Origin of the sequence: Wolbachia endosymbiont (group A) of Hylaeus communis, from assembly GCF_947251915.1 — a bacterium.
In the GTDB taxonomy this organism is placed as follows: domain Bacteria; phylum Pseudomonadota; class Alphaproteobacteria; order Rickettsiales; family Anaplasmataceae; genus Wolbachia; species Wolbachia pipientis.
Genome location: NZ_OX366396.1, coordinates 173,015 through 230,685, shown reverse-complemented (window position 1 = coordinate 230,685; position 57,671 = coordinate 173,015). Strand labels below are relative to the sequence as shown.

47 protein-coding genes, 4 tRNA genes and 7 pseudogenes (1 of these 58 cut by a window edge) are annotated in these 57,671 nt (G+C 35.4%); 23 read left to right on the top strand and 35 right to left on the bottom strand.

Features of this window, described 5'->3' with window-relative positions; translation table 11 throughout:
* Positions 1 to 101: 101 nt before the first annotated feature.
* Positions 102 to 1,031 (bottom strand): 4-hydroxy-3-methylbut-2-enyl diphosphate reductase, encoded by a 930-nt coding sequence (gene ispH, locus OPR52_RS01205; protein WP_264329845.1) that lies wholly within the window; start codon positions 1,029 to 1,031, stop codon positions 102 to 104.
* Positions 1,032 to 1,231: 200 nt separating this feature from the next.
* Here ispH and OPR52_RS01200 point away from each other — a divergent pair, with 200 nt between their 5' ends.
* Entirely contained in the window at positions 1,232 to 2,599 is a 1,368-nt protein-coding gene (locus OPR52_RS01200; protein ID WP_265038292.1) for a peptidoglycan D,D-transpeptidase FtsI family protein, read from the top strand.
* Positions 2,600 to 2,601: 2 nt separating this feature from the next.
* Here OPR52_RS01200 and OPR52_RS01195 read toward each other — a convergent pair whose 3' ends face one another.
* Together OPR52_RS01195 and elbB are read right to left on the bottom strand one after the other, a co-directional pair.
* A complete protein-coding gene (locus tag OPR52_RS01195) occupies positions 2,602 to 2,910 on the bottom strand; it encodes a hypothetical protein (RefSeq protein ID WP_010081942.1) in 309 nt (102 codons plus the stop codon).
* A 146-nt stretch (positions 2,911 to 3,056) separates the two neighbouring features.
* Positions 3,057 to 3,764, bottom strand: coding sequence for an isoprenoid biosynthesis glyoxalase ElbB (gene elbB / locus OPR52_RS01190; protein WP_264723070.1), 708 nt, complete (start codon positions 3,762 to 3,764; stop codon positions 3,057 to 3,059).
* 150 nt (positions 3,765 to 3,914) lie between these two features.
* Here elbB and OPR52_RS01185 point away from each other — a divergent pair, with 150 nt between their 5' ends.
* The gene (locus OPR52_RS01185) at positions 3,915 to 4,913 is read left to right on the top strand and encodes a glycine zipper family protein (RefSeq protein ID WP_265038291.1); all 999 of its coding nucleotides are present in this window, start codon (positions 3,915 to 3,917) and stop codon (positions 4,911 to 4,913) included.
* A gap of 53 nt (positions 4,914 to 4,966) precedes the next feature.
* Here the strand turns inward: OPR52_RS01185 and OPR52_RS01180 are convergent, their stop codons facing one another.
* The 4 genes from OPR52_RS01180 to OPR52_RS01165 all read right to left on the bottom strand — a co-directional run bounded on the left by OPR52_RS01180 (position 4,967) and on the right by OPR52_RS01165 (position 7,630).
* Positions 4,967 to 5,518 (bottom strand): 5-formyltetrahydrofolate cyclo-ligase, encoded by a 552-nt coding sequence (locus tag OPR52_RS01180; RefSeq protein WP_265038290.1) that lies wholly within the window; start codon positions 5,516 to 5,518, stop codon positions 4,967 to 4,969.
* Entirely contained in the window at positions 5,502 to 6,122 is a 621-nt protein-coding gene (locus tag OPR52_RS01175; protein WP_264723066.1) for a ferredoxin reductase domain-containing protein, read from the bottom strand. The genes OPR52_RS01180 and OPR52_RS01175 overlap by 17 nt, the downstream gene beginning before the upstream one ends.
* 87 nt (positions 6,123 to 6,209) lie before the next feature.
* Positions 6,210 to 7,355 (bottom strand): SurA N-terminal domain-containing protein, encoded by a 1,146-nt coding sequence (locus OPR52_RS01170; protein WP_265038289.1) that lies wholly within the window; start codon positions 7,353 to 7,355, stop codon positions 6,210 to 6,212.
* 184 nt (positions 7,356 to 7,539) lie between these two features.
* Positions 7,540 to 7,630, bottom strand: a tRNA-Ser gene (locus OPR52_RS01165).
* 328 nt (positions 7,631 to 7,958) lie between these two features.
* Between OPR52_RS01165 and OPR52_RS07820 the strand changes: the two are divergent.
* A pseudogene (locus OPR52_RS07820) lies at positions 7,959 to 8,907 on the top strand (IS5 family transposase).
* 203 nt (positions 8,908 to 9,110) lie between these two features.
* Here the strand turns inward: OPR52_RS07820 and ppa are convergent.
* The 5 genes from ppa to OPR52_RS01130 form a co-directional block, all read right to left on the bottom strand.
* Positions 9,111 to 9,626: an inorganic diphosphatase gene (ppa, locus tag OPR52_RS01150; RefSeq protein WP_077188435.1), complete on the bottom strand. Its 516-nt coding sequence runs from the start codon at positions 9,624 to 9,626 to the stop codon at positions 9,111 to 9,113.
* A 62-nt stretch (positions 9,627 to 9,688) separates the two neighbouring features.
* Positions 9,689 to 10,924 carry a WD1261 family protein gene (locus OPR52_RS01145; RefSeq protein ID WP_264723063.1) on the bottom strand — a complete coding sequence of 412 codons (1,236 nt, stop codon included), beginning with the start codon at positions 10,922 to 10,924 and terminating at the stop codon, positions 9,689 to 9,691.
* A 712-nt stretch (positions 10,925 to 11,636) separates the two neighbouring features.
* Positions 11,637 to 12,749, bottom strand: coding sequence for a tRNA 2-thiouridine(34) synthase MnmA (mnmA, locus tag OPR52_RS01140; protein WP_006279545.1), 1,113 nt, complete (start codon positions 12,747 to 12,749; stop codon positions 11,637 to 11,639).
* Positions 12,750 to 13,065: 316 nt separating this feature from the next.
* On the bottom strand, positions 13,066 to 14,142 hold the full coding sequence (locus OPR52_RS01135) for a rod shape-determining protein (RefSeq protein ID WP_038199625.1): 1,077 nt from the start codon (positions 14,140 to 14,142) through the stop codon (positions 13,066 to 13,068).
* Positions 14,143 to 14,165: 23 nt separating this feature from the next.
* Positions 14,166 to 15,587 carry a gluzincin family metallopeptidase gene (locus OPR52_RS01130; RefSeq protein WP_264723062.1) on the bottom strand — a complete coding sequence of 474 codons (1,422 nt, stop codon included), beginning with the start codon at positions 15,585 to 15,587 and terminating at the stop codon, positions 14,166 to 14,168.
* 275 nt (positions 15,588 to 15,862) lie between these two features.
* Between OPR52_RS01130 and OPR52_RS01125 the strand changes: the two genes are divergently transcribed.
* The 3 genes from OPR52_RS01125 (at position 15,863) to ftsH (ending at position 19,673) form a co-directional block, all read left to right on the top strand.
* The gene (locus tag OPR52_RS01125) at positions 15,863 to 16,342 is read left to right on the top strand and encodes an OmpA family protein (RefSeq protein WP_010081889.1); all 480 of its coding nucleotides are present in this window, start codon (positions 15,863 to 15,865) and stop codon (positions 16,340 to 16,342) included.
* Positions 16,343 to 16,526: 184 nt separating this feature from the next.
* Entirely contained in the window at positions 16,527 to 17,822 is a 1,296-nt protein-coding gene (tilS, locus tag OPR52_RS01120; RefSeq protein WP_007548788.1) for a tRNA lysidine(34) synthetase TilS, read from the top strand.
* A 12-nt stretch (positions 17,823 to 17,834) separates the two neighbouring features.
* A complete protein-coding gene (gene ftsH / locus OPR52_RS01115) occupies positions 17,835 to 19,673 on the top strand; it encodes an ATP-dependent zinc metalloprotease FtsH (protein ID WP_012673393.1) in 1,839 nt (612 codons plus the stop codon).
* A gap of 516 nt (positions 19,674 to 20,189) precedes the next feature.
* On the opposite strand, the gene OPR52_RS01110 is transcribed toward ftsH, so the two are convergent.
* Positions 20,190 to 21,049, bottom strand: a protein-coding gene (locus tag OPR52_RS01110) for an IS630 family transposase (RefSeq protein WP_265037751.1) whose coding sequence is annotated in 2 segments (ribosomal slippage) — positions 20,190 to 20,725 and positions 20,725 to 21,049 — 861 coding nt in all. Because the reading frame shifts where the segments join, the coding sequence is not laid out codon by codon here.
* Between the two features lie 87 nt (positions 21,050 to 21,136).
* Between OPR52_RS01110 and OPR52_RS01105 the strand changes: the two genes are divergently transcribed.
* Complete coding sequence (locus OPR52_RS01105; protein WP_264703555.1) at positions 21,137 to 21,448, top strand: hypothetical protein; 312 nt, start codon at positions 21,137 to 21,139, stop codon at positions 21,446 to 21,448.
* On the opposite strand, the gene tmk is transcribed toward OPR52_RS01105, so the two are convergent.
* On the bottom strand, positions 21,441 to 22,031 hold the full coding sequence (gene tmk, locus OPR52_RS01100) for a dTMP kinase (RefSeq protein ID WP_264723059.1): 591 nt from the start codon (positions 22,029 to 22,031) through the stop codon (positions 21,441 to 21,443). The two genes, OPR52_RS01105 and tmk, sit on opposite strands and share 8 nt — an antisense overlap.
* A 108-nt stretch (positions 22,032 to 22,139) precedes the next feature.
* Here tmk and OPR52_RS01095 point away from each other — a divergent pair, with 108 nt between their 5' ends.
* Together OPR52_RS01095 and OPR52_RS01090 are read left to right on the top strand one after the other, a co-directional pair.
* Entirely contained in the window at positions 22,140 to 22,712 is a 573-nt protein-coding gene (locus tag OPR52_RS01095) for a thioredoxin family protein (RefSeq protein ID WP_213863316.1), read from the top strand.
* A 5-nt stretch (positions 22,713 to 22,717) separates the two neighbouring features.
* Positions 22,718 to 24,436, top strand: a complete 1,719-nt coding sequence (locus OPR52_RS01090) for a monovalent cation:proton antiporter-2 (CPA2) family protein (RefSeq protein WP_265038288.1) — start codon at positions 22,718 to 22,720, stop codon at positions 24,434 to 24,436.
* A 30-nt stretch (positions 24,437 to 24,466) separates the two neighbouring features.
* Here the strand turns inward: OPR52_RS01090 and OPR52_RS01085 are convergent, their stop codons facing one another.
* From OPR52_RS01085 to OPR52_RS01070, 4 genes are read right to left on the bottom strand one after another with little or no spacing between them, the layout of a single operon-like run.
* Positions 24,467 to 25,084: an SURF1 family protein gene (locus OPR52_RS01085; RefSeq protein ID WP_264723058.1), complete on the bottom strand. Its 618-nt coding sequence runs from the start codon at positions 25,082 to 25,084 to the stop codon at positions 24,467 to 24,469.
* Position 25,085: 1 nt separating this feature from the next.
* Positions 25,086 to 25,562, bottom strand: coding sequence for a bacterioferritin (bfr, locus tag OPR52_RS01080; RefSeq protein ID WP_264723057.1), 477 nt, complete (start codon positions 25,560 to 25,562; stop codon positions 25,086 to 25,088).
* Positions 25,563 to 25,621: 59 nt separating this feature from the next.
* Positions 25,622 to 26,119, bottom strand: a complete 498-nt coding sequence (locus tag OPR52_RS01075; RefSeq protein ID WP_264723056.1) for an RDD family protein — start codon at positions 26,117 to 26,119, stop codon at positions 25,622 to 25,624.
* Positions 26,119 to 26,757 carry an HAD family hydrolase gene (locus OPR52_RS01070; RefSeq protein WP_264736267.1) on the bottom strand — a complete coding sequence of 213 codons (639 nt, stop codon included), beginning with the start codon at positions 26,755 to 26,757 and terminating at the stop codon, positions 26,119 to 26,121. Before OPR52_RS01070 ends, OPR52_RS01075 begins: the two co-directional genes overlap by 1 nt.
* A gap of 167 nt (positions 26,758 to 26,924) precedes the next feature.
* On the opposite strand from OPR52_RS01070, the gene OPR52_RS01065 reads away from it, so the two are divergent.
* Positions 26,925 to 27,758, top strand: coding sequence for a hypothetical protein (locus OPR52_RS01065; protein WP_265038287.1), 834 nt, complete (start codon positions 26,925 to 26,927; stop codon positions 27,756 to 27,758).
* A 130-nt stretch (positions 27,759 to 27,888) separates the two neighbouring features.
* Here OPR52_RS01065 and OPR52_RS07815 read toward each other — a convergent pair.
* A pseudogene (locus OPR52_RS07815) lies at positions 27,889 to 28,845 on the bottom strand (IS110 family transposase).
* A gap of 370 nt (positions 28,846 to 29,215) precedes the next feature.
* Between OPR52_RS07815 and OPR52_RS01050 the strand changes: the two are divergent.
* Complete coding sequence (locus OPR52_RS01050; RefSeq protein WP_265038286.1) at positions 29,216 to 30,514, top strand: gas vesicle protein GvpG; 1,299 nt, start codon at positions 29,216 to 29,218, stop codon at positions 30,512 to 30,514.
* Positions 30,515 to 30,537: 23 nt separating this feature from the next.
* Here the strand turns inward: OPR52_RS01050 and OPR52_RS01045 are convergent, their stop codons facing one another.
* Positions 30,538 to 32,148, bottom strand: coding sequence for a recombinase family protein (locus OPR52_RS01045; protein ID WP_265038285.1), 1,611 nt, complete (start codon positions 32,146 to 32,148; stop codon positions 30,538 to 30,540).
* A 319-nt stretch (positions 32,149 to 32,467) separates the two neighbouring features.
* On the opposite strand from OPR52_RS01045, the gene OPR52_RS01040 reads away from it, so the two are divergent.
* The gene (locus OPR52_RS01040; RefSeq protein ID WP_264951355.1) at positions 32,468 to 33,664 is read left to right on the top strand and encodes a hypothetical protein; all 1,197 of its coding nucleotides are present in this window, start codon (positions 32,468 to 32,470) and stop codon (positions 33,662 to 33,664) included.
* 165 nt (positions 33,665 to 33,829) lie between these two features.
* Here OPR52_RS01040 and OPR52_RS01035 read toward each other — a convergent pair whose 3' ends face one another.
* A complete protein-coding gene (locus tag OPR52_RS01035; protein WP_265038284.1) occupies positions 33,830 to 34,804 on the bottom strand; it encodes an AAA family ATPase in 975 nt (324 codons plus the stop codon).
* A 97-nt stretch (positions 34,805 to 34,901) separates the two neighbouring features.
* Between OPR52_RS01035 and OPR52_RS01030 the strand changes: the two genes are divergently transcribed.
* A protein-coding gene (locus OPR52_RS01030) for an IS5-like element ISWpi1 family transposase (protein ID WP_094189578.1) occupies positions 34,902 to 35,734 on the top strand; the annotation gives its coding sequence in 2 pieces (ribosomal slippage) (positions 34,902 to 35,271 and positions 35,271 to 35,734; 834 coding nt in all).
* A 24-nt stretch (positions 35,735 to 35,758) separates the two neighbouring features.
* Here the strand turns inward: OPR52_RS01030 and OPR52_RS01025 are convergent.
* From OPR52_RS01025 to OPR52_RS01000, 6 genes and pseudogenes are all read right to left on the bottom strand, one after another.
* A pseudogene (locus OPR52_RS01025) lies at positions 35,759 to 36,970 on the bottom strand (AAA family ATPase); the annotation flags it as partial.
* A 22-nt stretch (positions 36,971 to 36,992) separates the two neighbouring features.
* Positions 36,993 to 37,412 carry a hypothetical protein gene (locus OPR52_RS01020; RefSeq protein WP_265038283.1) on the bottom strand — a complete coding sequence of 140 codons (420 nt, stop codon included), beginning with the start codon at positions 37,410 to 37,412 and terminating at the stop codon, positions 36,993 to 36,995.
* 112 nt (positions 37,413 to 37,524) lie between these two features.
* Positions 37,525 to 38,384 (bottom strand): IS630 family transposase gene (locus OPR52_RS01015; RefSeq protein WP_265037751.1). Its coding sequence is split into 2 segments (ribosomal slippage): positions 37,525 to 38,060 and positions 38,060 to 38,384, totalling 861 coding nucleotides; the frame shifts between segments, so codons are not numbered across the junction.
* A gap of 89 nt (positions 38,385 to 38,473) precedes the next feature.
* Positions 38,474 to 39,306, bottom strand: a pseudogene (locus OPR52_RS01010) (IS5 family transposase).
* A gap of 623 nt (positions 39,307 to 39,929) precedes the next feature.
* Positions 39,930 to 40,817 (bottom strand): aspartate carbamoyltransferase catalytic subunit, encoded by an 888-nt coding sequence (locus OPR52_RS01005; protein ID WP_264722858.1) that lies wholly within the window; start codon positions 40,815 to 40,817, stop codon positions 39,930 to 39,932.
* A 203-nt stretch (positions 40,818 to 41,020) separates the two neighbouring features.
* Positions 41,021 to 42,046 carry an extracellular solute-binding protein gene (locus OPR52_RS01000; protein ID WP_264722857.1) on the bottom strand — a complete coding sequence of 342 codons (1,026 nt, stop codon included), beginning with the start codon at positions 42,044 to 42,046 and terminating at the stop codon, positions 41,021 to 41,023.
* Positions 42,047 to 42,946: 900 nt separating this feature from the next.
* Here OPR52_RS01000 and OPR52_RS00995 point away from each other — a divergent pair.
* The 4 genes and pseudogenes from OPR52_RS00995 to ltrA all read left to right on the top strand — a co-directional run.
* Positions 42,947 to 43,982 (top strand): annotated as a pseudogene (locus tag OPR52_RS00995) (reverse transcriptase domain-containing protein); the annotation flags it as partial.
* 168 nt (positions 43,983 to 44,150) lie between these two features.
* The gene (locus tag OPR52_RS07580; RefSeq protein WP_406833387.1) at positions 44,151 to 44,711 is read left to right on the top strand and encodes a group II intron maturase-specific domain-containing protein; all 561 of its coding nucleotides are present in this window, start codon (positions 44,151 to 44,153) and stop codon (positions 44,709 to 44,711) included.
* Between the two features lie 47 nt (positions 44,712 to 44,758).
* Positions 44,759 to 45,187 carry a hypothetical protein gene (locus tag OPR52_RS00985; protein WP_264722787.1) on the top strand — a complete coding sequence of 143 codons (429 nt, stop codon included), beginning with the start codon at positions 44,759 to 44,761 and terminating at the stop codon, positions 45,185 to 45,187.
* Positions 45,172 to 46,374 carry a group II intron reverse transcriptase/maturase gene (gene ltrA, locus OPR52_RS00980; protein WP_265038281.1) on the top strand — a complete coding sequence of 401 codons (1,203 nt, stop codon included), beginning with the start codon at positions 45,172 to 45,174 and terminating at the stop codon, positions 46,372 to 46,374. The genes OPR52_RS00985 and ltrA overlap by 16 nt, the downstream gene beginning before the upstream one ends.
* On the opposite strand, the pseudogene OPR52_RS00975 reads toward ltrA, so the two are convergent.
* Positions 46,349 to 47,181, bottom strand: a pseudogene (locus tag OPR52_RS00975) (IS5 family transposase). The gene ltrA and the pseudogene OPR52_RS00975 overlap by 26 nt on opposite strands.
* A 185-nt stretch (positions 47,182 to 47,366) precedes the next feature.
* Here OPR52_RS00975 and OPR52_RS00970 point away from each other — a divergent pair.
* A complete protein-coding gene (locus OPR52_RS00970) occupies positions 47,367 to 47,510 on the top strand; it encodes a hypothetical protein (protein ID WP_264723164.1) in 144 nt (47 codons plus the stop codon).
* Here the strand turns inward: OPR52_RS00970 and OPR52_RS00965 are convergent.
* The 3 genes from OPR52_RS00965 to mnmE form a co-directional block, all read right to left on the bottom strand.
* Positions 47,472 to 48,491, bottom strand: coding sequence for an NAD(P)/FAD-dependent oxidoreductase (locus OPR52_RS00965; protein ID WP_264723163.1), 1,020 nt, complete (start codon positions 48,489 to 48,491; stop codon positions 47,472 to 47,474). The genes OPR52_RS00970 and OPR52_RS00965 overlap by 39 nt on opposite strands.
* A gap of 168 nt (positions 48,492 to 48,659) precedes the next feature.
* Positions 48,660 to 48,747 (bottom strand) — tRNA-Ser (locus OPR52_RS00960).
* A gap of 47 nt (positions 48,748 to 48,794) precedes the next feature.
* Complete coding sequence (gene mnmE, locus OPR52_RS00955) at positions 48,795 to 50,123, bottom strand: tRNA uridine-5-carboxymethylaminomethyl(34) synthesis GTPase MnmE (RefSeq protein ID WP_265038280.1); 1,329 nt, start codon at positions 50,121 to 50,123, stop codon at positions 48,795 to 48,797.
* Positions 50,124 to 50,345: 222 nt separating this feature from the next.
* On the opposite strand from mnmE, the gene nuoI reads away from it, so the two are divergent.
* The 3 genes from nuoI (at position 50,346) to infC (ending at position 53,588) form a co-directional block, all read left to right on the top strand.
* A complete protein-coding gene (gene nuoI / locus OPR52_RS00950; RefSeq protein ID WP_265038485.1) occupies positions 50,346 to 50,828 on the top strand; it encodes an NADH-quinone oxidoreductase subunit NuoI in 483 nt (160 codons plus the stop codon).
* A 327-nt stretch (positions 50,829 to 51,155) separates the two neighbouring features.
* Entirely contained in the window at positions 51,156 to 53,057 is a 1,902-nt protein-coding gene (thrS, locus tag OPR52_RS00945; protein ID WP_265038279.1) for a threonine--tRNA ligase, read from the top strand.
* A gap of 12 nt (positions 53,058 to 53,069) precedes the next feature.
* Positions 53,070 to 53,588 (top strand): translation initiation factor IF-3, encoded by a 519-nt coding sequence (infC, locus tag OPR52_RS00940; protein WP_006279610.1) that lies wholly within the window; start codon positions 53,070 to 53,072, stop codon positions 53,586 to 53,588.
* A gap of 28 nt (positions 53,589 to 53,616) precedes the next feature.
* Here the strand turns inward: infC and nuoF are convergent, their stop codons facing one another.
* Entirely contained in the window at positions 53,617 to 54,870 is a 1,254-nt protein-coding gene (gene nuoF, locus OPR52_RS00935; protein WP_264723480.1) for an NADH-quinone oxidoreductase subunit NuoF, read from the bottom strand.
* Between the two features lie 19 nt (positions 54,871 to 54,889).
* A tRNA-Lys gene (locus OPR52_RS00930) sits at positions 54,890 to 54,962 on the bottom strand.
* 320 nt (positions 54,963 to 55,282) lie between these two features.
* Between OPR52_RS00930 and OPR52_RS00925 the strand changes: the two genes are divergently transcribed.
* Together OPR52_RS00925 and OPR52_RS00920 are read left to right on the top strand one after the other, a co-directional pair.
* Positions 55,283 to 55,358: transfer RNA gene (locus tag OPR52_RS00925), tRNA-Ala, on the top strand.
* 212 nt (positions 55,359 to 55,570) lie between these two features.
* On the top strand, positions 55,571 to 56,350 hold the full coding sequence (locus OPR52_RS00920) for a hypothetical protein (RefSeq protein WP_265038278.1): 780 nt from the start codon (positions 55,571 to 55,573) through the stop codon (positions 56,348 to 56,350).
* Between the two features lie 25 nt (positions 56,351 to 56,375).
* Here OPR52_RS00920 and OPR52_RS00915 read toward each other — a convergent pair.
* Together OPR52_RS00915 and OPR52_RS00910 are read right to left on the bottom strand one after the other, a co-directional pair.
* A protein-coding gene (locus tag OPR52_RS00915) for an IS630 family transposase (RefSeq protein ID WP_265037751.1) occupies positions 56,376 to 57,235 on the bottom strand; the annotation gives its coding sequence in 2 pieces (ribosomal slippage) (positions 56,376 to 56,911 and positions 56,911 to 57,235; 861 coding nt in all).
* An 89-nt stretch (positions 57,236 to 57,324) separates the two neighbouring features.
* Positions 57,325 to 57,671, bottom strand: a pseudogene (locus OPR52_RS00910) (IS5 family transposase) (it continues 486 nt past the right edge of the window).

Genomic DNA, 57,671 nt, shown 5'->3' with positions numbered 1-57,671 from the left:
TATATGGTTATGCAAGAAGTCTAATGAATCGCGGTATGACGTCTTAGCTATAGATGCTGGTTTGTGTGATTTCAAGAGAAGCTTAGTAGATAAGTTGTGTTTTAAACCAGATTCGGTATTTTAAACTGAACATTTTCAATAATACCACCTGGCATAACTGAAATTTTTACACTCAGGTTTACTTTTAGGTAGTCCATTAATTCATCAACCAATATGTCAGGAGCGGAAGCACCTGCAGTGATTCCTATCTTTTCTACGCCCTGGAACCAGCTTTTATTTACACATCTGTAATTATCAATCAAGTAGGCTCTTTTTCCTCTGGCAGTGCACAGATCTAATAAGCGGTTTGAATTTGAGCTATTTTTACTTCCTACAACTAATACCATGTCTACAATTTCAGCTAGCTTTTTAACAGCATTTTGTCTGTTTTGCGTTGCATAGCATATGTCCTTTAAATCTGGACCTGTTATGCCTGGAAACCTTAATTTCAAGGCAGCAATAATGTCACGGGTATCGTCGATGCTTAACGTAGTTTGTGTAACATAAGACAAATTATCTGGATCTTTAACCTTTAAATCATATACATCCTGCAAAGTTTGCACTAAAGTGATAGGATTGTTTACTCTTCCCCTAATTCCCTTAACTTCTGGATGGTTTTCATGCCCAATGAGAATTAATTCTTTACCACTGTTTTCATACCTTTTTGCTTCTTTATGCACTTTGTTGACTAAAGGACATGTTGCATCAATCACTTGAATACCCTTTCTTTTTGCCTCATCTTCTATATTTTTTGATACTCCGTGCGCGCTGAAGATCAGTATTCCTTCATTATCTTCAATTTCCTCGATACTGCTTACAAAAACCACTCCTTGTTTCTTAAAGTCCTCTACTATATATTTATTGTGAACAATTTCGTGTAGCACATAAACTTGGCGCTCGTTTTTGTATTTTTCTAAAGTAATAGCTAATATGTCCACAGCTCTTTTTACCCCGGCACAAAAACCTCGTGGTTCAGCTAAGATGATTTCCATTTTTGTCAAATCAAGTAAATATGCAAGCATTACTTAAAAATAAGCTCCGCTCACTGTGTTTTATAGTACCATTATTTATATTTTATATAATAATTATTTTTCGCATATTCTCTTTAACATTTGATCAACTTACTACTTCAGAAAATTTTAGAAAAGATAATATAGTACATAAACAACCTGATATTTTAGATAGAAATGGAGTGGTAATAGCAACAAATGTGCCCACAACATCACTATATATAGATGCAACCAAAGTAAAGAATCCGGAAAGTATAGCAGCACAACTGTGTTCTACTTTGCATGACCTCGAATACAAGAACTTATATAGAGTACTTACTTCAGAAAAGAAATTTGCTTGGATAAAGCGGCACTTGACTCCAAAAGAATTACTAGCGATCAAAAACGCTGGTGTACCAGGAGTAAATTTTTATGACGACATAAAGCGTATATATCCTCACAGTAATTTATTTTCACACGTGCTTGGTTACACTGACATAGATGGCAATGGTATTGCAGGAGTTGAGGCGTATATAAGTAAAAACAATGAGCAAGAAAAGCCCATAATACTATCCTTAGATACACGAGTGCAAAGCATAGTGCATGAAGAGCTAACTAAAGCTGTAAGCAGATATCAGGCACTTGGCGGAGTAGGAATTGTTTTAAATGTGAGAAATAGTGAAGTCATCTCGATGGTCAGCCTACCTGATTTTAATCCCAACTTACAGAATAAGGCAGAAGACGTACAAAAGTTTAATCGCGCCAGTCTTGGGGTATATGAGATGGGGTCGGTATTAAAATACTTTACAATAGCCGCAGCGCTTGATGCGAACGCTACAAAAACTAGCGATTTATATGACGTATCAACACCAATCACCATTGGAAAGTATAAAATTCAGGATTTTCATAAATCTAAAATTCCAAAAATTACTGTGCAAGATATATTTGTAAAATCATCCAACATTGGTGCAGCAAAAATTGCAGTCAAACTAGGTATTGAAAAACAGGTAGAATACTTTAAAGCTATGAAGCTATTTTCTCCTTTGAAAATAGAAATACCAGAAAAATCCACACCGATAATCCCGGATAAATGGAGTGAAAACACTTTAATAACAGCATCTTATGGTTATGGCATAGCTGTAACTCCTATACATCTTGCACAAACTGCAGCAGCATTAATCAACAATGGGATATTTCATAACGCAACCTTGATGTTGAATAAAAGAAGTATAGGAGAGCAAATTATCTCAAGAAGAACTTCCAGGGAAATGAGAAAATTATTACGTGCAGCAGTAACAGATGGCACTGGCAGAAAAGCAAAAATAAAGGCATATTCAATAGGAGGAAAAACTGGATCGGCGGAAAAAGTTGTAGATGGTAAATATAGCAAAGATGCAAACATAGCATCATTTATAGGAGTGCTAACTATGCTTGACCCAAGGTACATAGTGCTAATTGCTATTGATGAGCCTCAAGGGATACACCATACCGGGGGAATAATTGCTGCGCCTATAGTAAAGAACATTATAAATAGAATAGTGCCTATACTAAATGTTACACCTGAGATGTAAAATTATGATTGCTTTACTACAACTTCAAATTTATCATCACCAAAATCCTTATTAATATACCAAGAACCATCATCTTTAGTTACAAATTCAAGACCTTTAAGGTCTTTTTTTATTGTCTTTCCATTTTGACCATCAATAGCGATATTAATATCGAATGTAATAATGTCTAGATTTATCATAGCTTCTTTCCCGCTGCACGAATTTAGACTGAACTTGCCTAACATGACATCATTAAAACTCACTTCCCCTGTATAGACATCACACTGACCGTCCACACAACACGTAGTTTCAATATAGAAAAGGTCTGACATATAAAACACCTTACGTTTATAAAAAAAGAGCTAAAGCCCTACGCCATACCGTTATAGTCAGTAAACCTAGAGCACTTTAGCTATAATACAGCTAAGAATGTAAAATTCAACAGTTAATTGTGTAAGGAAGTCTAAATTACTATATCTTAGAGGAATGGCTGTTTAGTTTTTTTGTTAATCTTTTTTACCATGCTGTCAATCATATGCTTTATCCCTTGATATACAGAGTATGTACTTTCGTCGCTACGCATATAAGCAGAACAGGAAAATACATTATGTTCTTCGTCTTCTATTGATAACCCTGTATCACACTTTATGTGTTCGCCGCCAAGCTTTTCTATCAACTGTTCTTTGTCATCTCCTATAGTTACCTTAACCTTACTTTCTTCTTTACCTATCTTGCTACTTAAAATTGAAACAATGATGGCTGGAGATATGCATATCGCTCCTATTAGCTTTTTTGTAACAAAGAATTCTGAAACTAATCTTTCAAATTCAGGCATTACTGTCACCATGTCTTTATTTTCAGCTAAGTCAGATAAATTTTTCGCAACCCCGTATCCACCAGGTACAACTAGCATGTCAAAATTTTCAGCTTTGGCTCCTTTTAAGTCATATATTTCGCCTCTTGCGATTCTTGCTGATTCTGCAAGCACATTCCTTTTTTCTTTCACTGCCTCTTTTGTTTTATGATTCATAACTTGTGTGATATTGATGTCAGGTGCAAAGCATTTAACATCCACTTCCTGCTGATCAAGCACAAGCAAACTTAAAACCACTTCTCTTACCTCTGCACCGTCAAGGTGACCACACCCTGATAAAACCACAGCAGCTTTTAATTTTTTTTCACCCATAAAGTACCTTAATTTCATGTAATCTAGATATTTTAATACAAATTATATATTTGGAAAGGGGTAACTATATTAATTACCTCATATTTATTATAATATAATTAATAATTAGTATGTATAATCAAGCATGTTTATAATTGACAGAAATTGAATATGGTACAAGGTGGTGCAACAGATACTGGTGATTCAGAGGTGTTGATTGAAAATATAGTAAAATATATTAGTGGAAAAGAAGATTTGTTACAACAACTGGAGGCGCTATTAAAACTAAATAGCCTTCAAAAGGAAGGTGAAATTTTTGACGAATCAGCTATTAAGCATGTGTCTGAATTGCTGATGAAAGATAAAGATCTTTTGAAGAATGCAATAGATATTGTAAAGGAGTATCTTGAGAAAAACAACAATGAATTAAAAATATTGCTTGAACAAGTAAATAAAGTAAAAGGCATGGAGGAAAAGCTTGAAGCTTTAGGCAATCAACTGTTAGTTCAAGGAGTGATAGGTGGAGCAGCAGTTACAACATTAACGGGTACACTGGCAGGTTTATTAACAGTAGGAGGAGTGACTGGTGCATTAATTGGTGGTGGAGCAGCATTAGTAGGGTTTGTGGCACTATTTGCTATAGCTGCTATTGGTTATGCTATATATCAGCATAGAGGTGAGATAAAAAAAGGTGCGATTGATGCAGGAAAGGCAGTGAAAAGTTTTGTGAAAAATGTAATCGATAAATTGACTTGGGAAAAGACTAACTTCTCTAGATTAGAGAAAGAGTTCATTCACGATATGGTATACCCTACAGACGATGAAAAATCAAAAGAGGCCCAGAATAAAATAAGGATCATAAAAATGCTTCAAGACGAAGGGAAGCGATCTGCTATACAAGAGTTAGTAAAGAATGGAACCATTCAAAATTTTTCAAAAGATGACATGAGCAGACTTATGAACAAAGGTCTTAGTACTCATGAAAGTGATATGGAAGCATTTAAGAACCTTGTCGATCAATTTCAACCTGTAATTATGGCAATTGGTAGTGACATAAAAGAGGTAGAACAAAAAGTTAATGAGAAAGCTCATGAAATGAAGCCAAATTCTCACTTAGGTATTTCAAGTGCTGCACGAGTGAGTGAAGGAGGAATCACAGGACCGAATTGATGCATTTGAGGAGCGTTTTGACGCAAAAATTACTATTAGAAAGTGGAATTACGCTATTCCTTTCTATCCACTTTCTTGAGCAATCCACTTTCAAATCTAACACACATCTCAGTGATTATAATATCCAATTTTTGATCATGTTGTTCTACAGGTAAATCTTTACAATATTGTTTTTCATAGGCTACACCTATAAATATTTTTCCAAGCGGCCGTAATTTTTTTATCATTGTATCATACCAACCACCGCCAAAACCTAATCTATTAAAATGATCATCAAAAGCAATAACAGGAGTAATGATTACGTCAGGAATTATGTCTTCATTTGTTTTGTTCCATTCCTCAAATTTTAGTAACTTATTTTTATTAGGAATTGCTACTTTATAATCTAAATCGAGTAAACTATGCATCAAAGGCACAACATCTATTTCCCCATCCATTGGAATGTAAGCTGCTATTGTTTTGCCTTTAACGTAACTTAAGTTCTGATTAAAGAGATTAACAAGGGAATTTGCCGCATAACTGGAATAACTTTCATCAATATCTTTTCTTATAGCTCTATATTGCTCTCTTATCTCCTTTTTGTGCTGTTTAATATCTTTGAACATGATCTATCCATTTCGCAGTAAGTTTTTCTTGTAAACTATTTTGCTTCAAACGCTCACTTAAAAAGTCAAAGTCAATAAACTCCATATCCTGGTCTTGATTACTGCAACTATAAACAAAACTCCTTTCTCCTGTTTTCGCATTTATATGTTGCTGCACACACTGAGCGCAGATTTCTTTCATCATACACTGCATAGGAGAATTAACTGATGATATTGCTATGTGGCTTGATTTCAGATATGGCTTTAAAATTGTTTTTCTAGCTTCATTCACAGCTTTCATCATTTTATCAGAACCAATAGTGATAATTTTATCTATAGCGTTCAAATTAATACCTAATCTTCCTTGTTGATAAGAGACTATTGCATCAACTATATTACCATGAAAGGATTTATCTTGATCTCTGCTTGTTTCTATCAATCCTTCTTCACATGCCCAAACTACTGCATTTGATGCACGTTCTATCAGTGCTCGTTTAAATACATCACTTAACTTCTTATAGCCAGCGAAGTACAAAACCTTGTTATTATTTTCAAGACATGCCTTCCCTATCGAAAATAATACTGCATTTCCAACTCCACCACCAATTAGCATTATATTCTTCATGTGCTATTTTAACTATATTTGTTCAAATTTTTCGAAATTTTGTAGAACAAAGGCACACAAAGACAGAGACAAGGACACTCTCTGACTTCAACTAAACCGATAACTGACAGCTGCACTTTTACGTATAATATCCAATAACAAGTTGCTTTGTATCATAATCTTTTGTTGGTACATCTGCTGTTTAATTGCTTCTATATCCGCTGCATTACTCTTGATATCACACAACATCATTAACTTTGCAGTGCCATTTTCTCTAAATTCTACTATTTCATTCACACTTGTTTTACTAAATAAAATCTGTAAATCAGGATTTAAATCTCGCATTTTTATTTCAAATTCCTTTGCGTTTGGCAACTTAAAATTATCTGCCAATTTATCAAAATTTAAACAATTAACTTTTTGCTCCTTGAGATTATCTAATAAACTTTCTGAACCTTCAACCACAATCTGTTTTAATTTTAAAGTGCTTTCCAGCAGTGCATGATTAAGTTGTACTTTATCTATTACTTTTATAACAGAGTAACCTTCACTAAAACTGAATGGACCTGCTATGTCGCTGACTTCTAATCCTTCTAAAACGCTCTTGAGTTTGCCTTTCAACTGACTTAAATTAACTGTTGCTTTACGCATCTTTATTAGAGATTCTGGGTTATTACTGTTGCGTAATTTTTTTACTAAATCTTCAGCTATACCATAAACGTCCTTGTCTTTTTGATCAGGAATTATAAACTCTTGGAACGTGATAAGATAATCCGGCTTTTCTGTTTGCCTTTTTACATCATCTACTTCTTTATCGCTTATATTAATAAATGGCACAATTCTTACTTCAATAATTTTGCTCCACAGTAACTGACATTTTATTTGTTTTCTTAAAATACCAAGATCTATATTATGCTTCTCTATGTATTGATCAACTTCATTAGCCTTAAGTTTAAAACTTTGGGTTAAAAATAACATAATAGCATTATCTAACTCCTCGTTGCTCAATTTTATATTCAGCCTCTGTGCTTCATTGATAATGATAATTTCGTCTATTAGCTCCCTAAGCACTTGAGGCTTTGCTTCTTTTTGATTAACACTTTGAGTGCCAAACAATGAATTTATAAAGTTGATGCGTTTTTCGATATCTAAATTTGAAATTGGTTCACCATTTACATCTGCAACAATTTCAATCTCGGTTGCAAGCAACCTAAGTGGCAACACTATCAACAGTAAAATTAGTATTTTATACATACAAGTAAAGTTGTTTAGTTAATAACCAATTCTATAATAAATACTGAGTCAATGCTAGCCAACTTTTTAATAGTGATCTCAGTGACAATGGAAATAAAAACCATTGCAACAAAATCAGGTACGCTGGTAAATAGGCTAAAAACATGCTAATATAGCGAATTTAAACCGTGCTAAAAACAGTATACGGAAGGAGAGGGATTCGAACCCTCGATACGACTTTTGGGTCGTATAACGGTTTAGCAAACCGCCGCCTTCAGCCGCTCGGCCACCCTTCCAAATTTAGAACCTAAAGATTATATAATACCAAGACCTCTACCACCTGTCTAATGCTTTTAATTGCAATATTTGTATCTGTTCAGATGCATGGCTAATGCTGAAACAAAAATTCCAGTGCTCCCTTTCTTGTCATCCCAGTGCCCAGACACTGGGATCCAGGATTTTGATTAGCACTAAGTTGGTGAGCATATAAGTGTTATGTTAAAATATAACGTTTTTACGGAAAGTCTGGATCCCAGTGGGCTTTGTTGCATAGCAACTGAAAAAATCTGGTGGCTACTGACAAAATTCATTATAAAATAGCCATTTAACCTTGAAAGAAAAAATATGCCACAAAAAATGAGGGTCAGTAACCATAGCGAATATAACAAATTTCTAGAAAAAAGAGGAAATATTTTTCATTATATCAACGAAGCCATAGAAAAGTGGTACGAGAATGGTCCAAAAATACCAGGTGGCAACAATATTTATAGCGATAAAGTTGTAATTTTGGTGCACATAGTAACTTGTTTATTTAGAATAGGCCTGAGGCAAACAGTTGGGTTTATAGCAGGATACCTTGAGCAAATTGGGAAAAATTTGCAAGTTATCAGCTATTCACAATCATCAAGAAGGTTTAAGAAACTCAATATTAAGATCAATGATTGCAGAATTGATAAAAATAATATGGAAGATATCGAAATTGCTATAGACAGTACAGGAATTAGTATATACAACAACACTCCTGGTCATAGCAAAGAAAATAGCGAAGATAGAAAGTATCGCAGCTATGAACAGACAAGAAAATTGCATGTAATGTTGAATACAAACAGCAAAAAAGCCATAGCTGTAAAATACAGTAACGGCTGATCACTATGGAGCTTGTGATTTGCTAAAAGAAGTCGATTTTCAGTATGTCATAAAAGTACTATATGCAGATAGGGCATATGACAGAGAAAAGCTCTATAAGCTGTGTAATCAATATGGTATAAAAACGAAAATTCCTCCGAAAAACAACGCAGCAGAGCATCCAAAGTTAGACTATATGGCTGAAAGAAATTCTGCAGTCAAGCTCATAAAGTCATATGATGAAGATGGTATAAAGAAGTGGAAAAAAGAGATGAGTTATGGAAAAAGATCTTATACAGAAAGTTTTTTCTCGCGACTGAAACAAACATTCGGGTTTAGTTTTAGGAATAAATCTGAGACAAATAGAGAGAAGGAACTACTTGTTAAATGCTATTTGCTCAATAAGTTCACTGATATTGGTATGGCTAAATTTGAGATAGCTTCATAAATTTATTGTGCGTTACCTACTATCCGAAGAGCGATGCAACAAAGCCATCCCAGTGTCAAGCACTGGGATGACATCGTTTACTATGTGCCATATTGCAATGTTCGTACAGTTGTGGGCGGTATCTCATCAGCTAACACGTAGCGGAATGACGAATTTGTTGTTTTTCAAATCGTAGAGCCACTTTAGCTATAAATCAACAAAAACTAATTTCCGCTTTTAATAGAGCTTGCAACAATTTGTTTTGCTTCTTCTACACCAACCCATTCTCCAACTGCTACTGTTTTTCCCTTTTCTAGATCTTTATAATGAGAAAAGAAATGAGTAATTTTATCTAGTAGATTTTTAGATAAATCAGAATAGTTCTTTATATTGTCATAATAGCTATCAACACTGGAAACAGGCACTGCTAATATTTTCTCATCTTCTCCTTTTTCATCTTTAGTGAGTAATGCGCCTATTGGACGTACCGATATTAAAACACTAGATGCTAAGGGAAATTGAGTTAGCACCAAAACATCCACAGGGTCACCATCACCTGCGCAGGTATTTGGTATAAATCCATAATTGCAAGGATAAGTCATTGAGGTAGATAAAAATCTGTCAACTTGTAACAACCCAAGCTCTTTATTAAATTCATACTTTACAGGCTCAGCATTTGCACTTATTTCAATTACCACATTCACCGCATTTGGTCCCGCTGTTATTTTACTTAAATCCATAAATCACCTCTTAACTTAAGATTATACAATATGTACTTTTAAATTGCTACATTTATGTAGTTCTAAGCTTGTTTTGCATGGAGCGGTCCTAAATTTTCATTCGTCATCTTATTGACTGTTGAAAGTGGTGGTTCCTGTGATAATTGAAATAAAGCATATACTATTACAATAGTAAGCACCGCACCAACTATCAGGTTAGTAAGGTTGTCTTGTAGCAAAACATTTTTTATTGAGTTGAACAATTTTTGCTCCATAAAGAAATAATCAGCAACATATAACCCAACAGATAATACAAACATACCTAAAATAAGTTTACAGACTGTGTTTTTATGGTTCTTTTCTTTTTTCTTGCCGACAATGAAATTTGGCCTACATTCATTCTCTTCTTGTGGCACTGAATAATATGTGTTGTTTATTATCCTCTCTTCAAACTTATTGCTATTTTGCTTCTTCAACAGCTGTTTCACAGTTGGTCCAATGCTTTTCAGGCATAAAAAACCTTGATTATTGTAACCTGCTGACATATTGAATATTCTGTTTAAGCTACCTATCCTTCTGTAATCCAGCGTATATTTGATGGCTCCATTTTGATCTTCCAGGCCAATACTTTGCAATGAGATAGCTACATTTCCTATATATCCGAAAATAACTCCATTATTTATTATTGATAATGTTCCTTTTTTAATTAATTTATTAGATGGTGAAAGTTCTTTATAGTAACTACCTATGGAAAACAACAATGCAATATCTTTATCTACTTTTATATTATGAATAGAGTAGTAACAGCCAATAACGCACTTATTTAATGCAAATTCTCTGTCATATTTGTTTAATGTATTTCCTTCACTTAGTAACTTTCTAAGACCAATGAGTACTTTATTTTCAAAATCTTCTTCTGTTTTAAATATTGGTTCTCTCTTTGGATTTGCTAAGATGTTAAGTAAATCTAATTTTCTTCCATCTACTACTTCATTTATATATTCATTTAACTCAGATCCTTTAATAACTTCATATATTTTATCTATGACATCTTTAGTATTCAGGTTATTGTTTTCACTTAGAATTCGATAAGCTAGAGCATAAATTAAAAACAACCCTTGTAGACTAAATTTTAAGTTAAAATAGTAATCTAATTGTTCATCTTGCTTCTGTATGAATGCAGACAGACCTATGTGATTCCTGTGATCCATAAAACGATCTAAGTCAGCATGTTGAAAGCTACCTAAAAAAATAAATAACGTCTCTAATAAATTACCCTTACCAACAATTTTTATTAGTTCTTCAATTTCTTTTATCATTGCTGAAACCTATAATGTTCTACTTTATAGTATAAGGGATACATGGCAAAATAGCAATAAATGTTATTAGACTTCTTGCATAACCCAAACTAAGTAGAAAAAGGTATAGCTATACCGCCGCGGTATCTCAGCCACTAACAAGAGATCCCGCTAACACGCAGCGGGATGACGGTTGTCGTTTAGCTACAAACATTAAGAAATTTACCAAATGAAAAAAAAGGCAAAAGAAGCCCCGTGGTTGGCTAATTACTTACATTATACTTTCAAGTATGGCGTTTTTTTATTCTAAACACTTAATAACCGCGATTTAGCTGCTCTTAAGCCGCAACTAATCTAAATTATAAACGTTAAGAAATTTACTAAACAGAAAAAAAGGCAAAGAAACCCTAGGGTAGCTAATTATTCACTATCCATTTTTTAAGTTGGCGTTTTTTGATGTTTTAAATAGCGTATTTCAGCTTGTGTAGCTAGAAATTTGATAAAGACATGAGGTGCACATAGTGCAAAAAATTAAGCATGATTTACGCCAAATACATTAAGTTTTTTTGTCATTAATCCACTGCAGAGATTGCGAAGATAAATAAATAGCTTCAGTTTCATGATAAGGGGGCTGGCGGAGTTTGTCAAGCAAGTTTTTTTGTTTCTATTCCCAATGTTATATGGTTATGCAAGAAGTCTATTGTATGTTTACACTCTGCATTAAAGCTTTTAGTTAAGAGCATATCCATCCACCGCCGATAACTTGCTCATCTTTATACGCTACACAGGCTTGACCTGGACTGATGCCAAAGTAATCGTCGTTTAAAATGACACAGGCTTTATTTTTTTCGTCAGTTGAATGTATTGTTGCTAAACTTCCCGCATGTGATGATCTCAGCTTCACAGTTACTTCCATACCTTCCTTTGGTTGTTCTAACCAATTTAACTCCTTGATCAATATTTTTTTTTGCATTAATACGTTGATCGGACCTACTATAACCTCATTATTTTCTGTATTAATTTTTATCACATAAAGAGGTTCATTGTGTGCGATACCCAAGCCCTTTCTTTGCCCCACTGTAAAATTTACTATGCCACTGTGCTCGCCTAGCACTTTTCCATTAACATCCACTATTTTACCTTTCTGTACAGATTGTGGAGCTAATTTAGCTATTGTTTTACTATAGCTTTCGGAAACAAAGCATATATCTTGACTGTCCGGCTTTTCAGAAATTTGTAAGCTGAAATACTTTGCTAATTTTCTTATATCACTTTTATAGAACCCACCTAGTGGAAATCGCAAAAGCTTCAATTGCTCTTGAGTTGTAGCAAACAAAAAATAACTTTGATCTTTACTTTTATCAATGCTTCTGCACAACTTTACCTCACCATTTTTTTCTAACCTTCTCACGTAATGTCCTGTTACGAGCACATCCGCACCAAGATTTTTTGTAACTTGTAATAGATCACGAAATTTTACCGTTTGGTTACATCTCACGCATGGTATGGGAGTTTCCCCACGCATATAGGTACTCGCAAAATCCTCTATTACTTCCTTTTTGAATATTTCCTCATAGTTTAAAATATAGTGAGGAAAGCCAACACTTTCAGCTACACGCTTAGCGTCATAAATATCCTGTCCAGCGCAGCATGCACCCTTTCTTGCGTTAGCATTACCGTCAGTGCCATAGAGTTGAAGAGTCACACCTATCACCTGGTACCCAAGGTTATGTAGCAGTGCTGCAGCAACCGAGCTATCAACTCCCCCGGACATTGCAACAACAGCCTTAGTCTGGTGCGGAGTTTTATCTTTTAGCAGAGGTTCAATTTCAAATTCTTTTAGCATAACCGCCTTAATTTATAAACGCAAATCTTGTGTCATTCCAACATACAACTGTGCAAACGTTTTGATTTGGGGGCAATTTACATAGTAGATAATGTCATGAAAGTAGCTGACACTGGAATCTAGCTTCTATTACACAAATTCATTAAAACAGCATATTTATTTGTAATCAAGTTTCCTGGATCCCAGTGTTAGCTACTCGGATGACACCCTTTTCTGCTAGAAGTTGCCTTCAAATTACTTGGTGCATGACACTGGGATCTCATTTATATTACATAATTCCATCAAAACAATTCGATAAACTACCTTCAAAAACAATTTAATCTTGCTTGAATAAAACATGGCCAAAATAATCCATGTTTTCAAGCACTTTTCCACTACCTAAGGCAACACAACAAAGTGGGTCATCTGCAACACGAACCGGTAATTTTGTTGTTTCACTGATAACTTTACCTAGATTACGTAATAATCCACCACCACCGGATAAAACTATTCCTCTATCGACTATATCAGAAGAAAGTTCAGGTGGAGTGCTCTCCAGCGCAGTCTTAATAGCAGAAATTATCTGATGTACAGGCTCTATTAAACTCTCTGCAACTTGGTATTCTGATAAAAGCATTTCTTTTGGCATGCCACTCACTAAATCCCTGCCTTTAATTATCATTTCCTCTTTGTTATTTTCACCTGGCAGACTGGCTGAACCTATGCTTTTCTTAATTTTCTCAGCGGTTGTTTCACCGATTAACAACTTATGATTTTCACGAATATATGATTTTATTGCTTCATCCATAATATCGCCACCTACTCTGGCAGAACGTGAATAAACAATTCCGCCTAAAGAAATAATTGCAACTTCAGTTGTACCGCCCCCTATATCAACAATCATAGAACCCTCAGGTTCAGTAACCGGGAGCCCAGCTCCGATTGCTGCAGCCATTGGTTCTTCAATTAAAAATACTTCATTTGCACCAGCACTTTCTGCTGCATCTTGTATAGCACGCCTTTCAACTGGCGTGGATCCAGATGGAACGCATATGATAATATTAGGTTTATTAACAGTGAATTTTGTGTTTGCACTGCGTATGAAATATTTTAGCATTTCTTCCGCACTTTTAAAATCAGCAATGACTCCATCTTTTAAGGGCCTTATCGCCTCTATTTCTCCAGGCGTTTTTCCAAGCATCATTTTAGCTTTTTTACCAAAAGCATAAGGAACGTAACTTCCTTTTTCTTTTATTCTTGCTACAACTGAAGGCTCATCAAGCACTATTCCCTGATTTTTCTGATAAACTAAAGTGTTTGCAGTGCCAAGATCTATAGCAATATCGCTAGCGAATAAACCTTTGAAAGTGAAAAGGCTATAAAACTTTCCGGTTAATTTTCGAACAAAATTCATACATAACTCAAGAAAACCATTTATTAAGACAAATTATACTTTTCAGATAAGTAGTAAGTAACACACTCAACGTCTAAACCCTTACCTGTTACTTTTTTTAGCAGTTCCAGGCCACACTTTGCACTGTATATATTTTGAGATAACCAACTGATAAGTAAACTAAAATCTCCTTTTATTATAGCACTTAATGATTCGTAATGATTCTTTTTAACGCAAGAGAAAATCTGCACAGCAGCAATTAAAGCAATAATTTTTATAGGAAAGTATCCCATAACACCGCTTGCCCAATATTCATCTTGAAAATAAGTGTTTAGCTCATTTTCAGCTTTTACTGGAATTTTATAGTGCTTCATACCTTCCAGCCACGCATCATGCAGGTCTTTGACTTCCAATGTACCATTTATTATATCTTGTTCTAACCTAGTTCTCAACATAATATGAGCTAACAGACTAAATTCATCTGCATTTTTTAAAAAAGAAGAAAGGTTTATTTCATTGAAAATCAAGTACAAATTTTCAACACTGCTAACTTTCTCGTTAGTTTTGCCTTTTATAGCAAATTTCTCTTTTATGTGTGGTTGAATAAACTCAATAAATTCTCTGGATGTTCCAATCATCCTTTCCATGAATAACCCTTGAGTTTCATACATAACATGTCTCGTAATTGGACTACTTATAGAATTTTGCGCTAAACATTTTTGATAAATTGCATAACCACTATGCCGTAAAAGTGAAAATAAACCATAACAAAAATCAGATTCATCATAATCTATAGGGTAGTAATAAGAAGTACGAATCTCATTTAGTGCAATACCCATTTGCTGTAAACATAATGAGCCAAGTTCAATCTGTTTCTGAGTAGCAACTTTTTGTATATTAGTAACCTTATCCTTTTTCTGCTTTTCAATTATTTTATCTACATTTTCGCTAAAAAATTTGCCTACCTTGGGGAATACTTCCCTTATATTCTTTTCTGTGATATCAGAGTCATAGTCAGCAAGCAGTGAGTCGTATTTTGAGCATTTTAATTGCTGCGATTTTATAGAAGCTACTTCGCGAATGAGTGTGATTAAATCAGTAAAACGTTCTTTTAGTTTTTCTAAGTTACTGGTTTCAGAATGAGATAGCTTCCATAAATCTTGGCATTCAACCTTAGCTTTGGATAAAGACTTTACTAAATCAATAGGAACAGCACTGTTGCTTTTATGTATTCTCTCTATTAACTTTAGCTGCTGAGTATTTGCACTTTTTTTGTTACCAAGAGCATCTGCTAATGATTCCTTTATTGCGTCATGAGAGATAATTTCATGTCTGATTTCTTCTAGAAGACTCATTTGTTCAACTTTGTCCTCTATATTCAATTGGCTTTGGTTTAGTACTTTTAGCGTATTTTCGATATTCTTTACCCTATATAATACTTCCTCTAAAAACTTATAAGATTGCATATTTGTTCATTATTTTAGAAAACATCTGTTTAATACCGTAATAGATTAATAATAAAGTTAAAAGTATATTTGCTTAAAGTACAATAAAAAATTGTACTTTTTATTCTTTTATTGGATTTTTCTACTCAGAGTCCAGCATATTATAGGAAAATTAATTGTAAGGTTGTAGAAAAAGTATTTAGTATTTTATTTCTCTTGACTATATTACAATATGGAGAGATATTAGCTACTGAAATTAAAGTTACGCACTATTTAAAATTTATGGAGGTTTAGTAATGTGGAGTAGACTGGTTATAATGTGCTGTTTTTGTTTATTACTTACTGGTGTAAGTTCTTGCCCAAAAAAAGGAGCAAATACAACAAATAAAATAAATTCTGTTGTTAAGCAGATAGGTGATAAAAGAGTTTTCTTTGGTTATGATGAATCTAGTATTGCTGAAGTAAGTGCAGATGCATTACTTGACGTAATGGAGGTGTTACAAGATAACCCTGACGCGAAGGTTACTTTAACTGGTCACACTGACAACCGTGGTTCTCATGAATATAATCTTGCGCTAGGCGCTAGAAGGGCAGATGCAGCTAAAAAATTTATGGTTAGTTGTACACCCTACATAGAAAACAGAATAAAAACTGCTTCTAAAGGTGAAACTGAGCCTTTGGTTAATGTAAAAGATGATTCTAGAAATTCTAAATATGAAAAAGAGCATGCTAAAAATCGTAGAGTGGAATTTTCATTTTCTGGAATAAAGAAATAGTTTCTTGCATTAAAACCTGGATCCCAGTGTCAAACACTGGGATGACATAAAGAAAGGGCACTGGGGTAGACAAAAAAGGACAAACTTGTCATATTTCGTTGCTTGTTAGCGGGATCTATATATACCACAAATAAGTCGCGGTATGACGTAAGAGATCTGACCTGTCTGGCCATCAAGAGACATAATGGAATTAGAGTTATTATTTCAAAATGTGGTTAATAGTTTTGCTTTCTATAACAATCAAGTTGCAGTTGCAGTATCAGGTGGTGTAGATAGTATAGTCTTACTGCACTTAATGACTAACTGGGCAAAAAAAAACAAGCTTTCACTTCCTACAGCATTAACAGTAAATCATGGGTTACGTCCAGAGTCTCAAAAAGAAGCTGATTTTGTTGTAAGTTATGCAAAGGAACTTGGAGCAAAGGAATCGTTCATATTAAATTGGGAGAAGCAAAATATTAAAGGCAATATTCAGTTACAGGCACGAAAAGCACGGTATAAGTTACTAGCAGAGTGGTGTAAAAATAATAATGTTAAATATTTACTTGTTGCTCATCACAAAGATGATCAAGCAGAAACGTTCTTGTTAAGATTAGAGCGAGGTAGTGGCGTAGATGGATTATCATCAATGGACTACAAGTCTTTCCTAAATGGTATTTATATATTTAGGCCATTGTTAAATTTTAGTCGTAGTGAAATAGAAAAGTACGCTAAGCTTCATCGGTTAAAATGGATCGAAGATAGAAGCAACTATGACTTAAAATACAGGCGAACTTTATACCGTAACTTACTTAAAGCAAGTGATAATCAAGAGATTTTAACAGAGCGAATATGCCTCACAGCCCTTCATATGAAAAGAGCTGCAAAAGCGTTGATGCACTACACACGCCTTGCGTTTAATGACTGCGTTAATGTGCATGATCTTGGTTATATTGAAATTAAACTAAGTGAGTTTTATCAATTGCCAGAGGAAATAGCCTTGAGGCTTCTTCTTTACTCCATAATGGCAATTGCCAGTAAACATTATAAACCAAGGTACAACAGCCTTATCGTAATATTTAATAAAATATTGCAAAAGGATAGTAATGTTAACTGTACACTTTCTGGGTGTAAAATAAGAAAACATGGAGAAAATATCTTGATAATTAGAGAATCGTCAAAGATACAAGAAATTACCTTAAACCTACCTTTAAATGAACCTACTCAATGGGATAACAGATTTAGCTGCACAATACTCGGAAATCAAGAGTGTTCAGTTATCATCGCTCCATTAAAAAAAACACAAAAAGTTCCTGAATTTCTGAAGGATTACAACTGCTGCCCTGAAGTTTTCTATTCTTTGCCTGTAGTGCTAAAAGATGGAAAGGTGCTTGCTTATCCTGATGTAAATTATAACGGAAAAAATACCAATGACGATAAGGTTCAATGCATTATTAATAGCACGATAAAACAAAATTTGGTAAGCTTGATTAGTATTTAGTTACAAATAGAAATGAAAAAATTTTTAGAAGGCTTATTGATCTGGTTAGTAATTATTGTTCTTATTTCAGTTGCTTATATTCAGTTCAGCGGAAATGTAGGTAAAAGTAAAACAATTATACCTTTTTCGGAATTTTTAACTAGACTAGAAGACAATGATGTAGAAAATATTGTCATAAAAAACCAGAGCATTGAAGGCAAGTTCAGGGACGGTTCAAGTTTCAATTCAAGCGGTGTCATATATAGCGACCTAATAAAAAATTTACATGATAGAAAAGTGAGATTCTCCTTTTCAACTGGAGATTCTGCCATGAACGTAATTGGTGGATTACTTATCTCATGGGTCCCAACATTTATCTTTATTGGCTTCTTGCTATTCTTTCTTAAACAAACACAAGCGGGGGGCAACAGAACTATAAGCTTTGGCAAGTCAAGGGCTAGACTCATGACTAGTGGAAAAAAAGTAACATTTGATGATGTTGCCGGAATTGATGAAGCAAAAGAAGAGCTAGTAGAGATCGTTGATTTTCTTAAACAAAGGCAAAAATTTCAAATATTAGGTGGAAAAATACCAAAAGGGTGCCTTTTGATTGGCTCTCCTGGAACTGGTAAAACTTTACTTGCTCGTGCAATTGCAGGAGAAGCTAATGTGCCATTCTTTAGTATTTCTGGATCTGATTTTGTTGAAATGTTTGTGGGTGTTGGTGCAAGTCGTGTTCGTGATATGTTTGATCAAGGCAAGAAAAATGCTCCTTGTATAATTTTTATAGATGAAATAGATGCGGTGGGTAGACATCGTGGCATTGGTCTTGGTGGCGGCAATGATGAAAGAGAACAAACATTAAATCAGTTATTAGTTGAGATGGATGGCTTTGAGTCTAATGAAGGTGTAATAATAATTGCTGCGACTAACCGTCCGGATGTCTTAGATCCAGCACTGCTTAGACCTGGTCGTTTTGACCGACAGATTACTATTTCTTTACCCGATATAAATGGGCGTGAAAAGATATTAAATACTCATATAAAGAAAATATCAATAGCACCAGATGTAAACGTGAAAACAGTTGCAAGAGGAACACCAGGTTTTTCAGGTGCTGATCTAGCAAATTTGGTGAATGAATCTGCACTTATCGCTGCAAGAAGAAACAAGAAGATTGTTACCATGGATGATTTCGAATATGCACGTGATAAAGTGATGATGGGCGTAGAAAGGCGATCTCTCATTATGACAGAAGAGGAAAAGAGACTGACTGCATACCATGAAGCTGGTCATGCGATGATTGCTGTTAATATGCCTGCTTCTGATCCTATACACAAGGCAACAATTATTCCACGCGGTAGGGCACTCGGTTTAGTTATGAGACTACCAGAAACAGATAGAGTGTCCCTCACAAGAGAAAAGATGCTAGCAGATATAACTGTTGCAATGGGTGGAAGAGTGGCAGAAGAGCTAATTTTTGGCTACGATAAAGTCACAAGCGGTGCATCTTCGGATATAAAACAAGCATCTGATTTATCACGCGCTATGGTAACAAAATGGGGAATGAGTGACAAAATAGGCCCGATCTATCACAATCGCGAACAAACCATACATGGTTCTGAGATAATTTCTGAAGATACGTTAAAACTTATAGATGAAGAAGTGAAGAAAGTTGTATCTTCTTGCTATGAAAAAGCAAAAGACATTTTGACCAAGCATAAGAAAGGCTTAGATCTCATTGCCGAAAATCTACTGGAGTTTGAAACTTTAACAGGAGATGAAATAAAGGACATATTAAATGGAAAAAAAATTGTTAGAGAGGAAAATGAGAAGAATGAGAAAATAAAAAAATCCTCTCTCTATGAGAGTTGACCTCATCTTAAAAATGCTAATCAGCTAACGCTGCAATAAAACATTCAGAATTGTAACTGTCAATATAAATTGTATTAAAATATTCATAATATTGCATTTTCATCACAATAATGCTATCATTCAGTTAGTATTAATGTTTAATGAGGTGTGAGTAATGATTGATATAGCTTCTATTGGTGTAAGTACAGTTATTGATCAGAATTATAGAAGAAAAGCACAATTATGTTTATCAGGATTATTTGTAACTGTGTCAATAGCAACTGTTACCTGGTTTATTTTCCCTGCGTCACAAAATGTATTAGCTCCGTTTTTACTTCCGGCTATGTTCTTGCTCTTCACTTTATCGATGGGTTATTACATGTTCATATTTAGTTGTGAAGAAAAATCTTTGGTAAAGAATGTTCTTGGTATGGTTGAACCGGATGAATCGGTAAAGAGAGTGCATTGCCAAGAAAATATTAAGTCCTTATTAGCAGAAGTGAGAAGTATAGCATTTCTCATAATAGTCCGAACAGGTCATAGGAAGGCAGAATCAACAGCACGACGAAAGGATTCGAATAGAGGAATGTTTTTCCTGGCTCTGTTTTTTATAGCAAACCAATGATGCTCAATTTTGTTGAAATCTGGAGAATAAGGCGGCAGATACAAAATTTCTGCACCAACCCCTTTAGCAAGCTCGATAATCTTATCAGACTTATGAAAAGTAGCATTGTCAAGAATGACAGTCTGTCCAGGTTCCAAGATCGGTGTCAAAAATTGCTCAAACCATCCATTAAAAACATCCATATTACAGTGGCCTTCAAAGGTTAACGGAACAACTATCTTTCTTCCACTTAAGGCTGCAACCATACTGATTCGTTGAGTTTTCTTTCCAGATTTTAAGGCATAAAACCGCTGTCCTTTCTGGCAATATCCGTAGGGGTAGTCTTCGGTGTTATCAATGCCAGACTCATCTATATACACTAAGTTTTTAGGTTCTTTTGTCGCTATAATTTTCAAAAATTCAGCACGTTTTTCTTCGTTTCTTTCCTTGTATCCATATGTCTTTTTTTGCGCGTAAATTCAATTTTTTTAAGGGCTCGATAGATCGTTTGGATACTAACGTTGTTCCAAAGTTTAGCCATTTCCGATAGAGTCTTTCCTCCGTGTTCTCTGGCAAATTTGGCAAAGGTATCCCAGTCGGTAATTTTGTGATTGTAACCCCCATTTCCAAGTTTTTTTGATTGAAAGTCTCCTGTTTCTTTTCTTCTTTGCTGCCACTCCCATAAAGTAGTTCGTCCAATCTTAAATCTTGCTGCCACTGTTTCTCTGCTTTCTCCTTCGTCTAGCGCTTCCATTGCTTTTTTTCTTAAATCATAACTATATGCTGCTGGCATTCAACCTCCTTATCATCATCTACCCTTATCCTATCACATCCGGACTTTTATGGAAAGAGCTATACTACGAAAGATAGGTTTCGTAACGTGCTTGTTAATCTTTGTTTTGAAGATCGTAGTAAAGCACACAAACTTGCATTATATGTGAAAGAAATTGACGATATTGTGTCTTCAATAAAAAATAAAGACCTCTTAGACCATTTTGATCAATTTTTTACTATTACTGAAGTAAGCAATAAAAAAAATAGAAGTGAATTAATGAACCTCGCAAGGGCATATAAGATGATAAGTGAAGAAGATCCAGACAAAATACAGGATTTTTTAGCTACTCAAACAAAAAGTTATTCATATGAAATAATGTTACCTGAAATTGATAATTTTCTATCACAAGCTAGGTGATTTTATCAATAATTTCATTGTGTACGTGATTATCATTTTTTGTTTCAATTCCAGTGATAACACTGCACCTAACGGGCTCTTTTATGGCTATTTCCTGAAATCCTTTTCTGACCTTATTGTAAAAATTAACATCCATTTCTTCATATTTATTCTTGTCTTTTGCTCTATTTAACCCAACTTTAACATCAATATCTAGAATGAATGTAATATCTGGATATTTAATTTCCACTAGCTTATGTAAGTCCCTTATTAGCCCTAAGTCAACTCCAAACCCATATCCTTGATATGCAATAGTTGAATCAATAAACCGATCACAAATCACTATTTTTCCTTCTGCAAGAGCTGGTAATATTAATTTTTTCATATGTTCGCGCCTCATCGAGATAAGTAGCAAGAGTTCAGAAATAGAATCAATATTATTCGTTAACAATACTCCTCTTACCTTCTCTGCAAAGTTAGTGCCACCTGGTTCTCGAGTCAATACCACATTATTTTCGCCGCGAATTTGCTTAAAATGATTTGTAAGTAGCTTAGATTGTGTTGTTTTACCAGAGCCGTCTATTCCTTCGAAAGTTATGAACATAAGTTTTATAATTATAATACTAAAAAAGAATATGCAAACAGTATACATAGAAACCGTTTGACATTTAAATAATAAGACCGTAAATTACATGTGGTATAATAATAGTCTATGGTTGCTCTGAATACTCCTAAAGTCGATTTTAGTTTTACTGCAAAAGATTTTAATCTTTTGGGAGTAGACAATAAATATTATGCATTAAGTGACTGTTGTGGAAAAAATGGTCTTATTATAATGTTTATATGCAATCACTGTCCTTACGTTCAGTCAATTATTAGCAATCTGGTAAGCGATGTTGATCAATTGAAAAAAGATTATCAGGTAAACACCATTGCAATAATGCCAAATGATGTAAATGAATATCCAGAAGATTCCTTTGAAAATATGATTAATTTTGCCAAGGAAAATAAGTTTACATTTCCATATTTAATTGATAGTACACAGAAAATAGCTAAAGAATACGGGGCTGTTTGCACTCCTGACTTTTTCGGCTTTAATTCCAATTTAAACCTTTGCTATCGTGGACGTTTTAACGACGCAAAAAAAGAAAAGGTTCAAAGCTATGAAGTAGGAAGTAGTGACTTATTTCAAGCTATGAAATTTATTGCAGAAACTGGTAATTCTCCAATTGACCAAAAATCAAGTATTGGCTGCTCAATTAAATGGTCTAATTCTACAGGTTAAATATCATGCACAGTGGCTCTCAGCATTTGTTTGATATTATAATTTTGCTTTCTGCTGCTGTGTTTATAGTCATAGCATTTTGGAAAATGAATATTAGTCCAGTGCTTGGTTACTTCGTTGCAGGTGCAGTTATTGGTTCTCACGGATTTAATCTGATACACTCAGCTGAAGTAATGGATAATCTTGCAGAATTTGGTGTAGTTTTTCTATTATTCATTATAGGCCTTGAATTGACATTTGAACGCCTGATCGCTATGCGTATTCATGTATTTGGGTTCGGTTCTCTTCAAGTTATAGTTACCATGGTAGCAATATGGTGCATCGCTCTTGCTTTCGGAGTGAATACGAATATAGCAACAGTTATTGGTGGTGGGCTTGCGCTATCCTCAACAGCAATAGTGTTGCAGGTTCTGCAAGAAAAAGGTTCTCAAGCAAGTCAGGTTGGTAGGTTGTCGATAGCAGTGCTATTAATGCAAGATTTTGCAGTGGTACCATTAATAGTATTGGTACCTTTACTTACTGGCAATTCTGAGCACAGCCTGATAAGCTCATTGGCAGGTTCATTGGTGCAAGCAGCTATTGCATTAGTGCTGATATTTATAACTGGTAGATTATTGCTTAGACCTTTATTTTCGGTTATTGCTAAAATGGAAAGTAATGAGATCTTTATATCAACAACGCTTTTAATAGTATTAGGAGCAGCATTTATTACTGAGCAATTCCATTTATCGTTAGCATTAGGTGCATTTGTTGCTGGATTGTTAGTTGCAGAAACAGAATATAGACACTCAGTAGAACACGCAGTATTGCCATTTAAAGATTTGTTTCTTGGCTTATTTTTCATGACTGTTGGTATGTCCATCAATACCGAACTTTTACTCAATAAGTTACCACTAATTACTTTATTATCGATTATCCTTATCGTTTTAAAAACATCTATTATATATATATTGTGTAGATTTTTTGGGTTTAAGAGTGCACCTGCTATACAAGCTGGGTTACTGCTTTCACAAGGCGGTGAATTTGCGTTTATTTTGTTTCGCTTAGCAGATGAGCTAAATGTGCTACCAAGTGAAATCGCTCAAGTACTTATGATGGTAACTACAGTAACCATGGCTTTCACTCCTCTTTTATCGGGGCTTGGAGATTGGATAGCAAACTCATTTAGCACTGAGAAAACAATATTAGATGATGAAGCTGTTGAAACAGATACACAAGATCTTTATAACCATGTGATAGTTGCTGGATTTGGTAGAGTGGGATATATGGTAACAAAAATGCTTACGGCAGAGCATTTAAGTTACGTTGTTGTAGATATTCAATCGAAAATAGTCAAAGAAGGAAAAAGTGATAGTTTTCCTATATATCTTGGAGATGTTACAAGATGTGAAATTTTAAAATCTGTAGGAATAGAAAGAGCTCAAGCTCTCGTTATTTCAATAAAGAATGAAGTTACTATAAAAAAAGTTGTTTCTTTAGTTGCAGCAAATTTTCCGCATGTAAATATTGTAATACGCTTACCAGATCTGAGTAATGTGGAGGTTTATAGAGATCTAGGAGCTAGTAAAATTATTCCTGAAACATCTGAGATAGGATTGCAGCTAGGTGGAGCTGCACTGAGCCTTAGTGGTATTAGCGAAAGTGGAGTTACGTCTTTAAAAAGTAGATTCAGAAAAGGCAATTACAGTATGTTAAAAGACCTTGGTAGTGATAAAGATGAATAACTACTTCTCTAATTTTATGTACAGAAAGCTTCAAGCTTTATTGAGGTTTTGCCTATAGTAAATTACGCACATAATCAACCAAATTAAGGAAAGTGCAAACCAAGTGATTGCATATTCCAAATGCTTCATTGGCTGTACAGCTAATTTGCTACCAAAATTGTTCGGCCACAATACACACTTCTCTAGCTTAATACCTAACTCATTGGAAATTTCTTCTGTACTCAGGGTAAACCATGTATTCGAAGCAGTATCGTTCTTGATAAACCAATTTTTGCTTTTACTGCTATTGCAATATAAAACTCCACCTGCAGCTACTTTTTCAATTTTTGCTCTTTCCTCTTTTTTTTCTTTAACTATTCCTTTGTTCACTAGCATATAATTTCCAGTAGTAAGTAGCATAGGAGATAACACATGATAGCCATGTTGTCCTGCAAAAACATATAGTTCTATGTCACTTAGAATCCCATCAATCTTGACATGCCTATAGTTAAATTTTTCAAGGTCGTTATTGGGCAATAGATGAACAACTGGAAGACTCATATTTTTGATAATATTATTCTTCCAGTTCAATCTGAATACTTGCCATAATCCTAATAAAAAAAGGAGCAAGCAAGGTACAATTAAAATAAATACTATTTTTTTTAACACTCTATATTTGTGTTCTTAAATAGTTTTCAACACCCATTAGTTCAATAAGGTCAATCTGTTTCTCAATCCAATGGAAGTGCTCTTCTTCATTTTTTAACATCTCTTCTAATAACATTACACTAACAAAATCCTTTTCTTTCTCAGCGATAGAAATCGTTTCTTTGATATCTTTGATACCTTTTCCCTCTAATTTCAAATTAGCTTCTAAGATTTTCCGTATTGTGTCTTTTGTAAACTTTCCATCATGCTTTGATATTTCGTTTGTATCCTGAAAATTTGGAACTCCTTTAAATAACAAAATTCTTTCTGCCAACTTGTTTGCATGTTCAAGTTCTTCGTTAAGCTCATTTTTTACCTTTTCTGCAAGTCTATTAATTCCATTGTTTTTGAGAACCGCAAAATGCAAAAGATACTGGCGTACAGAAGTCAGCTCATTGGTCAATAATTTATTCAAACATTTTACTATCTCTTCATTCATAATCTTCCCTTAGTTCAATTTATCAGCATAATTTATATGATAACGATAGTTATAGCAACTCATTTAATAGTTCCTTTGATAACAACCGTATTAAATAGCATGTCGTGGTATGTCTGTTTTTTCTTAGAGAAGCAAGCAACTAGATACCAGCAGAGAGTGAGCAGCACCGTTAATATAGTGAGTAGCACTATTAATATATCGAAAGCGTTTATTAACACGTCCTGTTCTTGGAAAAGCTCGATGAGGATAACTATTATGTTATATAATAGAGAAAGAAAAAACTGAGAAATGCTTCTATCAAATGCTAAACTCAAATCTATTTTAGAACCGTCCAAGCTTATGGTATGTATGTTCATTAATTGCTGACCAGGAGTTGCTTGGGCTTTTGAAGATATAAAATATGTGAAGTAACTGCAATCTATACACATAGATGAAATTAACGGAAAATTCTTTAACAATAGTCTGATTAATAAGTTTGGAATTAATAAAATTGCTCTATCTATCAAATATGCGCAAAAGCGTCTTATTATACTGGCAATCTCTGTAACAGTGGTCATTACCTATCTTCTAAATACTTTATTATAAAATCTGTAAGCTTATCAAAATGTTGAAAACATAACAAATCTTCATAACCGCTTATTGATTGACCGTATATAATAGGTAAACAATTGGCATTTTGTGCACACAGAACATCTGTGATGCTATCACCAACGAAAAACACATTTTCTCTATTTATAGGCAACGTACTCTCTTCTAGTGCAAATAGCAGTGGGGTTGCAGATGGTTTATCTTCCGCGGTATCGCATGACCCAACCACTCTTTCAAAGTAAGAATCCAGTTTAAAATAGGTAACTTCTTCACGTAAATTAGTATTTTTCTTATTACTTACTATTGCTAGATAAATATTGTGGCTTTTCAGTGTCTGCAACATTTTCTCTACTCCTTGATTCAAAGCAATGTTTTGCAATAGTGCATCATCTAAATATTGTTGATATATCTGATTCGCTTTTTTCCACTGATCGCCAAATAAATTGACCATATAGCTCTTTCTCGACTCATGGGAATTTCTATCAGCAGCTTTATTACTATACCCCATTGAGTTTATGGTATGTTTAATAGCATTAAAAATGTTATCTTGAGTGTCAACTAAGGTATTATCCCAATCGAATACTACTGCTAATGGGCTATCTTTCATTTCTTATATAATTATACATTTTAACTTAATAAGTAAATAGCATTTTAATGAAAAAGATATAAATAGGACGCCCTTGATAAACACTTTTTACCACAAGTTATGTTAACTGTTTTTTATATAATTAGCTAATATACTGGTTATATGATATGTTTTAATAGGTAACAGGTATGGCCCAGACATCTAAAGAAAGTGTTGAAAAAAAGTTTAAAGATGTTTTTGAACGTTCTCCAGGTGCTTTTCCAGAAGGTACCTCATTAGAAGAGAAGGTTAATTATATCGCAAAAGGAACAGAGGCTCTAAAAGCTGTGAAAAGTAAGGAGCTTGAGAACAAAATGAAAAACGTTGCAGAATTGAGTCAGAAATTTGAAAGTCAAAAAGGACGTGCAGATGAAAAAGTACGTCAAGATTTTGAAAGAATTGCTGAGCTTGACCAACAATATAAAGGGAAGGGCATCTTCACAAGTGAAAAAGTTGCAGAATTAAAAAATGACAAAAAATTTCAAGAAGCAGCTAACACTCTTAGAGAAACTACAACAGAAGGTAAAAGTGTTGAACAGAGTGGACAAAAAAAGACTTCTGAGGCTTCTGTACAAACAGATACACAGCCATCAGAGCACATCGTTAGTCCCTCAGTGAGCAAGAGTTCTGTAAAAGAGAAGCTCAACACTGAGCCGGACAAAAAAGATACCACGCCTCAACCACAAGGAAATCAAAAAGAAGAAGGGTTTTTGAGTCTTCTGAAGCGCTTTGTTAAGAAAATATTAGAAAAACTTTTGGGTGAAGGTGAAAAGGATGTAGAGAATGCTCGTGGCATGAAAGAAGATGCTCAAAGAGATACGTCAAATAACGAAGAGCAACAAAAGAGTAAGCAGCTTGATGAAATTTTAAAGGACAAAAGTGTAAGCGAGGGTTTGAAGCAGGCAACAAAGCTTGAGAACCCAGCAATAACGCCTGTTAATACTCCTAAAGTGAATGAAGTAAACACGGGTCGTGAAAGGTGATCCGCTTTCAAGCTTCATTATACCGCCACGAACCGTCATACCGCCGCGGTATCTCTAGATCCCGCTAACACGTAGCGGGATGACGATTGTCAGGGTGTCATCCCAGATACTGTCTCTGCTGTCAAACAAATTATCCAACAAAATTACAATTAAATGGTTGATTATTTTTAAGAATACCAAAAAAGACATGCATTAATTTTCGCATTAACGCAAGAACTATGACTTTTGGACATTTGCCTTTACTTGCTAGACGCTGACAAAACTTTTGAAAATGATTATTATGGTTTTTGACTACTATAGCTGGCATATAAAGAGCTTTTCGAATACGCTCAGATCCTATTTTGCATATGCAACTTCTCTTACTTACTGACGATCCCGATTGATAATGTCCTGGATTTAGACCAGCAAAAGCTGTAAATTGTTTAGCATTGTCAAAGTTATCAACTGATGGCATTTCTGCGACAACAGCAACAGCAGTAAGATATCCTATACCTTTTATAGTCTTAAGGTTTTCCACCATATTTTTTAGATGTGGATAGTTATTTATATGCTCATTAATTTCTTTTTCGAGAACAATAATTTGCTCCTCTATTGCCAAAATTACTTTAGATATAGCTTCTTTGCAACTGGAATGCATATTTTTGTTTTCCAAGCGATTTGTCTGTTGCACCTTATCATCTTTTAGCGATTGCATGCAACGGTAAAGCTCCCTCAAATGCCTCATTTCAGGTGCAATGGGCTTCCAAAGAGCAGGTTTGTTGGCGATACAAAATCTAGCTATCATAGCTGCATCTGATTTATCTGTCTTATTTCTGAGCAGCTCACTTTTGCCAAAAGCTTTCTGGGTTTACTATACTGACATTATGTCCTAAATCGTGCATAAAAGTAGCCAAATCTTCTCCATACCAACTAGTTGCTTCAAGACATAAATGAGTAAGATTTGCTCCATGGCCATTGCACCAAACTACAAGTTTTGCAAAACCATCTTGATTATTTTGAAAGACTTTGTGTCGTTTTTTACTGTCCACTAACAAACATCAAATTTCTTTTTTGAAATATCCACACCCAAAATAGCATTTACTTGCATAAAATTGCCTCCAAGACTATAAATAAACTGAGAGTTTAGACTAACCTTGTAATACGGGATATAATTCCAAAAGATACTGTTCAGTCTTTAACTCTATGGGAGGGAAGCAAAATCTGGCTTAATGGCATTAGTGTCGCATCAGCTTCACCCTCCCTGTGAGGTATTTTAGCTCTAATGCCTCACATCATAAAGATACAAGTGTCACGCACTGGGATGACAGCAGTCCTACGTCATACCGCGATTCATTCGCGGTATAGATTCCGCTAACAAGTAGCGGAATGACGAATTTTTGTTTTTCAAATTATCGTAAGTCACTTTAGCTATATCAGAGCAATAGAGGCAGTGCGTAGAGGAGCTCACCAGACAAGATTTGCTCAGGAGGCTCGAGTGTGAGCGTCAGGCTTTTAGTTGTATCGATGAAATCCCATCTCAAGCAGAGCTACATATCGGAGAAGGTGATGATGAGGATTACTTCACTGGTGAAAAAGGAAGAGTACTCGGAGATTTCTGGAATTTCTTTGAAGCTCTCTTTAACCTTTTTGAAGTAAATGTAGATGATCCGAAAATCTACCAAATGCTCAAGGAGAAGAAAGAAAAAAATTGGCTTCTTTCGATAATTAAATTTATGCGTGACAAGCTTAAGGAGTTAATCAAGAAGATTTTTGCACGCGATTTAAGTTTCAATCAGAGGTTGGACAAAGAGATAAAAGAATTGCAGGAAAAATTAGGCAGTGGTGAGTTATCAGAAGAAGAGTTTGCAAGGGCGTTAGAAAGATTAACTGCATTGCAAGATCTGAAACTCAGGTTACAAATGGCCGTTGTCGGATGGATTGTTACAATGTTCGCAGAGATGTTTGGAGTTGAGTTGGCGGCTGCGGTAGCGGCATCTACAGAAAAAGAAGATAAAAAAGCAGAAAAAACATCATTAAAGGAAGAAGCAATTAAAGAAGTTCATAAAGACGTAGAAATCAAGGTAGATGAAAGAGAAAAGCCTAAAGTGCCAGTTTTCCTTTTTGAAATTTCACCAGGATTTGTAAGGCCAATTCCTCTGAGCAAACCAGAGCTTGATCTTTTGTCGAATTCTCTGAAAGATCGAGTGCCTTTTGTGCAAACACATGATAGAGGTAAGGAGGATATTGAGAATTTGCCAAAACAAGAAGTAAATAAAGAAGACAAAAAAGCGAAGCCGAAGAAAGGGGTGTGTCCACCTGATCCAAAGACTGCAACGAATACGACAGGGAAGGTACAAAATCGGAGAGTGCAAAGATGCGATAGTGATTGGCAAATAAGAAAAAACCTAGAGACCCACGGAAGCACTCCAAGCCGGCCTGCTCAAAGCTCTATTTCCAGCAAAGAAGCTTCGAATCAATCTGCTGAGAGTTCTATTCCTAGCGGAAGTGCTTCAGGACAATCTGCTCGGGAATCTGCTTCTAACAGAGAAGTCCCAGAGCAATCTAATCAAGCTAACAGAAGAGCTCCGAATCAATCTGTCAAAAGTTCTGTTGCTGATTATGAATACGATTTTACAGTTGGTGTTTGGAATGATGCTGAGAATGAAGGTTCTGTAAGTAATGCTCAGCCAGCAAGCGAATGTAGTAATGTAAAAGTTAATAATCATGTGGATTCAATGGGAAAGGCACCAGAAAGAGCACCATCAAGGGGATACTAGTGTAGCTTTAGATGACAAAAAGACTAGATCCCAGTGTCTGTACGACTAGTACAACATTGCATAATTCTATTATGGCTATTTTGATCAAAGTTTGCAAGACTTTTTATGCGAAATACTATATACAAGTGATTGTGATTGATTTCAATTTGATGAATTAACATTCTAATAATATTTTGCTTAGTCTGCCAATCTACCAGATCAAGTTTTGATTCAACACTTGAGGAAAAGTTTTTCAAGCTATCTGTAACAAGGCTCAATTCTTGTTGTAATTTCTTTTGATCAAGTACTTTTTCTTTTTCCTCCTCAATTTCTTTTAAATGCTGTTTCATTGTTGTAATTCTTGGCTCAAATTCTTCTTGGCTTATAAACCCTTTGGCATAGCTATCTATAAATTTTTTTATACTTAATCTTAACTTACTTTCTTGCTTTTCACGTGTTTGATTATGTAGAGGTTTTTTGTTCTCTGACAATCTACGTTGATATTCATTTGCAATCCTATCTGGCTCTTTTAGTATACTCTTGACTTCTTCCCATATAACTGCATCTAATACATCAGTGCGTATTGATTTATTGTCACATATTCTGTTGCCATTAAACCTGGAGCCAGAACAACGGTAGTAAGAATAACGTTTATTTCTACTATATACACCACAATAAGTATATTGGCAACGCTGACATACTGTTAAACTCCGCAACAAAAAAGTTTCTTTTCTTTCTCGAGCTCTTGCCCTTTGCCTATTTTCAGTTAGCTGTACTTGCACTGAATCAAATAAATTATCACTGATTATTTTTGGCACTGGAACGTAAATCCAGTTCTCTTTATCATTACTAAAATGACCATTTTTGAGTTTACCACAAGTTCCTTTTTTTGATTTCCTTACTTGTGGCTTCGAGCATGCCTTAGTTTTACCATAAGCTGCTCGTCCTATATAAGCAGGATTTTTTAACATCTTCCAGATAGTACTTCTTTTCCAACGTTCCTTTCCTGTTTGTGTTATTACCGATATCTCGCTAAGTCTACGTATAACTTCATTGATGCTTATTCTTTCTTGACCAACCCAATTAAATATTTTGCGTACTACATTTGCCTCTTCTTCATTAATCTCAAACTGAGCACTTCCTTCACCTACATGTTTTGCTATGTAGCGATAACCATAAGGTGCATTACTCATTACACTGATACGGCCAGTTTTAGCTGCATGAAGTTTTCCTCTGCGATTACGTTCCATAATCTTTGCACGTTCATACTCTGCTACTAATCCTTGAATTCCTAAAAACATATTAGATTCTGGGTTATCCTCAAATTTATGATTTAAGAAAACAACCTCTGAACCTGCTTTTCTAAACTCTTCGAGTAAGAGCGCTTGGTATGCAGATTTGCGTGATAACCGATCAGGTGAATGAATATATATCTTATCAATCTTACCTTCTGCTACTCTATCACGTAAACTCTCTAAGCCAGGACGTTCTAAATTTGATCCACTATAACCATTATCGACAAACTTATGCTCATCTAATAACTCATGTCCATCACTACCAATGCGACGCTCCAATTCTACAATCTGACTCTCTATTGTATTCTCCTGTGCCTGTTGTCTTGATGAAACTCTTGCATACAAGCTTACCGTTGTCATTTTCTTCTACCTCCTTTGTTTTACATTTCAATAATTGTTCATAAGCATTTGCCAAATATGTACCCGCCAACCTGTGAGGTTCATAACGGCAATTAATAGTTAATTCCCCTTTTTGCATGTTTTTCTTCCTGTGAATTTTTTTATAGGTTAGGAGACTTCTATTAAACTAAACCAATGCACACCTTATGTTCCATTTAAGAAAGCTATCTAGTTTACACAAATTCTCCCTAATTAAATATACAAGATTTGAAAAAATTATGTCCAAAAAATCTTTGCTTGAATTGTCATATTATGTATAATATAGCTTATTTAATATGGTATGAATGTTCATCCAAGTTACGAATTCTGGGAAAGTGATTTAGAAGTTCCGGTCAACCTTTTACTAGAACGTTTTCAGGATTATAATATACGTCAATCTTGGTTAGATTCCCTTTCTGGTAAACAACTGAGCATCATTTTTCAGCATTGCTTTAAAAATCATTTAAATGGACAACTTTTTCAGGACGGAGATTATGACGATAGATCCACTCAACAAAAACGTAAGATACTTACCAGTTACTCTGACTCTCTTTTTAACTATTATCTCATTAGCTACTTTGATTGTACAAAGCTTGAGGCTACAGTCAGTGAAGTAGCAAGATTTGCCCTTACTCAAGAGTTAATGAGATCATACCTGATAAAAAATAACACTAAGTATGATAAAAGATCCTTATTGTTTTTACTATTTCACATAAATTGCAAACTTCTAAAATTTGTCTATCACTTTGATAAAGTACAAAAGAAAGGTTTCGTATCATTTGCTCTACAGAAATCACCAAGACAAATAAATACTTCATTTAAGGAATTTATGTCACAAGAAGCCGTAGAGCAGATACTTAAGGATGATGACCAGTTGCAGGGTTTTTTCCATCATCAAGATCGAATATATATGTTTGTACGTCGAGGAAGTGACATGGATTTACTGCTTAATTCAAACAAAGTTGTTCATGGTCATAAACCTGAGTGGATGATTTTAGATTTTTCGCTTGATGGTACAAAGGTTAATCTCTGTGCTAAAAATACTAATAAAGCTGTGGAAATAGCAAATAGTATTGTAAGTGGTTATTTTAACTGCGAATGTACTTTTGTAAATATACAGGATAAGAACTTTCCACTACAAGTGCATAAATTTCTTCAAGCATGTATAGAGGGTTCTGACCCTAATATTTGTATATTTGAGTTAAATTTTAAGTCAGATTATTTCAAAAATAGTAATACATATCTTACTTTGAGTGTAAAGCCGTATGATCCTATTGCACCAGAGTTACATATTTTAAAGTCATCTATTGGCAATATACTACAATCTATTCAATCAGCTAAAGTAATGTTCCAAAACAAAAAGGTAACATTTTCTTTCAAAATAAGTGGGGAAGTTTATTATTCAGAGCATCCACTCAATAAAAAGGAAAGAGAGGAACTGAAGAAACATATAAAACAATCTTATGGTCTTAAAATCCTTTCACGAGCAAATTGCTGATCTTTTAAGTTTAAATATACTATGATATAACCATAGTATATTTATATATATAAGGTAATTTGCCAATCTGCCAACTTGCTGAAACCAGCCTGAGAAGAGCGCTTTTGGCTACTCCTTCTAGTTGGCAATTTTTTGCCATCTTGCCAATCTGACGTTTGTACAAAACTATATAAGATATTGATTTTCTTGTATTTTTACTAAATTCAGAATGGCAGATTGGCAAATTCTGCAGTTTGCCAATCTGCCATTCTGCCAATCTAATTTGGTAAGATCACGCATAACCCAAATATCTGGGTTTTCAACAGGCAGAGTTACTCCATTGTTTGACGAGAGATAATAATCTGGTTTTACTAATCTATATTGATTTTCAGCAATCTTCAGCTCCATGTCTCTTACACACAAGTAACCATACTTTGACCTTGTACTTGATCTTACAGCCTTTTTAAAGAATTTTATATAACCTATGGTTGCAAGATGGCTGATTCTTTCACGAATGCTACGTTCACTACCAAGTCCCAACTTTCCTTCAAAGCATTTTGCAAAGCTCGCTGCAGTATACACTTCTCCTTTATATGCTTCATTGGCAATTAATTCTAAAATTATATCATGTCTTCTCAAGCGCTCTAAATCCAGTTTATTATTATAATCATCCCTTACTACCCTTTCTGAATTAAAATTTGTATCATATTGCAAAAACGATCCATTTTGCCAACAAAATGAAATCTTATTTTCTTCTGATGCAGAATAATTAGATTTCATTCGGCAAAGAACACGATCATTACCAGTCTTTTCTGGTCTTGACAAATACCATCTAGATCGAACAGAATTATTCCATGCTGTTGAACCTCCTGTGCCAGTTTTGCGTATTATTCCAGAATCCGAAGGATGTGCACATAACAAAACAGCCCCTTTAATTATCTGCGCTATTCTGCCACAACAGTTTTGTATAAATTGTCTCACATGAGAGCGATCATTTTCGTTACCTCCAAACAAATCTGCTGCTGTATCCAGAACTACAAGTTTTGGCTGAAATGATTTAATATCTTCAAGTAATTCCTGAAAGTAAGTAGTTATAGCCTTTCTTATAATAGTCCGAATGCGATAAGATATGTGTTTATGGCTATAGCAGGCCAGTAGCATATTACGGTCTGTTCGGATTATTGTAAAAAGAGCTATAAGAGGTTGTCCGGAAACAAGTAAAAGGCTATAATATCTGAAATTTTAGTACGGGGTAAAGATGAGAAAAAAGTATCCAACAGATCTAAGCGAAAGGGAATGGGCAAGAATAGAAAAACACTTCAGAGTATCATACAAGAAAGGAGGAAGGCCGCCAAAGTATAGCAAAAGAGAAATATTAGAAGCAATTTTCTATGTATTGCGTACAGGGTGTCAATGGCGGTATTTACCAAATGATTTTCCGCTATGGAAGACTGTGTATGAGCAGTTCAGGCAATGGAAGAAGCAGGGAATTTTTGAGAAAATGAATTATGAAATTACAAAATATAGTAGAAGAAAAATAGGAAGGAATGAGCAGCCGAGTGCCTGTATAGTAGATAGTCAATCTGTAAAGACTACAGAAAAGGGGGGATCAAAGGCTATGATGGAAGTAAAAAAGTAAAGGGTAGAAAAAGGCATATAATTACAGACACTCAGGGTTTTATACTAGGTTGTTACGTAGGCGCTGCTAACGAAAATGATAGAGATGGTATTAAAATAGCATTAAACAATATGAGAACAAAATATACTAAAGTTAAAAAAATGTGGGCTGACATGGGATACCAAGGAAGAAATTTAAAGAATCACATAAAGGAAGAATATGACATAGATATTGAAATTGTTAAAAGGCCTCCATGTAGATTTTGGGTGCACAAAGATACGCCACCTGAGCTACTACCAACAAGAGAACAAGGGTTTAAAGTACAGCCAAGAAGATGGGTTGTAGAAAGGACTTTTGCTTGGGTTAATAGGAATAGAAGGCTATCGAAGGAGTATGATTTACTCACAACATCCACTGAGAATTTCATATACCTAGCTATGAGTAGGGTTATGTTAAAGAGGGAATATGCTTGAATTTACTTGTTTCCGGACAACCTCTAATTGTCCTGTACTTTTACTATTGAATACCATCAGTAAATTATCTTCTCCTGTACGAGATGATAAACAAATGTTGTTAAGAAAATCAGGAGACTTCATATCAAGCTGATATAATTTATTTATTGCACATTGTCTACGCCAAAGCTCTTCTGTGTCGTCTTCGCAAAATACACCATATGTCTTGATTTTCTCAATTGCTATCCCTAGCCAAGATTTACCAGTACTAGCAGCAGTCATTAATTGCTGAGCAAGGAGAGATTTTCCAACACCACCATCACCGTAAAGAGCTGTAACACTACCAACAGGAAGCCAATCCTTTACAATCCATTCCCTTTCTGGAGCAATATTAGTCCAAGCTCTAGTATCTATTCTGAGTGGCTTTCTATGATAAGGACTATTTGTGCTAAGGATAAATTCTTCAATATTTATTCCCTCTAACACACAATCAGCAGCATCCCAACTCCTTGGTTTATCTGGTGGAATCTTAAGCGTAGCAAGTGATGCAACACCAAGTTCTAAAAGTTTCTTTTCAGCGTTTTTGGCATATTTATTACCTGCTTCATCATTGTCTGGCCAAATGATAATTTGTTTACCTTTTAGCGGAGTCCAATCTGTTCTATCAATAGGCGCATTTGCTCCAAACATCGCAGGTGTAGCTGTAATTCCTTTCTCTATAAGTGCTTCTGCGCATTTTTCTCCTTCAACCAGAATAACCTTATTGGACTTTAAAATACCTGGAATGTTGTAGAGTGGCCTTATCTCTGGCTCTTTGAATCTTTGTTTTTTAACATCAAATGGTTTAAACTGTTTTTTCTCTAAAGGAGGATCATAACGGTAGACTATTACAATCAATTGGTTATTTTCATCGTAGTAGTTCCAACTACAAGTCAGATATTGTTCTAGATCTCTAATATTATTTTTTTCTTTGATGCCAAGCCATTCACTTATTGAGAGCATTACTTCAGGAAATTCTGTTTTCGCATTCTTCCCGTGTACTGTTGCCCAAAGGTCGATAATGTCACCACCTTCTCCCGTTGCAAAATCTTTCCATAATCCAGCTTTTTCGCCTGTTAACTCTATTACAGTACTTTTGCCTTTGTTACCCTGTACATCACCTACATAAAACTTATCACCACGAAATGTCCCTCTTGGTAACAGATGAAAAAGACAAGATCTGATGTTTTGCAAAATCTGAGTTTTTAGCTCTACCATGCTGTCCGTTTTTGCAGACAAATTAAGCCGTAGCTATAACTTTAGAGTTCTGCCAACGCCCATTTACTCTGCTAATGAATTTTGCTGGTATTGATTTACCGTTTCTTAGCTCATATACTACTTGCAAGACATTTGCACGTTTATTTGGTTGAAACATTACCATACCAGATGTATAAAAGCTTCTTAAAGCATTAGCACCAATTAAAGCTTGAAAAGGACTTTTTGCTAATGTAGCTGTGGATACTTTTCTGGTATGACGTGTAATAATTATTCCAGCCATAGGATTAATTATAGAACGTAATTTTTCTATTCTGCTTTGCAGACCGGAAAATATATTTTCATAGTCAAGGGAATCCAAAACGATAAGGTCTATCGTTTTAAATTTTTCTCCTATAATCTCTTTTATTCTCTCTATACCTTCATCGTTTAAAGTTAATCTCATCTTTGTAGTAACAATCAAGTTTTCTTCTGCTAGATTTGGCAGCCTTTGATTAGTTATGATTTGTTGTATGCGTTCCCTGATGTATAGCATTTCTCATAATAGTCCGAACAGGTCATAGGAAGGCAGAATCAACAGCACGACGAAAGGATTCGAATAGAGGAATGTTTTTCCTGGCTCTGTTTTTTATAGCAAACCAATGATGCTCAATTTTGTTGAAATCTGGAGAATAAGGCGGCAGATACAAAATTTCTGCACCAACCCCTTTAGCAAGCTCGATAATCTTATCAGACTTATGAAAAGTAGCATTGTCAAGAATGACAGTCTGTCCAGGTTCCAAGATCGGTGTCAAAAATTGCTCAAACCATCCATTAAAAACATCCATATTACAGTGGCCTTCAAAGGTTAACGGAACAACTATCTTTCTTCCACTTAAGGCTGCAACCATACTGATTCGTTGAGTTTTCTTTCCAGATTTTAAGGCATAAAACCGCTGTCCTTTCTGGCAATATCCGTAGGGGTAGTCTTCGGTGTTATCAATGCCAGACTCATCTATATACACTAAGTTTTTAGGTTCTTTTGTCGCTATAATTTTCAAAAATTCAGCACGTTTTTCTTCGTTTCTTTCCTTGTATCCATATGTCTTTTTTTGCGCGTAAATTCAATTTTTTTAAGGGCTCGATAGATCGTTTGGATACTAACGTTGTTCCAAAGTTTAGCCATTTCCGATAGAGTCTTTCCTCCGTGTTCTCTGGCAAATTTGGCAAAGGTATCCCAGTCGGTAATTTTGTGATTGTAACCCCCATTTCCAAGTTTTTTTGATTGAAAGTCTCCTGTTTCTTTTCTTCTTTGCTGCCACTCCCATAAAGTAGTTCGTCCAATCTTAAATCTTGCTGCCACTGTTTCTCTGCTTTCTCCTTCGTCTAGCGCTTCCATTGCTTTTTTTCTTAAATCATAACTATATGCTGCTGGCATTCAACCTCCTTATCATCATCTACCCTTATCCTATCACATCCGGACTTTTATGGAAAGAGCTATAAGAGGTTGTCCGGAAACAAGTAAATTCAAGCATATTCCCTCTTTAACATAACCCTACTCATAGCTAGGTATATGAAATTCTCAGTGGATGTTGTGAGTAAATCATACTCCTTCGATAGCCTTCTATTCCTATTAACCCAAGCAAAAGTCCTTTCTACAACCCATCTTCTTGGCTGTACTTTAAACCCTTGTTCTCTTGTTGGTAGTAGCTCAGGTGGCGTATCTTTGTGCACCCAAAATCTACATGTAGGCCTTTTAACAATTTCAATATCTATGTCATATTCTTCCTTTATGTGATTCTTTAAATTTCTTCCTTGGTATCCCATGTCAGCCCACATTTTTTTAACTTTAGTATATTTTGTTCTCATATTGTTTAATGCTATTTTAATACCATCTCTATCATTTTCGTTAGCAGCGCCTACGTAACAACCTAGTATAAAACCCTGAGTGTCTGTAATTATATGCCTTTTTCTACCCTTTACTTTTTTACTTCCATCATAGCCTTTGATCCCCCCTTTTCTGTAGTCTTTACAGATTGACTATCTACTATACAGGCACTCGGCTGCTCATTCCTTCCTATTTTTCTTCTACTATATTTTGTAATTTCATAATTCATTTTCTCAAAAATTCCCTGCTTCTTCCATTGCCTGAACTGCTCATACACAGTCTTCCATAGCGGAAAATCATTTGGTAAATACCGCCATTGACACCCTGTACGCAATACATAGAAAATTGCTTCTAATATTTCTCTTTTGCTATACTTTGGCGGCCTTCCTCCTTTCTTGTATGATACTCTGAAGTGTTTTTCTATTCTTGCCCATTCCCTTTCGCTTAGATCTGTTGGATACTTTTTTCTCATCTTTACCCCGTACTAAAATTTCAGATATTATAGCCTTTTACTTGTTTCCGGACAACCTCTAATTTGTTATTTATATTAATAAATTTAATTCTATTGAAAATAGCTAAAGCATTGAAATTCTTGAATTTTAGCCGGATTGGTAAATGGTAGTGAAATTTCTTTTACTCAAATTTAGGTATTCATTGACCGTTCTTGTTATAAATACCAGAATAATAAGCTACTGATATTCCCTATCTTTTTTATCTTTAATCCATCATAGCTAGCGATGCAACAAAGCCCACTGGAATCCAGGTTGTAACCGTTCACGGATTGTGAGAATGAATAAAGAACTAAGCAGTCGTAACTTTTGGAAGGGATTTTGGCCATTGAGACGTGATGTCAAAAATATCGACAACATTCTTTCCACAAATCTTTCTCCATGTTCCGACCAGGTGAAAAAGCTGTTTTTACGATAGCCGTCTAATTTGCCGTTCTGCAAGGGTGTTGATTGACTTCAGGCTTTCGTAAAAACTTCCACACCATATCCTCGGCCTTAACATCTTAATGGCCATTCTCAAACCATTTACAAGCCTTGTCATTTCATGCCCCCCCTTTTTGCATTAGTTGTGTAGCATCTTTTAATATTAGCAAGGCCTATAATAGTGCAACACTGCCTTACGTATTGCCAATCCAAATTCTACTTGCTGTAAAATAACACAATCTGCTACATCACTGCTAATCTCAATCCCTCTGTTTATTGGCCCTGGGTGCATAACAATCGCATCTGGTTTTGCGTATGATAGCTTTTGTGAATCAAGTCCATACAAATGAAAATATTCTTTCTCTGAAAAACTATTATTCATGCGCTCTCTCTGCAGCCTTAAAAGCATAATTACATCAGCATCTTTTATACCTTCAATTAATGAATAATGGACTGAATCTACTTCAGGAAAATGCTTACAAATTAAAGTTGGTGGTGCGACCAAGCTTATCTCTGCTCCAAACATTTTTAGCAACCTTATATTTGACCTTGCAACTCTGCTGTGCAGAATATCTCCACATATCACAACTTTGAGATCCTTTATTTGCTTTTTATGACTGCTGATTACAAGATAGTCTGCAAGAGCTTGAGTTGGATGTTCACTGCTTCCATCGCCTGCGTTGATTAGCGAGCAGTTAACATACTTTGCCAGTGTATTAATGATACCACTACTTTTATGCCTGATTATTATGTAATCAGGATTCATTGCATTTAATGTTTTGATCATGTCTTTTAGATCTTCTCCCTTGTTAATAGAAGAAGATCTTATTGGCAAAGTTACAACATTTGCTCCAAGGCTTTTTGCTGCTATTTCAAAAGACGCAAGTGTACGCGTTGAATCTTCAAAGAATAAATTTATTACTGTCTTATTTTCCAAGATATGACCATTTGTAACTTCTTTTTTAAGGTACTGGTTGGCCAACTTAGTTATATTTTCTACATCATCGACTGTAAGGTCTGAGATGTTTAACAAATTCCTTCTCTTGTTCATAGTTTCCTTTTCAACTACTTGAACCTATTCTACTTTCTTATTACCTTTTTTCAATAGACTTCTTGTGCAGCAATTGTTTTGGTGAAAGAACGGAAAAAGATAGTAAAGTCAAAATTAAGTTAGAAGGAAGAAAAAGTTCAGCGAGTCAAGAGTAAGGTATATTAGCATAAATCTTTCATCCCAATGTTTAGTGGCGCTGGGGATTACTTCCACTTACACTCATCCGCTATCATAACAGCCTCAAAAAGATGCTTCTCAAGTTCACTTAGAGGCAAATCACTTTGTGAATAATTTCCCCAAGATTTTAGTATATCGGAAGTTTCAACGCCTTCAATAATAGGATATTCTTGGTTTTTTTTAGCATATAACTCTTGAGCCTGCTTGCTTACTAAAAATTCCAATAAGACTATAGCATTTTCCCTGTTTTTTGCGTTTTTTGTTACTGCTGCACCACTGATGTTTACCATTACACCGTGATCGTTGCGATTAGGAAAAAAAGCCCCTAGCTTGTCTGCAACATTCTTTTTATTTTCTGATGAAAGAATTCTCGCAAAGTAGTAGCTGTTTACTATTGCAACATCTCCCTCACCCGCTGCTACGGCGTAAATTTGATCAGTATCACCACCACTTGGTTTTCTTGCCATATTGCTCACAATTCCGCTTACCCATTCTTTCGTCTTTTCAAAACCATTATTTGCAATCATAAAAGCAATTAACGATCTGTTATATGGACTTGTAGAAGAACGCACTAATATTTTTCCTTTCCATTTTTCATTTGCTAAATCTTCATAAGTACTTAAGTCCTTAGGGTCTACTGACTCTTTATTGTAAACCAATATCCTAGCTCTTTTTGTAAGACCAAACCAATAATCTTCACTGTCTCTAAATCTTGCAGGTATAACACTTTTTAAAACCTCTGAATCTACTTGAGATAAAAGTCTTCTTTTTTTTGCTAGAATTAAGTTGATTGCATCAGCAGTCAAAAATAAGTCAGCTTCACCACCGTTTTCCATTCGTGAAAGTAGCTGAGAATAATCATCAATGATGTAACGTACTTTAATACCTGTATTTTTCGTGAATTCATCAAACAAAGTACGTACTAATTCTTCTTTGCGCGATGAATAAACATTTACCACTTGTGAGTCATTAGTTCCGTCGTTTCTGTATAAATAAGTAATAACTATCAATATAATTGCTATTAAGGATGTGAATATAAAGGCTTTTTTCATATTGGATAAAAAATAACTTCTTTCAGTTAAAGTTACCAAGATGGTACAACTTTAGCAAGTGTAAAGTTCGTTAGATAAATCATAAAAACTTTCTTGACAAGCTTCGCCAGCCCCCTTATTATAACACTGAAGCTATTTATTTATCTTCGCAATCTCTGCAGTGGATTAATGACAAAAAACTTAATGTATTTGGCGTAAATCATGCTTAATTTTTTGCACTATGTGCACCTTATGTCTTCACAATATTTCTAGGTTTTTACCTAATATAAGCTGAAATGCGCTATTTAAAACATTAAAAAACGCCAACTTAAAAAATGGATAGTGAATAACTAGCTACCCTAGGGTTTCTTTTGCCTTTTTTTCTGTTTAGTAAATTGTATCCGTTCAGCGGAGTGGTAGAATAAGGTAGACAAAGCAAGATAATAAAGATAATCATAGAGCAAAAGTGAGTGTGCGATCCGATGTCATGAAATCATGATGGTTAAATTCCATCCACCATAACATCTGGTTGAAATCATAGTTCACATTTTAGGAAATTGGCAATTTTCTAGGGTGCAAGCATGAACTAAAAGGGAGTAATATTAAACCTTATAATAAATCCTCTCGAGAAGAGTTAGATATGGTTACGAAAGAAACTTATGTTTGAATTGTCGTCATTGCAAATATGCGAAAAAAAAGGTTGATACGCATAAACCAAAAGGTACAGAGAATGGATGATTAAAATGCTCACGTTTAATCAAGATGTTTCCGATCTCTCGGCAAAAAGTAAGAACCTAAATCCAACACGAAATGGTTTCATGGAACGGAGTAACCACATGGAAGCTCTTGTTAATCTTTATAAGAGTAACAAGCAGGTAGCCAACCGCAAGTCTCTGTGTGGAGGGATTGTTTAAGAAGCTAATGCCTAGGGTAATGTCTAGGATATGCAGACGTGGACACTGTAATTTGGAAGGTAAAGTTGTAAATAGTAGTGAATATGTTATGAGCCAACAAAATGTTAGGTATGAATGGAATGAAATTCCTTGGCGCAAGCTAGAGAAATTTTCGTTTAAGCTACAAAAACGAATTTACCGAGCTTCACAAGGTAATGATATCAAAAAGATGCACAATCTTCAGAGATTATTACTCAAATCAACAAGTGCAAGAACGATAGCAGTTAGAAGGGTAACTCAGGACAACAGAGGGAAAAAAACTGCAGGTATTGATGGAAAAGCTAACCTTAGTCAAAAAGAAAGATTGCAATTGGCAAACTCCTTAGATATAAGGGAGAAAGCAAAGCCATCAAGACGCATTTGGATTTCAAAACCTGGAAAGAATGAGAAACGCCCATTGGGGATACCCACTATATCGTGTCGAGCAAAACAAACACTTGTAAAAATGGCTTTAGAACCTGAGTGGGAGGCAAAATTTGAGCCAAACACTTATGGTTTTAGACCTGGTAGATCATGTCATGACGCCATTGAAGCAATATTTCAAGCGTTGAGTCGAAAGACAGCATTCATCTTAGATGCTGATATATCTGGGTGCTTTGACAATATTAACCATAATAAACTACTTGAAACCCACACCAACGTTAAAGAAAATATTAAGAGGATGGTTGAAAGCAGGTGTTATGGAAAATAGAATATATAAACCAACTGAAAGTGGTACTATCCAAGGAGGAACAATTTCTCCATTGCTCGCCTGTATCGCTCTAAATGGTTTAGAAAGCTATTTAAAAGAAACAATGGCAGATCAGATAAGAAGCTATAGAAAAGAAAAACTTGGTAGATCATGTAGAGAAAAGGCAAAAAGATCACTCAGCATAATTACTTATGCCGATGACTTTGTGGTATTTCATGAAAGTAAGCAAATTGTGCTTAAGGCAGAGATTTTAATTAAGGAATGGTTAAAAACCATTGGATTAGAATTAAAGTCATCAAAGACAAAAATTTCTCATTCATTGAATCCTCTAAAGGAAAAAAAACCAGGCTTTGATTTTCTTGGATTTACAATACGACAGCATACAGTAAAACAAGGTAAGAAAACATACAAGTTACTAATAAAACCGAGCCGCAACTCTATAAAACGATATACATTAACCGCTAAGTACAAACTTAAAGAAATGTGTGGAGCACCACAAGAAGCTATTATAAAAAACCTAAATCCACTTATTAGAGGATGGTGTCAATATTATACTTCAGTGATTTCAAGGAAAGTCTTCGAGTTACTAGATAGCGTTATGTTTAGAAAACTATGGAAATGGGCAGTACGTAAACATACAAATAAAGGCAAATACTGGATAAAGAGGAAATACTTTAAAAGGTATAAGAATGATAATTGGAGGTTTATGACAAGTAATGGAAAATATCTTATCAAACATGGAGACCATGCTATTAAGCGGCATATCAAAGTGAGAGGAGCAAAATCTCCATATGATGGAGACTGGATATATTGGAGCAGTCGTAGAGTACCAGATAAGTCACTAAGAGTGATAAAATTACTGAAGATGCAACAGGGTAAATGTAATTATTGTCAGCTATATTTTAGGTCAGAGGACATAATTGAAGTGCATCATCAAGACAAAAATAGGAACAATAATACCATAGGAAATTTGTCTTTATTGCACGGGCATTGCCAAGGTGCGCCAAGGTGCGCCAAGAAGTGCTTGGAGAACAGTTGGTGAAAATCCAACACAAACAAAGTCTAGCCAAAAGTTTGGAACAGACCACTATGTTGCATGAGGTAACGAGTGTAATAGAGCTAGTGGGATGGACAATGCAGGGCACAACGGAAGTGAAGGAGTGGAGTCCCGAAATACCTGAAGACATAGAGGTCGACATGTTCATGGCCATGGAAGACAGCATGAAGGATAACGTAAAGGCAAGTTATCACTCACTCTATCGGGATCTGAGACCGTGCCATGTATTGAAATGGACTTCAAGTGAACTTGGGAGATCCCATGCATTCCTATTAAGGTACGTTGGAACAAGTCAACAAAGGCAAGAACTAGCGGAAGATGCAGGGGAAGTCGGACTGATTGATAGTACTCAGAATGTGGGAAAGCCACGTACAAGGGGAAGCGATCAGCAATATAGTAACTGGAATAGGGATTGCTATGCCAATACAACGGAGGTAGGAATAACATGCGATATAAACTAAACCAGATAGCAGTAAGAGCAAAGCAAGATAAGCGACTAAAATTCACATCGTTAGTCCATCTGATAAATACAGAGAATCTTGCGAGATGTTATAAAGAACTGAAGCGTAACAAGGCTTGTGGAGTAGACCAGATAACAGTGGAATCATACGGAGAAAATCTGAATGAGAAACTCGAAGTGCTAGTAGAAAGTATGAAGAGGAAGCAATATCAACCACAACCAGTAAAGAGGGTATATATACCGAAAGCTGGAAGTAAAGAGAAACGCGGACTCGGAATACCATCGACCGAGGATAAATTAGTACAGATTATGCTGAAGAAGATATTAGAAAATATTTACGAGGCAAACTTTCTGGACAGCTCATATGGATTTCGACCTGGAAGAAACTGTCATCAAGCGGTAAATGCACTAGATAAAGCAGTTAAGTACAAGCCAATAAACTACATTGTAGAAGTGGATATCAAGAAGTTCTACGATAATATACAGCATAAATGGCTAATGAGGTGTCTAAGGGAACGAATAACTGACCCAAATTTGCTGTGGTTAGTAAAGCGGTTTCTCAAGGCAGGGATAGTCGAAGCTGGAAATTATGAAGCAACAAAACAAGGTACACCACAAGGCGGTATAGTAAGTCCTGTATTAGCAAATATATACTTACATTATGTGTTGGATTTATGGATAGAAAAGAAATTTAAATCAAGATCCAGAGGATATATACAACAAATAAGGTTTTGCGATGATTTTGTGGTTTGTTGCGAAAGTAAGGTAGACGCGGAAGAATTTCTGGAATTACTGAAACAAAGGCTAAATAAATTTGGGTTGGAAGTATCTGAAAACAAGACCAGAGTAGTAAAGTTTGGCAAGAGGGAGTGGCAACGAGCGATAAGAGAGAAACGAAGGACGGAAAGTTTCAATTTTCTGGGGTTTACGCACTATGGTGCAAAAAGTCGTCGTGGTAGATTAATGATGGGACATAAAACCTCTAAGTTAAATCTAGCCAGAAAACTAAAAGAAATCAAGGAGTGGTTGAAAATAGTCCGCGGAAGTATTCGACTTAAAGATTGGTGGCAAGTACTGAAGGCTAAATTAACAGGACACTATAACTACTTTGGTATTAGCGGAAATTATTGGTGTTTGAGAGGTTGTCCGGAAACAAGTAAATTCAAGCATATTCCCTCTTTAACATAACCCTACTCATAGCTAGGTATATGAAATTCTCAGTGGATGTTGTGAGTAAATCATACTCCTTCGATAGCCTTCTATTCCTATTAACCCAAGCAAAAGTCCTTTCTACAACCCATCTTCTTGGCTGTACTTTAAACCCTTGTTCTCTTGTTGGTAGTAGCTCAGGTGGCGTATCTTTGTGCACCCAAAATCTACATGGAGGCCTTTTAACAATTTCAATATCTATGTCATATTCTTCCTTTATGTGATTCTTTAAATTTCTTCCTTGGTATCCCATGTCAGCCCACATTTTTTTAACTTTAGTATATTTTGTTCTCATATTGTTTAATGCTATTTTAATACCATCTCTATCATTTTCGTTAGCAGCGCCTACGTAACAACCTAGTATAAAACCCTGAGTGTCTGTAATTATATGCCTTTTTCTACCCTTTACTTTTTTACTTCCATCATAGCCTTTGATCCCCCCTTTTCTGTAGTCTTTACAGATTGACTATCTACTATACAGGCACTCGGCTGCTCATTCCTTCCTATTTTTCTTCTACTATATTTTGTAATTTCATAATTCATTTTCTCAAAAATTCCCTGCTTCTTCCATTGCCTGAACTGCTCATACACAGTCTTCCATAGCGGAAAATCATTTGGTAAATACCGCCATTGACACCCTGTACGCAATACATAGAAAATTGCTTCTAATATTTCTCTTTTGCTATACTTTGGCGGCCTTCCTCCTTTCTTGTATGATACTCTGAAGTGTTTTTCTATTCTTGCCCATTCCCTTTCGCTTAGATCTGTTGGATACTTTTTTCTCATCTTTACCCCGTACTAAAATTTCAGATATTATAGCCTTTTACTTGTTTCCGGACAACCTCTAAATGGATAAATCGGCGTAGTCAGAAAAAGAGTATGACCTGGGAACAGTTTGTACACTACGTAGAAGTAAATCCATTACCAAAGCCAAAAATACATTTTTCTTTATATGCATAAGAGGGACGACTGTGAAAACTAATATTGATGAGCCGTGTGCGGGAAATCTGCAAGCACGGTTCTTTAGGGGGAGTTGTAGTAATAAAACTCAAACGAGAGGAGTAAAGCTACAGCTTCTACCGAACAAGTTTTTCTTTCCCGTGAATTCCCTTTGAGGTTGAATATTGAAAATTGACTGGAGAGTTGTGGATTACTTTGTATATGTCATAACAAGCCATGGCGCTCTCAGCAAAACCATTTAGTATTAATTTTAGTTTGCCTGAATAAATAGCTATATCTCCGATTGCATATATCCTATCTCTACTGGTTTTAAGTGTAGCTGGGTCGACAACTATGCGGCTATGTTCTAACTGTATACCCCAATTGTTTATTGGACCAAGATTCATTGACAATCCAAAAAATGGCAGCAAAAAATCAGCGGATATTTCTTTTTCTTCCTTAGAGGCAATGTTTTTTACTATCACTGCGCTCAACTGCCCATTACTTCCTGCTAGTTCGTGTAATTGATATGGCACTACCAGTTCTATTTTTCCATCAATTTCAAGTGATTCTAATTTATTTCTAGTTTCAGGAGTGCAGCGAAATTCCTTTCTTCTATGTATCACATAAATTTTCTTTGCAACTTTAGAAAGTTCTACAGTCCAATCAGCCGCAGAATCACCCCCCCCTGCAATGACTATAGTTTTATCCTGAAAATCAGAAATTTTATTTACACTGTAAAATACAGATTTATTTTCATATTCTAATATACCATTCAAGGGTGGGCGGTTAGGTTCAAACATTCCGTTACCTGCAGCAACAATAACGGCTTTGCATTTTACCTCTGTACCTATGTTCGTTATGACAGTAAAGCTTTCACCTTCGTTATTTGAAATCTTTTCTACTTTTTGACTTAAATGGTAAATAGGCTTAAATGGCGAAGCTTGCTCCATTAGCTGCTCAATTAATTTTTGGGCAGTAATTACAGGATAACCAGGTATATCATATATTGGCTTTTCTGGGTAAAGAGCTGTGCATTGTCCTCCTGCTTGATCCAAAACATCTATTATATGACATTTCATATCAAGCATTCCCGCTTGAAAAGCAGTGAATATTCCAACAGGTCCTGCACCTATTATTACTATATCGGTTTTCATATTCAGATGGTGATCTATTTATAGATATTAGCTTTCTTTGCTAACAAGGTCAATTTACAAAGGGATGTATTTTTAAAAGATGTGGCTAGATTAGACAAGATTTCCAGCGTTATGAACCACATAGTCCAAATAAGCTCTAAAAATCAGCTAGCATAGCGAGATGCTGTGCGGACGGAATGGGATTCGAACCCATGGTACGCTCATCACGTACGTCAGTTTTCAAGACTGGTGCCTTAAACCGCTCGGCCATCCGTCCATTTCTTTTCTATCACAACATTTGATTTTAAGCAATCTATAAAAGCTTTACTTGCCCACGCAAAAGTTGCTAAATATACTATCCAATATTTCCTCAACATTAATAATCCCAATCACTGCACCAAGTTCAAATGCAGCAAGCCTCAAATCTTCAGATATCAACTCAATTGGATTATCGATATTAAAACGTTGTAAATGTTCCAGTGCTTTCTGCATGTGATTCCTATGTCTTTGCCGAGTGATTACAGGAGTGTCTCTATCATGCCCAAATTTTTCCTCTGCCTTCTCTTTTATGAGAGAGATCAATTTGTTTGTACCTATTCCCTTTAAAATAGAAATAGGTAGAAAATCTATGCCATTAATTTTTATATTGTGATTATTGATAACATCGTCAGCTTTGCTCAATACATAAATAGTATCGCTATTTACAACGTTGCAATTGATATTATGACGCTGTTCAAAAGGAAATAGTTCTATTCTTAAATCAGCTTCAAAAGACCTCTTTTTCGCTCGACTTATACCTTCTGATTCTATTGGATCTGAACTCTCACGAATTCCAGCAGTATCAGAGAGAATGATTGGGTATCCGCCAATGTCAATATGAGCTTCAAGTATATCTCTTGTTGTGCCTGCATATTCAGAAACAATAGCAATATCACGCTTGGCTAAGAAATTAAACAGAGTTGATTTACCGACATTTGGTTCACCAGTTATTACAATATGTAAACCCTCACGCAACCTTTCGCCCCGTCTATTATCATTTAAATGCTCTTGTATCAATCGCACGAGAGATTGCACTTCATTATTAATTTTTTCCAACTCACTTTTTTCTGCCCAAATGTCCTCTGGAAAGTCTATATATGCTTCGATTTTGGATTGTATCGTTATCAATCTTTGCCTCCAATTGCTGTATAGTCTCTCCAATTCTCCTGATATCTGCTTAATCGCTTGTTTAGCTTGCATTTTCGTCTCAGCATCAATTAAGTCTGCAATCCCTTCTATTTGCGTTAAGTCAAATTTATCATTTAGAAAAGCCCTAAGTGAGAATTCTCCAGGCTTGGCCATAACGAAAACTTTTGATAATTCCTCCAAGATGATTTTTATAACTGCCTTGCTTCCATGCACTTGTAACTCTATAACGTCCTCGCCAGTGAAACTGTTTGGAGCAGGGAAATAGATGATTATTCCATTATCTATCAATTGACTGGAATCATCATATAGATCAACTAAAGTAGCAAATCTTGGTTTAATTTCTTTCTTAATATGAAAATGATTTAAAGCTTTAAGCGCATAGTTGCCTGAAATTCTAATTACTGCAACTCCTGACTTACCAAATACGGTCGATAAAGCGAAAATAGTTTCATTTGTGTTTGTCATTATTTATATAAACTACTTAGCAATATTACACTTAAGAAACCAAAATACCTAATTTGAAAATATTCAAAATTTTTATCTATCTTGCTAGTTTATATTAATGCAGTACTATCATACTAGTGAATGTATTATATAGAAAAGCTGTAAAAGTCACCCAGGTGAAAATATTTATTTTGAAAACTGATAATATGATTTATAATGACTGACACAAGTTTTAAATATTTTATGCTCAAGAAATTAGCTTGGTATTGGTCTTTTGCAGAGTTAATCAAAGGGTTTGCTATTACATTGAAATATATGTTCAAACCAAAGGTTACGTTAAGATATCCTATGGAGAAGGGCCCTTTAAGTCCAAGGTTTCGTGGTGAGCATGCGTTGCGTAGGTATCCAAACGGTGAAGAACGGTGCATAGCTTGTAAATTATGCGAAGTTATCTGCCCTGCTCAAGCAATAGTTATTGAAGCAGAGGAAAGAGAAGACGGTAGTCGTCGCACCACACGCTATGATATTGACATGACAAAATGCATATACTGCGGGCTTTGCCAAGAGGCATGTCCAGTTGATGCAATTGTGGAGGGTCCTAACTTTGAACTTGCTACTGAAACGAGAGAGGAGCTAATGTACAATAAAGAAAAGTTATTGCGTAATGGTGAAATTTGGGAAGACGCAATTGCACTCAGGTTAAAAAAGAATAGACCTTATTATTAATGTTCAGAGCTTATAACCCTGTTATCCATTATGATTTAAGGGCAGTGCCCACTAGGGGTGGTGTCATCCAAGTAGCTGATACACAACTGTACGAACATTTGTTTGCGAGGGCAGTATGTTAAATGTTATAGCCTGTTTTGCCTCAAACACAAAGGTGTCATCCCAGTGCTTGACACTGGGGTCCAGGTATAAAAATATTTGCAAATTGTGCAATGGACAACAGATTTTAGGAGCATACGTTAAACTAATTTCCATTATAAAAATAAGATGGATCCCAGTGTCACGCACTGGGATGACAAAGAGAGGGTTAGACAAAAGGGTCGATAAATGATTAGGATTACTTTTTCAGCCGAACAAAAAGTAAAAGAATACAGTGGTAAAGTTACTGGCTTTGATATATTACAACCGGATGTTTTGAAAGAAGCAATTGCCTTTAAGGTAAATGGTGAGTTGCATGATCTCTCACGTGAAATTGAAGCTGATGCAGAGATAGAGGTGATACAACTGAGTGACGAAGCGGGTTTAGATATAATAAGGCATGATGCTGCTCACATAATGGCACAGGCAGTGAAAGAGCTATTTCCTAATACTCAGATTACTATCGGCCCAACAATTCAGGACGGTTTTTACTATGATTTTGCTACAGGTCGTACCTTCACTACGGACGATCTTACCGCAATAGAAAAGAAAATGAAAGAGATTGTAAAAAGTAACCACAGATTTGTTCGAGAAGTTTGGACTCGCAAGCAGGCAATTGATTTCTTTAGTGATATAGGCGAAAAATATAAGGTTGATATTATCTCATCCATACCAGAGGGTGAAAACCTAACTGTTTATAGGCAAGGTGATTTTGTTGACCTATGCCGTGGTCCGCACTCACCATCAACCGGTAGAGTTAAAGCGTTTAAACTTATGAAAGTAGCGGGTGCATACTGGCGAGGTGATGCAAAGGGCCCAATGTTGCAGCGAATATATGGCACAGCATGGAGAAATAAGGATGAATTAAACGCTTATCTTGAGTGCCTCAAAGAAGCAGAAAAACGTGATCACCGCAAAATTGCCAAGGATATGGATTTATTTCACATCCAAGAGGAAGCTGTTGGGCAGGTTTTTTGGCATGAACAAGGATATATTCTATATAATGTTCTTGAGTCTTACATCAGAAAGAAGCTAATAAATAATGGCTATTTTGAGGTAAAAACTCCTATTTTAGTAAGTAAAGAGCTGTGGGAAAGATCTGGACATTGGGATAAGTTTCGTGAAAATATGTTTATTGTTGACGAATCTGAGAATAAAAAGTTAGCAATAAAACCCATGAATTGTCCTTGTCATGTGCAGATTTTTAATTCTCACACCAGGAGCTACCGTGATTTACCAATACGTATGGCAGAGTTTGGCACATGCCATAGAAATGAAAGCTCAGGCTCATTGCACGGACTGATGCGAGTGCGTGGTTTTACGCAAGACGATGCACACATTTTTTGTATGGAAGAACAAGTGAATTCTGAAACTATAAAGTTTTGTGACCTTTTAAAAGAAGTATATTCAGAGCTTGGATTTAATGAAATTTCTGTGAAATTTTCAGACCGTCCAGATATTAGAGCAGGTAATGATGAAGTGTGGGATAGAGCTGAAAAAGCGCTGCTTGAAGCCGTTAAAGAAGCGGGCTTGAGTTATGAACTGAGCCCTGGTGAAGGTGCATTTTATGGTCCAAAGCTAGAGTTTGTTTTGAAAGATGCAATAGGCAGAAGCTGGCAATGTGGAACATTGCAAGTTGATTTCATTTTACCAGAACGTCTGGGAGCTTTTTATATAGGGGCAGATGGACACAAGCATCACCCTGTCATGTTACATAGGGCAATTCTTGGAACTTTTGAGCGTTTTATTGGAATTTTAATAGAAAATTATGCAGGAAAACTTCCAGTTTGGCTTGCTCCAACGCAACTTGCTATTCTGACCATTACAAATGAAGCTGACGGTTACGCCACAGAAATTAGCAATATTTTAAAAGAACAAGGTGTGAGAGTCAAGACTGATTTGACCAATGAAAAAATTAGTTATAAGATACGTTTGCATAGTTCAAACAAGGTTCCTATATTGTGGATTGTAGGCAAAAATGAAGTTACAAGTAAAACTGTGTCAGTAAGAAATTTAGGATCGGAAAGACAGGAGTCTTTTTCTTTGGAAAAGGCTAATGAATCGCTGTTAAAAAGTATTAATTTGAATTAAGGGAGTTAAAGTTTGCAAGTTAAAAAGAACAATAAAAACAGAATTAATGGATTTATCACAGCTAAGGAGGTACGCTTAGTTGATCATAGTGGTGAAATGGTCGGAATCGTGCCAATAGAACGAGCTTTGGAATTTGCACAGGGTGTTGGTTTAGACTTGGTGGAAATTGCACCTGATTCAACCCCTCCAGTATGTAAAATTCTGGATTATAGCAAGCAAAAGTATGATATAAAAAAGAAAGCAAGTGAAGCAAAAAAGAAACAAAAAACATTAACTATAAAAGAAATTAAACTGGGTCCCAATATTGGTGATCACGATTACGGAACAAAATTGCGTCAAGCAAGAGACTTACTTGCCCACGGACATAAAATTAAAGTCACAATGAGATTTAGAGGGAGAGAGCTTATAAACACTGAAGTTGGACTGGAAAAATTAGAACGGCTAATTCGAGACACTGAAGATATCGCAAAGGTAGAATTGGCACCTAAAAGAGAAGGGAATCAATATTTTTTAGCTCTGGTTGCTAAGTAGCAAAACGGCTTAAGAAGTATAAGTAAAGTTAAATTATCGCTCTCTCTTTGATAACATGGCGAAAATGTCTTATTAATCCTTGAATCGGCCAAGCTGCAGCATCGCCAAGTGCGCAAATTGTATGTCCTTCTATTTGAGTTGTAAGGTCAAGCAGCTTATCTATTTCATCAGGCTTAATATCTCCTGCCACCATCCTCTTCATAATCCTCCACATCCATCCAGTACCTTCACGGCATGGTGTGCATTGTCCACAGGACTCATGCATATAAAAGTGTGATAACCTCTCTATTGCAGCTATTATATCAGTTGATTTATTCATCACTATTACAGCAGCAGTACCAAGCCCTGATTGTGCAGTTCTTAATGAATCAAAATCCATTTCAATAGTATCACATATAGATTTTGGAATTAATGGCACTGAAGACCCACCAGGTATTACAGCAAGTAAATTATCCCAACCCCCTCGCACTCCACCTGCGTATTTTTCAATCAATTCACGTAATGGAATTCCGAGCTCTTCTTCAACATTACACGGGTTGTTTACGTGCCCTGAAATACAAAAGACCTTGGTACCAGTATTATTTGGTTTACCAAGAGATGCAAACCATTCTCCTCCGCGATTCAGAATATCTGGAACCATGGCTATAGTTTCAACGTTGTTTATTGTAGTTGGGCAGCCAAAAAGTCCAACACCTGCAGGAAATGGAGGTTTCATGCGAGGAAAGCCCTTTTTTCCTTCAATTGATTCAAGTTGAGCTGTTTCTTCTCCACATATGTAAGCTCCTGCACCCCTATGGATAAACACATCAAGATCATAACCTGATTTGCAGGCATTTTTTCCAATTAAGTTTTCTTTATAGGCTTCCTCAAGTGCCTTTTTTAGAACTAAATATTCATTATAAAATTCACCCCTGATATAAATATATGCAACTGATGCGCTGATCGCTCTGCTGGCCAGGAGAATTCCCTCAAGTAACTTATGTGGCTCATATCGCAATATATCTCTATCTTTACATGTACCAGGTTCTGACTCATCTGCATTGACTACTAAATATGCTTTTGGGAGATTTTTGGGCATAAAGCTCCACTTAAGGCCGGTGGAAAATCCTGCACCCCCTCGACCTTTCAAACCAGATTTCTTTACTTCATCAATGATCTTTTCTGATCCTAAATCCAGTAATTCCTTTGTTTTTTGCCAGCTACCACGTTTTTTTGCACCCTCAAGTAGTGGAGTTCCTTTACCATTTAGGTTGGTGAATATTTTGTCTTGTTCTTTTAGCATGTTTTTCAAAATTTGTGAGTGATCCCGACGCGATTCGAACGCGTGACCCACTGATTAAAAGTCAGTTGCTCTACCGGCTGAGCTACGGGATCATTTCATTTTTCAGCTATACTAAACATCAATACAGTTTTTATCCGTTTTAATCAAACTAAAATTTTCATGTGTGGTTAAATAAATTATATAATATACTGCGTTAGTGATAATTTAGTTAAAAAATTTTTAAAGGAAAACTTCTTGTTAATTTTCAGTTCACAGATTTATTTGGATGGTGTGACGTATAACGCTAAGGAGACAAAAAAATAGAGAAGTGTGTACACCCTGCAGAATTTGTACACTATTTAGCAATAGCCTAGTAGATAAATATTTCTTGCATTTCAGCCTGAGTGATTTATGCTTTAAGCAAGAATTACCTGGGGGTATAGCTCAGCTGGTAGAGCATCTGTTTTGCACGCAGAAGGTCAGCGGTTCGATCCCGCTTGCCTCCACCAGTCTATACAGCTCTAGCCGCCACAAAACCTGTCAAAGCAGCTTATTTTAATCTATGAGGATTTTATACTACTTCCCTGAAAATCTCTATTTCTTTTCGTAACTTTTCTCTACACAAGTAATGTTGGTTATTACAATTGTAATATATACCAATTTAACAATAAATTAATCAATAAATGTTAGAATACTAACAATTAATTTATTGGTAACGCCTATGAGTGGAAAAAAGCATGTTTTTAAGATGATACCTGGAAAAGAGGTGTTTAGAAAAACCCCGACTACAAGGATAAAGTGGCCTGAAGGTAATGATCCTACAATGCCTATTAAAAAAGTTGAGCTTGTATCGCTGGATGATAAAAACGATGTAGTACTAGGCTTATTGCCTATAAAACTTTGCAGCAGTTCTTGCCTAGACAGTTACATATGTCTGGAGGAAGAAAATGAAGGAAATCTGGTAGCCAAAGATTATAAAAGTGATTCTAAATTAGATTATGTAAAAAGTAACCATACATTTGTATATTACGGTAATGAGTTGGCTAAGTTATCATATACAAGAGAGATTGTGCAGCCTTTCAAAACTATGTGTAGCAGTTCTATTAAATCAAAAAAATTGGAATACAAATATGTAACATGGGAAGATTCAGATACTGGCAACAATAAATATTATTTTTCAGACGAGGCAGGAAATATAATCGATTCACCTGACAATAAGGTATTACAAGACATTATGTTATACTACGGTGAGAGACATATAAGAGATGTGCTACTGTTGCTATCAAGCACGTTTACCAAAGTTTTTATTCAGGGCCTAACAGACGACCAACTAAAAACTCTTGCCAATACTCTTAGTAACGAGCAACTGCAAAAAATAATTCCTGAACTGAGCTCAAGCCAGTTGCAGGCCTTAGCAGAGAACTTAACAGATGAACAACTCCAAGCTTTAGTGGATCATCTAACCAATCACCAGCTAAAAACCCTCGCTCAGGAACTATAGCATTTCTCATAATAGTCCGAACAGGTCATAGGAAGGCAGAATCAACAGCACGACGAAAGGATTCGAATAGAGGAATGTTTTTCCTGGCTCTGTTTTTTATAGCAAACCAATGATGCTCAATTTTGTTGAAATCTGGAGAATAAGGCGGCAGATACAAAATTTCTGCACCAACCCCTTTAGCAAGCTCGATAATCTTATCAGACTTATGAAAAGTAGCATTGTCAAGAATGACAGTCTGTCCAGGTTCCAAGATCGGTGTCAAAAATTGCTCAAACCATCCATTAAAAACATCCATATTACAGTGGCCTTCAAAGGTTAACGGAACAACTATCTTTCTTCCACTTAAGGCTGCAACCATACTGATTCGTTGAGTTTTCTTTCCAGATTTTAAGGCATAAAACCGCTGTCCTTTCTGGCAATATCCGTAGGGGTAGTCTTCGGTGTTATCAATGCCAGACTCATCTATATACACTAAGTTTTTAGGTTCTTTTGTCGCTATAATTTTCAAAAATTCAGCACGTTTTTCTTCGTTTCTTTCCTTGTATCCATATGTCTTTTTTTGCGCGTAAATTCAATTTTTTTAAGGGCTCGATAGATCGTTTGGATACTAACGTTGTTCCAAAGTTTAGCCATTTCCGATAGAGTCTTTCCTCCGTGTTCTCTGGCAAATTTGGCAAAGGTATCCCAGTCGGTAATTTTGTGATTGTAACCCCCATTTCCAAGTTTTTTTGATTGAAAGTCTCCTGTTTCTTTTCTTCTTTGCTGCCACTCCCATAAAGTAGTTCGTCCAATCTTAAATCTTGCTGCCACTGTTTCTCTGCTTTCTCCTTCGTCTAGCGCTTCCATTGCTTTTTTTCTTAAATCATAACTATATGCTGCTGGCATTCAACCTCCTTATCATCATCTACCCTTATCCTATCACATCCGGACTTTTATGGAAAGAGCTCTAAGAGGTTGTCCGGAAACTAGTAAATTCAAGCATATTCCCTCTTTAACATAACCCTACTCATAGCTAGGTATATGAAATTCTCAGTGGATGTTGTGAGTAAATCATACTCCTTCGATAGCCTTCTATTCCTATTAACCCAAGCAAAAGTCCTTTCTACAACCCATCTTCTTGGCTGTACTTTAAACCCTTGTTCTCTTGTTGGTAGTAGCTCAGGTGGCGTATCTTTGTGCACCCAAAATCTACATGTAGGCCTTTTAACAATTTCAATATCTATGTCATATTCTTCCTTTATGTGATTCTTTAAATTTCTTCCTTGGTATCCCATGTCAGCCCACATTTTTTTAACTTTAGTATATTTTGTTCTCATATTGT

What these genes read in the sequence shown, in the direction of transcription:
- ispH (WP_264329845.1), bottom strand. Translation starts at nt 1,031, where the DNA reads ATGGAAATCATCTTAGCTGAACCACGAGGTTTTTGTGCCGGGGTAAAA.
- OPR52_RS01195 (WP_010081942.1), bottom strand. Translation starts at nt 2,910, where the DNA reads ATGTCAGACCTTTTCTATATTGAAACTACGTGTTGTGTGGACGGTCAG.
- elbB (WP_264723070.1), bottom strand. Translation starts at nt 3,764, where the DNA reads ATGGGTGAAAAAAAATTAAAAGCTGCTGTGGTTTTATCAGGGTGTGGT.
- OPR52_RS01185 (WP_265038291.1), top strand. Translation starts at nt 3,915, where the DNA reads ATGGTACAAGGTGGTGCAACAGATACTGGTGATTCAGAGGTGTTGATT.
- OPR52_RS01180 (WP_265038290.1), bottom strand. Translation starts at nt 5,518, where the DNA reads ATGTTCAAAGATATTAAACAGCACAAAAAGGAGATAAGAGAGCAATAT.
- OPR52_RS01175 (WP_264723066.1), bottom strand. Translation starts at nt 6,122, where the DNA reads ATGAAGAATATAATGCTAATTGGTGGTGGAGTTGGAAATGCAGTATTA.
- OPR52_RS01170 (WP_265038289.1), bottom strand. Translation starts at nt 7,355, where the DNA reads ATGTATAAAATACTAATTTTACTGTTGATAGTGTTGCCACTTAGGTTG.
- ppa (WP_077188435.1), bottom strand. Translation starts at nt 9,626, where the DNA reads ATGGATTTAAGTAAAATAACAGCGGGACCAAATGCGGTGAATGTGGTA.
- OPR52_RS01145 (WP_264723063.1), bottom strand. Translation starts at nt 10,924, where the DNA reads ATGATAAAAGAAATTGAAGAACTAATAAAAATTGTTGGTAAGGGTAAT.
- mnmA (WP_006279545.1), bottom strand. Translation starts at nt 12,749, where the DNA reads ATGCTAAAAGAATTTGAAATTGAACCTCTGCTAAAAGATAAAACTCCG.
- OPR52_RS01135 (WP_038199625.1), bottom strand. Translation starts at nt 14,142, where the DNA reads ATGAATTTTGTTCGAAAATTAACCGGAAAGTTTTATAGCCTTTTCACT.
- OPR52_RS01130 (WP_264723062.1), bottom strand. Translation starts at nt 15,587, where the DNA reads ATGCAATCTTATAAGTTTTTAGAGGAAGTATTATATAGGGTAAAGAAT.
- OPR52_RS01125 (WP_010081889.1), top strand. Translation starts at nt 15,863, where the DNA reads ATGTGGAGTAGACTGGTTATAATGTGCTGTTTTTGTTTATTACTTACT.
- tilS (WP_007548788.1), top strand. Translation starts at nt 16,527, where the DNA reads ATGGAATTAGAGTTATTATTTCAAAATGTGGTTAATAGTTTTGCTTTC.
- ftsH (WP_012673393.1), top strand. Translation starts at nt 17,835, where the DNA reads ATGAAAAAATTTTTAGAAGGCTTATTGATCTGGTTAGTAATTATTGTT.
- tmk (WP_264723059.1), bottom strand. Translation starts at nt 22,031, where the DNA reads ATGTTCATAACTTTCGAAGGAATAGACGGCTCTGGTAAAACAACACAA.
- OPR52_RS01095 (WP_213863316.1), top strand. Translation starts at nt 22,140, where the DNA reads ATGGTTGCTCTGAATACTCCTAAAGTCGATTTTAGTTTTACTGCAAAA.
- OPR52_RS01090 (WP_265038288.1), top strand. Translation starts at nt 22,718, where the DNA reads ATGCACAGTGGCTCTCAGCATTTGTTTGATATTATAATTTTGCTTTCT.
- bfr (WP_264723057.1), bottom strand. Translation starts at nt 25,562, where the DNA reads ATGAATGAAGAGATAGTAAAATGTTTGAATAAATTATTGACCAATGAG.
- OPR52_RS01075 (WP_264723056.1), bottom strand. Translation starts at nt 26,119, where the DNA reads ATGACCACTGTTACAGAGATTGCCAGTATAATAAGACGCTTTTGCGCA.
- OPR52_RS01070 (WP_264736267.1), bottom strand. Translation starts at nt 26,757, where the DNA reads ATGAAAGATAGCCCATTAGCAGTAGTATTCGATTGGGATAATACCTTA.
- OPR52_RS01065 (WP_265038287.1), top strand. Translation starts at nt 26,925, where the DNA reads ATGGCCCAGACATCTAAAGAAAGTGTTGAAAAAAAGTTTAAAGATGTT.
- OPR52_RS01045 (WP_265038285.1), bottom strand. Translation starts at nt 32,148, where the DNA reads ATGACAACGGTAAGCTTGTATGCAAGAGTTTCATCAAGACAACAGGCA.
- OPR52_RS01040 (WP_264951355.1), top strand. Translation starts at nt 32,468, where the DNA reads ATGAATGTTCATCCAAGTTACGAATTCTGGGAAAGTGATTTAGAAGTT.
- OPR52_RS01035 (WP_265038284.1), bottom strand. Translation starts at nt 34,804, where the DNA reads ATGCTACTGGCCTGCTATAGCCATAAACACATATCTTATCGCATTCGG.
- OPR52_RS01020 (WP_265038283.1), bottom strand. Translation starts at nt 37,412, where the DNA reads ATGAGATTAACTTTAAACGATGAAGGTATAGAGAGAATAAAAGAGATT.
- OPR52_RS01005 (WP_264722858.1), bottom strand. Translation starts at nt 40,817, where the DNA reads ATGAACAAGAGAAGGAATTTGTTAAACATCTCAGACCTTACAGTCGAT.
- OPR52_RS01000 (WP_264722857.1), bottom strand. Translation starts at nt 42,046, where the DNA reads ATGAAAAAAGCCTTTATATTCACATCCTTAATAGCAATTATATTGATA.
- OPR52_RS07580 (WP_406833387.1), top strand. Translation starts at nt 44,151, where the DNA reads ATGTGTGGAGCACCACAAGAAGCTATTATAAAAAACCTAAATCCACTT.
- OPR52_RS00985 (WP_264722787.1), top strand. Translation starts at nt 44,759, where the DNA reads ATGTTGCATGAGGTAACGAGTGTAATAGAGCTAGTGGGATGGACAATG.
- ltrA (WP_265038281.1), top strand. Translation starts at nt 45,172, where the DNA reads ATGCGATATAAACTAAACCAGATAGCAGTAAGAGCAAAGCAAGATAAG.
- OPR52_RS00965 (WP_264723163.1), bottom strand. Translation starts at nt 48,491, where the DNA reads ATGAAAACCGATATAGTAATAATAGGTGCAGGACCTGTTGGAATATTC.
- mnmE (WP_265038280.1), bottom strand. Translation starts at nt 50,123, where the DNA reads ATGACAAACACAAATGAAACTATTTTCGCTTTATCGACCGTATTTGGT.
- nuoI (WP_265038485.1), top strand. Translation starts at nt 50,346, where the DNA reads ATGCTCAAGAAATTAGCTTGGTATTGGTCTTTTGCAGAGTTAATCAAA.
- thrS (WP_265038279.1), top strand. Translation starts at nt 51,156, where the DNA reads ATGATTAGGATTACTTTTTCAGCCGAACAAAAAGTAAAAGAATACAGT.
- nuoF (WP_264723480.1), bottom strand. Translation starts at nt 54,870, where the DNA reads ATGCTAAAAGAACAAGACAAAATATTCACCAACCTAAATGGTAAAGGA.
- OPR52_RS00920 (WP_265038278.1), top strand. Translation starts at nt 55,571, where the DNA reads ATGAGTGGAAAAAAGCATGTTTTTAAGATGATACCTGGAAAAGAGGTG.